This window comes from Pseudoalteromonas aurantia, assembly GCF_005886875.1.
Classification (GTDB): Bacteria; Pseudomonadota; Gammaproteobacteria; order Enterobacterales; family Alteromonadaceae; genus Pseudoalteromonas; species Pseudoalteromonas aurantia_A.
Genome location: NZ_PNBY01000062.1, coordinates 1 through 57,671, shown reverse-complemented (window position 1 = coordinate 57,671; position 57,671 = coordinate 1). Strand labels below are relative to the sequence as shown.

General features: G+C 41.9%; 49 protein-coding genes, 1 tRNA gene, 1 other RNA gene and 2 pseudogenes (1 of these 53 running past the window's edge). 15 read left to right on the top strand and 38 right to left on the bottom strand.

Annotated elements, in window-relative coordinates; genetic code table 11:
* Nucleotides 1–82, top strand: partial view of a hypothetical protein gene (locus CWC18_RS21760; RefSeq protein ID WP_283235298.1) — the 3' portion only. The gene continues 47 nt to the left of window position 1, outside the view; only the last 82 of its 129 coding nucleotides appear in the window; its start codon lies beyond the left edge, outside the window; it ends in the stop codon at nucleotides 80–82.
* 51 nt (nucleotides 83–133) lie between these two features.
* Here the strand turns inward: CWC18_RS21760 and CWC18_RS13230 are convergent.
* The 4 genes and pseudogenes from CWC18_RS13230 to CWC18_RS13215 all read right to left on the bottom strand — a co-directional run bounded on the left by CWC18_RS13230 (nucleotide 134) and on the right by CWC18_RS13215 (nucleotide 3,650).
* A pseudogene (locus tag CWC18_RS13230) lies at nucleotides 134–858 on the bottom strand (transposase).
* Between the two features lie 44 nt (nucleotides 859–902).
* Nucleotides 903–1,295 (bottom strand): hypothetical protein, encoded by a 393-nt coding sequence (locus CWC18_RS13225; RefSeq protein WP_138675423.1) that lies wholly within the window; start codon nucleotides 1,293–1,295, stop codon nucleotides 903–905.
* A gap of 33 nt (nucleotides 1,296–1,328) precedes the next feature.
* Nucleotides 1,329–1,853, bottom strand: coding sequence for a hypothetical protein (locus CWC18_RS13220; protein ID WP_138675422.1), 525 nt, complete (start codon nucleotides 1,851–1,853; stop codon nucleotides 1,329–1,331).
* 147 nt (nucleotides 1,854–2,000) lie between these two features.
* Complete coding sequence (locus CWC18_RS13215) at nucleotides 2,001–3,650, bottom strand: hypothetical protein (RefSeq protein ID WP_138675421.1); 1,650 nt, start codon at nucleotides 3,648–3,650, stop codon at nucleotides 2,001–2,003.
* A 517-nt stretch (nucleotides 3,651–4,167) separates the two neighbouring features.
* On the opposite strand from CWC18_RS13215, the pseudogene CWC18_RS13210 reads away from it, so the two are divergent.
* From CWC18_RS13210 to CWC18_RS21050, 3 genes and pseudogenes are all read left to right on the top strand, one after another.
* Nucleotides 4,168–4,911: pseudogene (locus CWC18_RS13210) on the top strand (IS4 family transposase); the annotation flags it as partial.
* Nucleotides 4,912–5,099: 188 nt separating this feature from the next.
* Nucleotides 5,100–7,943 carry a TonB-dependent receptor plug domain-containing protein gene (locus tag CWC18_RS13205; RefSeq protein WP_138675419.1) on the top strand — a complete coding sequence of 948 codons (2,844 nt, stop codon included), beginning with the start codon at nucleotides 5,100–5,102 and terminating at the stop codon, nucleotides 7,941–7,943.
* A gap of 493 nt (nucleotides 7,944–8,436) precedes the next feature.
* Entirely contained in the window at nucleotides 8,437–8,613 is a 177-nt protein-coding gene (locus CWC18_RS21050; protein ID WP_171041106.1) for a hypothetical protein, read from the top strand.
* Nucleotides 8,614–9,256: 643 nt separating this feature from the next.
* Here CWC18_RS21050 and gcvP read toward each other — a convergent pair.
* The 4 genes from gcvP to CWC18_RS13185 all read right to left on the bottom strand — a co-directional run bounded on the left by gcvP (nucleotide 9,257) and on the right by CWC18_RS13185 (nucleotide 14,561).
* On the bottom strand, nucleotides 9,257–12,148 hold the full coding sequence (gene gcvP / locus CWC18_RS13200; RefSeq protein ID WP_138675418.1) for an aminomethyl-transferring glycine dehydrogenase: 2,892 nt from the start codon (nucleotides 12,146–12,148) through the stop codon (nucleotides 9,257–9,259).
* Nucleotides 12,149–12,329: 181 nt separating this feature from the next.
* On the bottom strand, nucleotides 12,330–12,719 hold the full coding sequence (gene gcvH / locus CWC18_RS13195) for a glycine cleavage system protein GcvH (protein ID WP_010362541.1): 390 nt from the start codon (nucleotides 12,717–12,719) through the stop codon (nucleotides 12,330–12,332).
* Between the two features lie 52 nt (nucleotides 12,720–12,771).
* The gene (gene gcvT, locus CWC18_RS13190; RefSeq protein WP_138675417.1) at nucleotides 12,772–13,854 is read right to left on the bottom strand and encodes a glycine cleavage system aminomethyltransferase GcvT; all 1,083 of its coding nucleotides are present in this window, start codon (nucleotides 13,852–13,854) and stop codon (nucleotides 12,772–12,774) included.
* A 134-nt stretch (nucleotides 13,855–13,988) separates the two neighbouring features.
* Nucleotides 13,989–14,561, bottom strand: coding sequence for a hypothetical protein (locus CWC18_RS13185; RefSeq protein ID WP_138589833.1), 573 nt, complete (start codon nucleotides 14,559–14,561; stop codon nucleotides 13,989–13,991).
* A 130-nt stretch (nucleotides 14,562–14,691) separates the two neighbouring features.
* On the opposite strand from CWC18_RS13185, the gene CWC18_RS13180 reads away from it, so the two are divergent.
* The gene (locus CWC18_RS13180; protein WP_138675416.1) at nucleotides 14,692–15,543 is read left to right on the top strand and encodes a LysR family transcriptional regulator; all 852 of its coding nucleotides are present in this window, start codon (nucleotides 14,692–14,694) and stop codon (nucleotides 15,541–15,543) included.
* Nucleotides 15,544–15,965: 422 nt separating this feature from the next.
* Here the strand turns inward: CWC18_RS13180 and CWC18_RS13175 are convergent, their stop codons facing one another.
* From CWC18_RS13175 to CWC18_RS13160, 4 genes are read right to left on the bottom strand one after another with little or no spacing between them, the layout of a single operon-like run.
* Complete coding sequence (locus CWC18_RS13175; RefSeq protein WP_138675415.1) at nucleotides 15,966–17,129, bottom strand: FAD-dependent monooxygenase; 1,164 nt, start codon at nucleotides 17,127–17,129, stop codon at nucleotides 15,966–15,968.
* On the bottom strand, nucleotides 17,129–18,313 hold the full coding sequence (gene ubiH, locus CWC18_RS13170; protein ID WP_138675414.1) for a 2-octaprenyl-6-methoxyphenyl hydroxylase: 1,185 nt from the start codon (nucleotides 18,311–18,313) through the stop codon (nucleotides 17,129–17,131). Before ubiH ends, CWC18_RS13175 begins: the two co-directional genes overlap by 1 nt.
* 9 nt (nucleotides 18,314–18,322) lie before the next feature.
* Entirely contained in the window at nucleotides 18,323–19,633 is a 1,311-nt protein-coding gene (gene pepP / locus CWC18_RS13165) for a Xaa-Pro aminopeptidase (RefSeq protein ID WP_138675413.1), read from the bottom strand.
* Nucleotides 19,633–20,196 (bottom strand): UPF0149 family protein, encoded by a 564-nt coding sequence (locus CWC18_RS13160; RefSeq protein ID WP_138675412.1) that lies wholly within the window; start codon nucleotides 20,194–20,196, stop codon nucleotides 19,633–19,635. Before CWC18_RS13160 ends, pepP begins: the two co-directional genes overlap by 1 nt.
* Before the next feature lie 196 nt (nucleotides 20,197–20,392).
* Between CWC18_RS13160 and ssrS the strand changes: the two genes are divergently transcribed.
* Together ssrS and CWC18_RS13150 are read left to right on the top strand one after the other, a co-directional pair.
* A non-coding RNA gene (gene ssrS / locus CWC18_RS13155) (6S RNA) lies at nucleotides 20,393–20,575 on the top strand.
* 271 nt (nucleotides 20,576–20,846) lie between these two features.
* On the top strand, nucleotides 20,847–23,522 hold the full coding sequence (locus tag CWC18_RS13150) for an ATP-binding protein (protein ID WP_138675411.1): 2,676 nt from the start codon (nucleotides 20,847–20,849) through the stop codon (nucleotides 23,520–23,522).
* Between the two features lie 73 nt (nucleotides 23,523–23,595).
* Here CWC18_RS13150 and rimI read toward each other — a convergent pair whose 3' ends face one another.
* The 5 genes from rimI to guaB all read right to left on the bottom strand — a co-directional run bounded on the left by rimI (nucleotide 23,596) and on the right by guaB (nucleotide 27,821).
* The gene (rimI, locus tag CWC18_RS13145; RefSeq protein WP_432760764.1) at nucleotides 23,596–24,063 is read right to left on the bottom strand and encodes a ribosomal protein S18-alanine N-acetyltransferase; all 468 of its coding nucleotides are present in this window, start codon (nucleotides 24,061–24,063) and stop codon (nucleotides 23,596–23,598) included.
* Complete coding sequence (locus CWC18_RS13140) at nucleotides 24,053–24,322, bottom strand: hypothetical protein (RefSeq protein WP_138675410.1); 270 nt, start codon at nucleotides 24,320–24,322, stop codon at nucleotides 24,053–24,055. The genes rimI and CWC18_RS13140 overlap by 11 nt, the downstream gene beginning before the upstream one ends.
* Nucleotides 24,323–24,387: 65 nt before the next feature.
* A tRNA-Trp gene (locus tag CWC18_RS13135) sits at nucleotides 24,388–24,464 on the bottom strand.
* Between the two features lie 146 nt (nucleotides 24,465–24,610).
* Nucleotides 24,611–26,185: a glutamine-hydrolyzing GMP synthase gene (guaA, locus tag CWC18_RS13130; protein ID WP_138589841.1), complete on the bottom strand. Its 1,575-nt coding sequence runs from the start codon at nucleotides 26,183–26,185 to the stop codon at nucleotides 24,611–24,613.
* 166 nt (nucleotides 26,186–26,351) lie between these two features.
* Nucleotides 26,352–27,821, bottom strand: a complete 1,470-nt coding sequence (guaB, locus tag CWC18_RS13125; protein ID WP_138589842.1) for an IMP dehydrogenase — start codon at nucleotides 27,819–27,821, stop codon at nucleotides 26,352–26,354.
* Between the two features lie 113 nt (nucleotides 27,822–27,934).
* Here guaB and xseA point away from each other — a divergent pair, with 113 nt between their 5' ends.
* The gene (gene xseA / locus CWC18_RS13120; protein WP_138589843.1) at nucleotides 27,935–29,332 is read left to right on the top strand and encodes an exodeoxyribonuclease VII large subunit; all 1,398 of its coding nucleotides are present in this window, start codon (nucleotides 27,935–27,937) and stop codon (nucleotides 29,330–29,332) included.
* 89 nt (nucleotides 29,333–29,421) lie between these two features.
* On the opposite strand, the gene cysE is transcribed toward xseA, so the two are convergent.
* Nucleotides 29,422–30,243, bottom strand: coding sequence for a serine O-acetyltransferase (cysE, locus tag CWC18_RS13115; protein WP_138589844.1), 822 nt, complete (start codon nucleotides 30,241–30,243; stop codon nucleotides 29,422–29,424).
* 290 nt (nucleotides 30,244–30,533) lie between these two features.
* Nucleotides 30,534–33,404: a M16 family metallopeptidase gene (locus tag CWC18_RS13110; RefSeq protein ID WP_138675409.1), complete on the bottom strand. Its 2,871-nt coding sequence runs from the start codon at nucleotides 33,402–33,404 to the stop codon at nucleotides 30,534–30,536.
* 256 nt (nucleotides 33,405–33,660) lie between these two features.
* Here CWC18_RS13110 and CWC18_RS13105 point away from each other — a divergent pair, with 256 nt between their 5' ends.
* Nucleotides 33,661–34,617 carry a hypothetical protein gene (locus tag CWC18_RS13105; RefSeq protein WP_138589846.1) on the top strand — a complete coding sequence of 319 codons (957 nt, stop codon included), beginning with the start codon at nucleotides 33,661–33,663 and terminating at the stop codon, nucleotides 34,615–34,617.
* A 26-nt stretch (nucleotides 34,618–34,643) separates the two neighbouring features.
* Here the strand turns inward: CWC18_RS13105 and CWC18_RS21525 are convergent, their stop codons facing one another.
* The 9 genes from CWC18_RS21525 to proB all read right to left on the bottom strand — a co-directional run bounded on the left by CWC18_RS21525 (nucleotide 34,644) and on the right by proB (nucleotide 41,322).
* Nucleotides 34,644–34,853 carry a hypothetical protein gene (locus tag CWC18_RS21525; RefSeq protein ID WP_249348158.1) on the bottom strand — a complete coding sequence of 70 codons (210 nt, stop codon included), beginning with the start codon at nucleotides 34,851–34,853 and terminating at the stop codon, nucleotides 34,644–34,646.
* Nucleotides 34,853–35,161 carry a GGDEF domain-containing protein gene (locus tag CWC18_RS21520; RefSeq protein WP_249348160.1) on the bottom strand — a complete coding sequence of 103 codons (309 nt, stop codon included), beginning with the start codon at nucleotides 35,159–35,161 and terminating at the stop codon, nucleotides 34,853–34,855. The genes CWC18_RS21525 and CWC18_RS21520 overlap by 1 nt, the downstream gene beginning before the upstream one ends.
* Before the next feature lie 194 nt (nucleotides 35,162–35,355).
* Complete coding sequence (locus CWC18_RS21515) at nucleotides 35,356–35,586, bottom strand: hypothetical protein (protein ID WP_249348161.1); 231 nt, start codon at nucleotides 35,584–35,586, stop codon at nucleotides 35,356–35,358.
* A gap of 42 nt (nucleotides 35,587–35,628) precedes the next feature.
* A complete protein-coding gene (locus CWC18_RS13095) occupies nucleotides 35,629–36,867 on the bottom strand; it encodes a DEAD/DEAH box helicase (RefSeq protein ID WP_138675408.1) in 1,239 nt (412 codons plus the stop codon).
* A 101-nt stretch (nucleotides 36,868–36,968) separates the two neighbouring features.
* Complete coding sequence (locus tag CWC18_RS13090) at nucleotides 36,969–37,661, bottom strand: DUF3581 family protein (protein ID WP_138675407.1); 693 nt, start codon at nucleotides 37,659–37,661, stop codon at nucleotides 36,969–36,971.
* Between the two features lie 143 nt (nucleotides 37,662–37,804).
* Nucleotides 37,805–39,289: a glutamate--tRNA ligase gene (gene gltX, locus CWC18_RS13085; protein WP_138675406.1), complete on the bottom strand. Its 1,485-nt coding sequence runs from the start codon at nucleotides 39,287–39,289 to the stop codon at nucleotides 37,805–37,807.
* Between the two features lie 96 nt (nucleotides 39,290–39,385).
* Nucleotides 39,386–39,751, bottom strand: coding sequence for a glutaredoxin family protein (locus tag CWC18_RS13080; protein ID WP_138589850.1), 366 nt, complete (start codon nucleotides 39,749–39,751; stop codon nucleotides 39,386–39,388).
* Nucleotides 39,752–39,791: 40 nt separating this feature from the next.
* Complete coding sequence (locus CWC18_RS13075) at nucleotides 39,792–40,148, bottom strand: hypothetical protein (RefSeq protein ID WP_138589851.1); 357 nt, start codon at nucleotides 40,146–40,148, stop codon at nucleotides 39,792–39,794.
* Nucleotides 40,149–40,206: 58 nt separating this feature from the next.
* On the bottom strand, nucleotides 40,207–41,322 hold the full coding sequence (proB, locus tag CWC18_RS13070; protein WP_138589852.1) for a glutamate 5-kinase: 1,116 nt from the start codon (nucleotides 41,320–41,322) through the stop codon (nucleotides 40,207–40,209).
* Between the two features lie 333 nt (nucleotides 41,323–41,655).
* Between proB and CWC18_RS13065 the strand changes: the two genes are divergently transcribed.
* Nucleotides 41,656–41,868, top strand: a complete 213-nt coding sequence (locus CWC18_RS13065; RefSeq protein WP_138589853.1) for a hypothetical protein — start codon at nucleotides 41,656–41,658, stop codon at nucleotides 41,866–41,868.
* Between the two features lies 1 nt (nucleotide 41,869).
* Here the strand turns inward: CWC18_RS13065 and CWC18_RS13060 are convergent, their stop codons facing one another.
* Nucleotides 41,870–42,370 carry a DUF1543 domain-containing protein gene (locus CWC18_RS13060; RefSeq protein ID WP_138589854.1) on the bottom strand — a complete coding sequence of 167 codons (501 nt, stop codon included), beginning with the start codon at nucleotides 42,368–42,370 and terminating at the stop codon, nucleotides 41,870–41,872.
* Between the two features lie 197 nt (nucleotides 42,371–42,567).
* On the opposite strand from CWC18_RS13060, the gene CWC18_RS13055 reads away from it, so the two are divergent.
* Nucleotides 42,568–44,223 carry an amidohydrolase gene (locus tag CWC18_RS13055; protein WP_138675405.1) on the top strand — a complete coding sequence of 552 codons (1,656 nt, stop codon included), beginning with the start codon at nucleotides 42,568–42,570 and terminating at the stop codon, nucleotides 44,221–44,223.
* 25 nt (nucleotides 44,224–44,248) lie between these two features.
* On the opposite strand, the gene CWC18_RS13050 is transcribed toward CWC18_RS13055, so the two are convergent.
* Complete coding sequence (locus tag CWC18_RS13050) at nucleotides 44,249–44,461, bottom strand: YgjV family protein (protein ID WP_119861213.1); 213 nt, start codon at nucleotides 44,459–44,461, stop codon at nucleotides 44,249–44,251.
* 247 nt (nucleotides 44,462–44,708) lie between these two features.
* Here CWC18_RS13050 and CWC18_RS13045 point away from each other — a divergent pair, with 247 nt between their 5' ends.
* Nucleotides 44,709–45,365, top strand: a complete 657-nt coding sequence (locus tag CWC18_RS13045) for a Crp/Fnr family transcriptional regulator (protein WP_138589857.1) — start codon at nucleotides 44,709–44,711, stop codon at nucleotides 45,363–45,365.
* A gap of 53 nt (nucleotides 45,366–45,418) precedes the next feature.
* On the opposite strand, the gene CWC18_RS13040 is transcribed toward CWC18_RS13045, so the two are convergent.
* The 8 genes from CWC18_RS13040 to CWC18_RS13005 all read right to left on the bottom strand — a co-directional run bounded on the left by CWC18_RS13040 (nucleotide 45,419) and on the right by CWC18_RS13005 (nucleotide 54,379).
* Nucleotides 45,419–45,979 (bottom strand): phosphoribosyltransferase, encoded by a 561-nt coding sequence (locus tag CWC18_RS13040; RefSeq protein WP_138589858.1) that lies wholly within the window; start codon nucleotides 45,977–45,979, stop codon nucleotides 45,419–45,421.
* A gap of 642 nt (nucleotides 45,980–46,621) precedes the next feature.
* The gene (gene parC, locus CWC18_RS13035) at nucleotides 46,622–48,925 is read right to left on the bottom strand and encodes a DNA topoisomerase IV subunit A (protein ID WP_138675404.1); all 2,304 of its coding nucleotides are present in this window, start codon (nucleotides 48,923–48,925) and stop codon (nucleotides 46,622–46,624) included.
* Nucleotides 48,926–48,933: 8 nt separating this feature from the next.
* Nucleotides 48,934–50,043, bottom strand: coding sequence for a PQQ-dependent sugar dehydrogenase (locus CWC18_RS13030; RefSeq protein WP_138589860.1), 1,110 nt, complete (start codon nucleotides 50,041–50,043; stop codon nucleotides 48,934–48,936).
* A 9-nt stretch (nucleotides 50,044–50,052) separates the two neighbouring features.
* Nucleotides 50,053–51,948 carry a DNA topoisomerase IV subunit B gene (parE, locus tag CWC18_RS13025; RefSeq protein ID WP_138589861.1) on the bottom strand — a complete coding sequence of 632 codons (1,896 nt, stop codon included), beginning with the start codon at nucleotides 51,946–51,948 and terminating at the stop codon, nucleotides 50,053–50,055.
* 31 nt (nucleotides 51,949–51,979) lie between these two features.
* Nucleotides 51,980–52,546, bottom strand: a complete 567-nt coding sequence (locus CWC18_RS13020) for a YqiA/YcfP family alpha/beta fold hydrolase (RefSeq protein ID WP_138675403.1) — start codon at nucleotides 52,544–52,546, stop codon at nucleotides 51,980–51,982.
* Nucleotides 52,531–53,304, bottom strand: coding sequence for a metallophosphoesterase (locus tag CWC18_RS13015; protein WP_138675402.1), 774 nt, complete (start codon nucleotides 53,302–53,304; stop codon nucleotides 52,531–52,533). The genes CWC18_RS13020 and CWC18_RS13015 overlap by 16 nt, the downstream gene beginning before the upstream one ends.
* Nucleotides 53,291–53,746 (bottom strand): DUF1249 domain-containing protein, encoded by a 456-nt coding sequence (locus CWC18_RS13010; protein WP_138589864.1) that lies wholly within the window; start codon nucleotides 53,744–53,746, stop codon nucleotides 53,291–53,293. Before CWC18_RS13010 ends, CWC18_RS13015 begins: the two co-directional genes overlap by 14 nt.
* Nucleotides 53,747–53,755: 9 nt before the next feature.
* A complete protein-coding gene (locus CWC18_RS13005; RefSeq protein WP_138589865.1) occupies nucleotides 53,756–54,379 on the bottom strand; it encodes an NUDIX domain-containing protein in 624 nt (207 codons plus the stop codon).
* 210 nt (nucleotides 54,380–54,589) lie between these two features.
* Here CWC18_RS13005 and tolC point away from each other — a divergent pair, with 210 nt between their 5' ends.
* From tolC to CWC18_RS12990, 3 genes are all read left to right on the top strand, one after another.
* A complete protein-coding gene (gene tolC / locus CWC18_RS13000) occupies nucleotides 54,590–55,936 on the top strand; it encodes an outer membrane channel protein TolC (protein WP_138675401.1) in 1,347 nt (448 codons plus the stop codon).
* Between the two features lie 117 nt (nucleotides 55,937–56,053).
* Nucleotides 56,054–56,977 carry an LpxL/LpxP family Kdo(2)-lipid IV(A) lauroyl/palmitoleoyl acyltransferase gene (gene lpxL, locus CWC18_RS12995; protein WP_138589867.1) on the top strand — a complete coding sequence of 308 codons (924 nt, stop codon included), beginning with the start codon at nucleotides 56,054–56,056 and terminating at the stop codon, nucleotides 56,975–56,977.
* Nucleotides 56,978–56,996: 19 nt separating this feature from the next.
* Nucleotides 56,997–57,602: a TcpQ domain-containing protein gene (locus CWC18_RS12990; RefSeq protein ID WP_138675400.1), complete on the top strand. Its 606-nt coding sequence runs from the start codon at nucleotides 56,997–56,999 to the stop codon at nucleotides 57,600–57,602.
* Nucleotides 57,603–57,671 lie beyond the last annotated feature (69 nt).

The following is a 57,671-nucleotide window of genomic DNA, read 5'->3' as shown; positions in this document are numbered from 1 at the left end:
ACATTCGAGCTCGCCAGATCTCCCTATTCGTCAACAGGCATTACCATCTCCCCCTTTACCAATTTATAGTACCGGGGGTTAATCATATCAAAGCGCCTTTTTAGGCGCTTTTTGATATGAATATATTTATGTGTCAGAGTCGTTGATTTTTCTCTTTTGACTTTAAAAATGCCTCTGATTTTCTATCTCCTCCTTTGGGAAGAGGAGAGGCTCTTCTACCTGACACTTCCTCAACTTGTTGTTTGAATTTATCATTGCCAAGTACCCACATTTTATCAGTGGCTGTTTTATTTCCCCAAGCGCATATGGCGCAATGTGACTTTCAAATAATGATCGGTATTGTGCTTGCCTCTGCTCTGGTCTAGTACCTAACTGCGCATATAAGTCATGTTCAGTAATAAGCTCGATGACCTTCCCTACAGCATTATGCTGATAGCTAGACCAAGTATATTCAGCAGGGTGCTGAACCATGCCTGCTCTAACAGGGTTAAGCTCAATGTAACGGCTCACAATTAAAAAATAATTGTCACTATCAACTAATGTTGATTTAAATCGCCCTTCCCACAATGTGCCCGTGCGTTTATAAGTTTGGTTAAAATAGCGAACATAATAACGCCCTAAAGACTGTATAAGCTTGCTCACACCATTACTTGTGGTTGGTGTTGCCAGTAAATGAACATGATTAGTCATTAGTACATATGCATGAACTTTAACCTCATACTCTTTGACGTAGTTCTTCAGCTTCTCTAAATAAACAACATAGTCATCTGCTTCAACAAAAGTCACTTGCCGATTGTTACCGCGTTGAACAATATGCTGCGGGATATTGGGAAGATTTAATCGAGGAAGACGTGCCATAACTTAACTAGTCCATTAGTTTTTCGTTACATCAGTGTAGCCCATCAAACACAAGTGAAGCCTAAATCAACGACTCTGACCCCTTTGATCCTACCAAAGTTTTCAGCTAAGCCTGTTCGTGCTGATACAAGTGAACTGTAATCGTCAAATGCTCTATGACTTACGAAAGCATCATTATACCCAGCACCACTGATAGTCCAACCACCATCAGCATTCGCTAAAGTTAAGTCAACCGCACCACCTTTACTCTTAGCTGCTACAACCTCTTGCATGTATTGTTGTGCTACATCTGGGTCAATACTTTGACCTGTATTTTTCGCTTGTTCAATTTGTTGCTTAGTTTTCTGACTGACACCCTGTGTAGCCGAATCTGGAGATTTACTTAACCCTGATACAATCGAATTCCCCAACGCATTGCCAAAGGCATCGGCTAGCAAAAATAACTAGCCGTATTGTGTTAGGTGTTTACCTTAAGTTTTACCTTTCACTTTAAAGTCGACTAAACACACAGTCTTAGATTTATCTGTTTTGTGATAGGTGGAATATGAATGGTAATATCTCATCTTAATATCATAGCCTTCATAAGGCGTAATCAGTTCTATAAAATCACCTTTAAAGCACAGTGGCATGGTAGGGTCTTGTGATCTCAACCAACCTGCTTCATTATTAATATGAAATTCCCCTTTGCTGGTATTCAGTTTTAGGATTGTCCATAAGTCATCCTCACCTCTATTTGTCCTGTTACCCGGCCAAGTTTCTCTCAATATTTCGGTAGAAATAAGCTTCGCTTCAAATGTTTTGACCTTATGAAAGTTATTTATATGCTCATAATTTACATAATTGGCTTTTTTTACCTCATACTTATCACTGTAAGTCGTGGCTTGATACGTTATATAAGCAAAAATACAGCCAATGCATAAAACTGTGTGGTAAGCTTTAAGTTGGTTTTTATACTTTTTATGCTTATAAAAAATAAATACTAATGCAGCTATCAATACAGTACTGATAACACTTGTGTGCATTAATCCTAAATGGATATCTAGCGAACTCGTCATCGCTGGTGAATAAATTGTGGTATAACTTGTCATAGTTTTTGGTGGGCTAAAACACGCCCACCTTTTCCTTTTAATGTTATCGTTTGTTTACTTTGTTAACCATTTGTACTGGGTAAAATGCATGTTTTGGAAACCATATAATAGCTCGCCCATACTACCTAAATCCCACGATGAGTTTCGAGAAGACTGTTGCCTAACAATATGCCCCGAGACACCATAGTTTCTAATACCTGTGATAGGCTTCCTAGAAGAAGACATAAAGCTGGGCCAATCGAAACTTTTAGCCATTTGAACACCATATAAATCTAATTTCGCGGGGTTATTTTTACCAACCCCGTATTGGAGCGGATCTAGATCATAAGTCTTGCCCCTAAATACACCAACACTATTTGGTAGAAATGGAGATCGAGCAGCTGGTATCTCAACGTTCATTCCGCCTGCTAACACATAACCATTTAGAAAATCTTCCGCTCTCATCTGGTCTCCTGTTGCTAGAGACATATCAAATGAGAATGTGTTCTTACGGACAAAACTTTCGAATCCTATGTCATGTGCAAATGCAGTACCGCCAGTTCCATTTGGGTTAAAAGCGATTGTTGCCGCCCCCCCAGTTCCTAAACCTGAAGAGCTTGTGTAGTAGGCTCCAGCTTCAAGCTCTACAGCACCACCGTCTAAATATCCTAACTCTTGATAGATAGGTAATATAGTCGCTGACAAACCCACCTCAAGTAAGTCAATACCAACTTTGCCTAAATCAGCGCCCATACTACCTACACTTTTCATTAAGTCGAAAGTTAAGTCAGTGTAATTATCATGTCTTCTGTAGGCGCTAGACATATCAACTGCGGTATTCCAGATTGAAATACTGCTATTAACAACTGATTGGCCTAAATCCCACAAGTTGTCACCAAATCTAGACCAATTGGGGTTATCTTTTCTCCATTGTTGTGCACGAACAGCCTCAGATTCTCGCCATGCTAAGTAGCCCTCAACATCAACACCTTTGAGTAAATCAATTCCAATCTTCTCACGGTTTCTAACACCCGCAGCATACATCGCTTCACCACGCGCTACACCTTTCGCAAAAGCAGCATCTGCACTTGCTTGAATGCCTGCGATCTGATTTCGGTGCCTATTTTCTAATGCGCTTGCTTGTGACGACAATGAAGCACTTAACCCATTAGCCCTATCAACCACCCCTTGCTGTCTCGAAGCTCTTCTCGCCTCATCGGCCGCAAATTGCTCATTGGCATCAATTTGTTGATTATGATTAATCGCCCACAACATACGGTCAACTGAAGAATCAACACCCTGCATCGTAGTGTTAAGCGAATTGTTTAAGTCTGTTGCAAGTTGTCCGTCAATTTTACGCGCTGTATCCGCGGTGAGTTTTTGACCCATCGCTTCAATATAACGATTGCGGTTATTTTTCTCAGCTTCAGAGCGTTGGATTCCACCTACAATACTATTCCCCAACGCATTGCCAAATGCATCCGTTGCAACATGACCAAAGTTCCAGCTCGCTTGATTACCAAACAATTTATCCGCACCATATCGGATCCCTGATTGTACAATCCCTGTGAGTGGGTTGTCTATTCCCTTACCAATCTCACCCATATTTCCGGGTGCAATGGCAGAAGTCAACGCCGACGCAGCTACATTCCCCCAGCGGAAACTGGCTTGGTTACCCACCAATTTATTTGCTGCAACAGAGCTAATAGCTGATGTAGCCCCCATTACCGTCTTGCCAGCTGTTTTGAGCGTTTTTAATCAATGGGGTCAGAGTCGTTGATTTTAATCAATGGGGTCAGAGTCGTTGATTTTACTCTTTCGATTTTAACCATTCCCTGATTTCAATCTCATAACGAAATTTCGCAGCGCGAGGAAGTGAACGCATGGATGCCGACAGGCAGAAGCTTCATGGGTGAATTTTTGTACGTTACTAAATTGAAATACTTGCCGCCCCTTGGTTGCTGTCGCCAACGCGACAAAGAGTTCAATTGAAGACAGGTGGTGAACAAAACATAGATTCTGAAACAAGTTCAGAATGACGAAAATGTTCAAAAGTCGCGATATAAAATCGCTGCTACCTAGGTAGATAAAGCCAAAAATATTCAAACCCCACCCACATAAAAAACCGCCTTAATGGCTTAAGGCGGTTTTTAAAAATCTAAGTCGGGGATTAGCCCGACCTATACTCAATTACTCTGCATAAGTCTCGAACAATGGGGTCAGTGTCGTTGATTTTCTTAAAAAATTAGCACAAGTACTGCCGCGAGATTGTCAGCCTATTATTGTTACGGATGCCAGTTTTAAAACACCTTGGTTTCGCAGTGTATTAGCACAAGGTTGGGACTGTGTTGGTAGAACCCGTTTGCCAAATTTCTATTCTGTTGACGATGAAAACTGGCAATGTATTACACACGTTTACAGAAAAGCGACACTACATGCTCAAACATTTATTGGCTACATTACTCGTAGTAATCCCCTAAAGTACCAGCTTGTTGTCGACAAGCAAAAAGCGAAAGGTAGAAAAGCACTCAATCGTTCGGGAAAACCAAAACAATCAAAGCATGCAAAAGTGCATATTAAGTCTGCTAGGGATCCATGGCTTATCTCTAGCTCACTTCCTTATTCACGTAACTCTGCAATTAAGCAAGTCAATATTTACCAGTTACGAATGCAGATAGAAGAAGGGTTTAGAGATATGAAAAGTCGGCGTTTTGGTCAAGGGTTCACATACAATAAAACAACCGTTCAAAGCCGTTTATTCTTGCTTGTATTGCTCACCACCTTAGCACACTGGTTTCTTATGATTTTAGGCATGACGGCTAAACTTAAGAATAAGCATAGACAGTATCAAGCTAACTCTTTAAAAGCAGGCAACATACTGTCATTACAATTTATTGGTCAACGTGTCGAGGTAGATAGAGGCGAAAGGCTGTGTATGCGAAGCTGCTTAAATGCAATTATGCAGCTTCGAAAATGTGGCAGTTAAATATGATTATTAAAACGTATAATTATTTCGTGGGGATCGTACAGACTCTGCCCCGATTATTACAATTAGGAATATATAGTTCAAAAATAATATTTGACAACATGAATATTATTCATTTGTTAATAAAATTAACTTTAATTACATTTGTCCCCATAAATTCACAACAACAATTATAACAAAGGGTTCATATGCGTTTTAAATTATCACCTATCCAGAGTGCTTTATCCGCCTCATTATTTTTTATGCCACTTGCTAATACTTATGCAAATGATGACACTGATAAAAAAGATGTAAAAGAAGTCGAGCGAATAGCTGTCACCGGCTCTCGCTTAAGTAGGCCAGAACTTACATCCTCTTTACCTATTACCAGTGTTTCAAGTGAAGACATTGCCTTGAGTGGATTATCCTCTATTACAGATATTTTCACCCGATTACCAGCAATGAATGGGCATCAAGTCTCTATCGATGAAAACTTTGGGGCTGATGCAAGAAACAACGATGGCAGGCAAAAAGTTCAATTAAGGGGGTTAGGTTACGCACGGACGCTCAATCTGTTGGATGGGGTCAGAATGGCGGCAGACACAGATGGCTCTGTTGATGTCTCTGTTATCCCTACTACGATGCTGCAACGTGTTGACATAAAAAAAGGCTCAGCCTCAGCAATATATGGCTCAGATGCAATAGCAGGAGTTATTAACTATCAATTGTTAAAAGACTTTGACGGTATTAAAGTCAATGCCTCAACGGGAATAAGTGAATACAACGATGCGCCAACTCATACATTTAGTTTTGTTGGTGGTAAAAGCTTTAATAACAGTGGATTCACAATTGGTGCTGAAGCAAAAAAGATAGGTACATTTAATCGGGGGAATCGAAGCTTTTACGACCCGGATCGCCGCGATCAAAAAATGCGGGGGGGGTTTGAAGGAACAAATTGGAATAGTATCTATAGTCCTGATGGTAACTTCACCTATGCCGAATGTGATCAAGATACAGCTACCGCAACTTATCACATGTTACACAGAAATAACGGGACTCAAGGCAGTAGTCTATCTGATTTTTCACCCTTTTCTGCAACCTATACTGGCAAGGCTGGAGATAAATGCTGGCAATTAGAAGATCTCGCCCAAGCAGAAGCTGAGAAACAATATAAAGAGGCTCATGGTTATAACTTCCAAAGTGAAACACTCGATGCATCAAAAAGAACTGAGTTCAGTATTTTACTCAATTCTTATTATAACTTTTCTGATTCATTAGAGGGCACTTTTCAACTTCTTTATGCTAATAAAGAAAACTATGCGCAAGAAGCCGCCGCTGTTGTTTCAAATTTATTTGTAAGTGCAGACAATAAATATAATCCATTTGGCCGTGATGTCAGAATGAACCGTCGTCTTACTGACATAAACAAACGCAACACCACAACCAATATGACACCTCTTCATGTTCGCTTTGGATTAAATGGTGAGCTGTCAGAAAGCTGGACTTGGTCGACAGATCTTGTTCACAGTAGCTACAAAGCAAAAACCGATTACCCGACAGCACTTAACAGAACATTATTACAAAATAGCTTCGGCGGCCCTGAAGCATGCTTAGCAGCAGATAATTGTACTGAGCTAAATCCCTTTCTAGACATTGAAGATCTAAACAGTCAATTACCTGAAAATATTATGATTGATGGTATTTGGACTGAGCATGAAGCTATCACGAACACATTTAACTTAAGTGCTGTTGGAGAAGTGTATGAGTTACCTGCAGGTACAATCCAGGTAGCTATTGGGGCAGAATACAGAACCGAAGAAGCCAGCAATGAATTTGATAAGGTAAGAGGCCAATACAAATTGGTCGGAAACTTAGGTCAAGAAGACAGTAACCTGCCACCCAAACGTAAAATTAAAGAGGCATATTTTGAAGCCAGCTTTCCGATCTTAAACGATGCTTTTCTGGCTGAGTATCTCACTTTAGATGTGGCAATGCGTTATTCGAGCTACAGTGACTCTGGCTCATCAAGCACCCCTTCGTTTAATGTGTATTGGAAACCTGTTGAGGAACTTTTAGTAAGAGCAAACTATTCAGAGGGCTTTAGGGCACCGACTTTATTTGACTTATATCGTGGTCGAGAGGTATTTACTGACAGGTGGTATTCAAACTCCTCTGATCCTTGCAGTAAAAATGGGTGGGAAGATCTCCCCTTGTGTCAAAGCTTTGGTGGAAAAGTAGCCGAGGCAGCCCCATATGAATGGGGGTTTGAAATGGGTGGTAATGAAAACTTAAACCCCGAGACTTCTACATCTCGTAACTTGGGTTTTGTATGGACACCTGATTACATAGCCGGTCTGACCGCAACTTTAGATTTTTGGAAAGTGGATATTGAAAATGCACCAGAGCGTTTAACTCGAGTGATGCTACGCGAAAATGCACGCACAAATGGTGAGTTATTTGGCGATCTTATTCAACGTAATCCAGAAACACATGTACTTGAATATTATAAAAGTATAATTATTAACATTGGTAAAACTCGTACTCAAGGCTACGACTTAGATTTAGATTATGCGTTTCCTGAAACATCAATTGGTAAGTTTAGGGTCACCTATTCTTTGGCAGAAATAACACTAGGTGAAGATCAATATTTAGGTGATGAAGAATGGACACCCTCTATAGGCCGATATAACAACTTAGAAACCAAACAATCCTTTGGTATTCATTGGAAGAAAGACAAATGGACGTCTTCATTTACTGTCGCTTATGGCAGTGAGGCCTTCAACTCATATGATGATATTGAGCTAGATTTAACAGACGTACCAGAAAAAGATAAATATAGAGTTGAAAGGGAGTATGCACAGGACTGGTCACCCTCTTATGATTTAAAAACGTTCAATGTAGGATACGATCTAGATGAATACGGCCGTTTTAATTTAACAATTCAAAACCCTTTTGGTGAAACTCCCCCATTTTTAGATGTTGCAAGAGGATATGATCGCGGACCAAACCCCAGAGGCCGTTATTACACACTATCATGGTTTAAAGAGTTTTAATTTTTAACTAAATGGTATATGTGTCGGTAAGGCCATTTAAAGTTTAAATGGCCTTTATGTATGTACTTTAAGAAAAGGGGCCAGAGTCGTTGATATTCCAACTATAACAAACACATCTTAAAGACTCCTTCATCGCGTCTGAAAATAAGTAGTTGATGAGTAATACACTCGCATGACGGGATTTTTTGCCCGACAAACGCAAATACGCTTCAAGCTATGCTGATATATGGATGTGCCTTCATGGCGTTTACGTTCACATCAATTATTTATTTGAAGATCAGCATGATAATGGAGCGCTGGGTGCAGAGAGGGGCCAACAGCCGTCCCTCTTTGATTGCTGTCGCCAACGCGACAAAGTGTCAATTTAGAGGTAATAGTTGATGACCAAAAAGTACTGATACAAGTGGTTTATGGATCCTGACCTTCGTCAGGAAGACGATATTGATATAAATGCTGCTTTGAATGGATCCTGACCTGCGTCAGGAAGACGATATTGATACAAGCTCTGCTAAGAATGGGTCCTGACCTACGTCAGGAAGATGACATTGATACAAGTGCTGCTAAAACCTGCACCAGAAAGACGATATTGATACAAGCTCTGCTAAGAATGGAGCCTGCTCTGCGTCAGCAAGACGATATTGATTCAAGTGCTGCTAAGCATGGATCCTAACCTGCGTCAGGAAAACTAAATTAGTACAACTTGCTGTCGCCTATATTCTTACTAGAAACACCGCGCTTACAGATAACACCACTCCCCCTTCTATCACGCCTGAAAATAAATAATTGATGAGTAATACACTCGCATGGCGGGATTTTGTTCCCGACAAATCCCAAGTACCTAAATCCCTATAGGCAATGCGCTTCAAGCCATGCTGGCACATGGATGTGCTTTCATGGCGTTTACGTTCACATCAATTATTTATTTGAAGATCAGCGTGATGGTGGGGCGCTGGGTGAGTCCAGAGAGGGGCCAGCGGCCGCCCCTCTTTGGTTGCTGTCGCCAACGCGACAAAGGGTTAATTTAGAGGTAATAGTTGATGACCAAAAAATACTGTTACAAGTTGTTTATGGATCCTGACCTTCGTCAGGAAGACGACATTGATACAAGTACTGCTAAGAATGGATCCTGACCTTCGTCAGGAAGACGACCTTGATACACGTGCTGCTAAGAATGGATCCTGATCTGCATCAGGAAGACACAATTAAAATACCTACTTCTATTTAACAAGCCACAAAAAAGCCGCTTTGATCACTCAAAGCGGCTTTTAAATTTAAGTAGAGTTTTGGCGTAAAGCCCAACCTACCTCACTCAATTACTCTGCATACGTCTCTATCGGCAGACATGAGCAAATTAAGTTACGATCACCTAACACGTCATCAATACGTGTAACTGTTGGCCAGAACTTGTCTTTTGCTACACTTGGTACTGGGAATGCCGCGTAGAAACGGTCATACGCTCGGTTCCACTCATTGCCTAGTACGTCAGCTTGGGTGTGCGGTGCAAATACCAATGGGTTGTTTTCGATAGACCATTCACCAGAGATAATTCTGTCTACTTCGCCCTTGATAGAGATCATGGCTTCAATAAAGCGGTCGATCTCTACTTTAGATTCAGACTCTGTAGGCTCAATCATCAATGTGCCCGCTACTGGGAACGACATAGTGGGTGAGTGGAAACCATAATCTTGTAAACGCTTCGCGATATCCATTTCTGTGATACCTGACGTTTCTTTGATTGGACGTAAATCAACAATACATTCGTGTGCAACACGGTTGTTTTGACCACGGTACAAAATTGGGTAATGCTCACTTAGCTTGTCAGTTAAGTAGTTGGCATTCACAATCGCCATTTCAGTTGCTTGCTTTAAGCCTTCAGAGCCCATCATCGTGATGTATGCCCATGAAATAGGTAAAATGGCCGCTGAACCGTATGGTGCTGCCGATACTGCGCCATTGCCTTCAGTCGTACCAGGCACGTTAATTACGCTGTGGTTCGGCATAAACTCTGCTAGGTGTGATTTAACCCCTATTGGGCCAACACCTGGGCCACCGCCACCATGTGGAATACAGAATGTTTTGTGCAGGTTAAGGTGCGATACGTCAGATCCAATTGAACCTGGGCTAGTAATACCCACCTGTGCGTTCATGTTCGCGCCATCCATATATACTTGGCCGCCGTGCTCATGCACGATGTTACATACTTCTTTGATGCTTTGCTCGTAAACACCGTGTGTAGATGGGTAAGTAACCATGATACATGATAGGTTTTCAGCGACATCAGCGGCTTTCGCGCGTAGGTCATCCATATCAATGTTACCAAGCGAGTCACACGCAACAACCACTACTTTCATGCTGGCCATTTGTGCTGATGCTGGGTTTGTGCCATGAGCTGAACTAGGAATTAAGCAAATATTACGATGCCCTTCGCCACGTGACTCATGGTATTTACGAATCGCAATAAGACCCGCATATTCACCTTGTGCACCAGAGTTTGGCTGTAGTGATACTGCGTCGTATCCGGTGATGTTTACCAGCCACTCGTTAAGCTCGTTGATCATCACTTGATAACCTTGCGCTTGATCAAGCGGGCAGAATGGGTGCATTTCTGCAAATTCAGGCCATGTTACTGGGATCATCTCTGCTGTCGCATTGAGTTTCATAGTACATGAACCTAATGAGATCATAGAGTGGTTAAGCGCTAAATCTTTATTTTCAAGACGCTTAATATAACGCAGCATTTCAGTCTCGCTGTGGTACGAGTTAAAGTTAGGGTGCGTTAAAATTTCATCGTCGCGTACTAGGCTTGCAGGAATACCTGTGATGCCATCAGCAGCAACCTGAGAATCAAGTGCGTCTACATCAAGACCATGGCCTTCACCTAAAATAATATCAAACAACTGTGCTACGTCGGCACGAGTGGTTGTTTCGTTCACTGAGACTGAGTATTCACCGGCATAGTTAATTGCAAAGTTTACCTCTGCTGCAATTGCACGGGCGACTACCGCATCTTTATCTGCGCTTACCACTGTTAGCGTGTCAAACCATGTGTCATGCTTCAGTGCAACGCCTTTTGCTTTAAGGCCCGTTGCTAAAATGCTGGCAAAACGGTTAGTACGCTGCGCAATGGTTTTTAGCCCTTGTGGACCATGGTACACCGCATAAAATGCTGCCATGTTGGCAAGTAAAACCTGCGCTGTACAAATGTTTGAGTTGGCTTTTTCGCGGCGGATGTGCTGTTCACGTGTTTGCATTGCCATACGAAGTGCATCGTTACCTAAGCGGTCTTTTGATACACCAATAATACGCCCTGGTAGTGAACGCTTGTATTTGTCGCGTGTTGCGAAGAATGCAGCATGTGGACCACCGTACCCCATCGGTACACCAAAACGCTGTGCAGAGCCAAGCACCACGTCAGCACCTAGTTTACCTGGCGCTTTAAGTAGCATTAAGCTCATGATGTCTGCGGCCACACAAGCTATCGCTTTTTTGTCTTGTACTTGTGCGATCAGGTCTTTAATGTCAACCACTTCACCCGTTGTGCTTGGGTATTGGAATAGCGCCCCAAAAATCTCATGATTTACGGCGTCTGTTGCTGGGCCAACAATGATGTCAAAACCAAACTGTTGTGCACGCGTTGTTACTACGTCAATGGTTTGCGTGTGAACGTCTTCAGCAATAAAGAATGCATTGGCTTTTTTCGCTTTAGACACGCGTTTAGCCAGTGCCATCGCCTCTGCTGCTGCCGTAGATTCATCTAACAATGAGGCTGACGCCAAGTCTAAACCCGTAATATCAATGGTAAGAGTCTGGAAGTTAAGTAATGATTCTAAACGACCTTGCGCAATCTCTGGCTGATAAGGTGTATATGCCGTGTACCAACCTGGGTTTTCAAGTACGTTACGTAAAATCACGTTTGGTACATGTGTTGGGTGGTAACCCTGTCCAATGTACGACTTGAATACTTTGTTTTGGCTTGCAACCGACTTTAAGTAGCTCAGCGTTTCAACTTCAGTACGGCTATCACCGACTGTTAAACCTTGCTCTAAACGGATAGCTGCAGGGACGGTTTGACCGATCAGCTCTTCAACACTCGATACTTCAAGAGCAGCTAGCATATCGCTAACTTGCGCTGGGCTAGGCCCAATATGGCGGCGAATAAAATCTTGCTTTTGCTCTAACTGTTCAAGAGATTTGGCGTTTGACATGAGTCCAGATTCCTATGATCCAAAAATATAAATAATATTTACTGCAATAAACCAACGGGGTTTATATTGGTCTATGGTAATCAATTTTAAACAGCACACAGCAAGGATAATGGCTTGACTAAAGTGTGCGTTTGAAAACAATAAAAGCCCCGGTTGGGGCTTTTAAAAACTCACTCGGCGATTAATCTTCGTCGATTGAGTTTGCGTAACCTTCTGCATCTAACAGGTTACCTAGCTCAGCTTCATCAGATGCTTTAACACGGAATAACCAACCGTCGCCGAACGCGTCGTTGTTTACCGTTTCTGGTGAATCTTCAAGGTCTTCGTTAATAGCAACGATTTCACCAGTGATTGGTGCATAGATATCTGATGCCGCTTTTACCGACTCAGCTACAGCACAATCTTCACCTGCATCAACTTCATCGCCAACTTCTGGTAATTCTACGAATACCATGTCACCTAAAAGCTCTTGAGCGTGCTCAGTGATACCTACAGTATAAGTACCATCACCTTCGGCGCGAACCCACTCGTGTGAAGACGCGTACTTTAACTCGCTAGGAATATTGCTCATTTTTTGTTCCTTTGGTTCGGTTTTTTAGGCGGCGCACCGCCCTATTATAATATTAAATAATTGACTTGCCGTTACGTACGAAGCTTGGCTTCACTACTTTAACGTCAACTAGCTTTTTGCGCATTTCAACCTGTGCTGTTTCACCAGTAGAGCGAGGTACACGTGCTAAAGCAACACTAAAGCCAAGCGTCGGAGAGAATGTACCAGAAGTAATAACCCCTTCGCCACCTTCTACGATAACTTTAGAGCCTGCACGTAACACGCCTTTGCTCTCTAGCACTAAACCAACTAGCTTATCTGTGCTTTTGTCTGCACGTTGTTGCTCAACCACTTTACGGCCAATGAAGTCACGCTCAGCAGGTTCCCAAGCAATCGTCCACGCCATGTTTGCAGCCAATGGCGACACAGTGTCGTCCATGTCTAAGCCGTACAAGTTCATGCCCGCTTCTAAACGTAGCGTATCTCGTGCACCTAAGCCAGCAGGAGCAACACCTGCATCTAATAATTTTTGCCAAAGGTCCGCAGCACCGTCATTGTGTACCACAATTTCATATCCTGCTTCACCCGTGTAACCTGTGGTAGCGATGAATAAATCCCCCGCTTGCACACCAAAGAATGGTTTCATACCTTCAACAGCAGCATTTTGCTCCGCATCTAAAACCTCAGCCGTTTTTGCTTTGGCATTTGGGCCTTGTACTGCAATCATCGCATACTCTGGGCGTTCAGTTACTTCAACTGCATAACCTTCAGATACTGCTGCAATGTGTGCCAAATCTTTTTCACGCGTTGCTGAGTTTACAACTAGGCGGTAATCCGTTTCAGTGAAGAAATAAATGATAAGGTCGTCAATAACTCCCCCTTCTTCATTTAACATGCCAGTGTAAAGAGCCTTACCTGGAACAGTTAACTTCGCTACATCATTAGCAACCAGCTTACGTAAGAATGCTTTGGCATCGTCGCCTTTCACATCAACAATAGTCATATGAGATACGTCAAACATACCGGCATCGGTACGTACCGCGTTATGCTCTTCAATCTGTGAACCATAGTTAATTGGCATATCCCAACCGTGGAAATCCACCATTTTCGCGCCAGCTTCAATGTGCTTTGCATGTAGTACTGTTTTAGAAGTCATATCATTCCTTCACTGTCATATTTGAACTTATAGAGTATGCGCTATAAGTCTTGCCTCAAAGTGAGGTGGGGTTAATTCAATAGTAACAAGGGCCGCAAAATCGCCTTACTAGCCCCTATTCTTTAATCTGTTTGTTAGTTTAGGCTAAAGCCTTGTTGCTGCAATACGCCTTGCCACTTTTCAAGTGTTGGCTTTAGCGCAATAAGCTGATATTGCTGTTCACCGCTTTCCAATAATGAGGTAACAAACACCTCACCACTTTGTCGACCATAGCAGGCTTGCTCGTCAGATATACGAATGCCCGGCGTTAGCTCAAAGCTGCTCACTAAGGTGTCAAACGCTTGTTGACCACTGAGCGTGCTCACATTTAAGTCATCTCGCACCACCAGCTCAATATCATAGTCATGTTCATGCTGACCGATTAAAGCTTTAAATGATGTAACCGACTCCACATCAACAACAAAGCGATAGGCCGTTTCGCTAAAGTAATAAACGGCAAAATATTCACCACTTACTAATTGACCTTTGATGCCCAGTCCTGGGGCCATCAGTTTGTTTAAGTTAAGCCCTAGTACTTGATTTAAAAATGGCGTAGTTTCAAAACCACTAAAATCTAAAATAACTAGGTTATGTGTAGCAACCATGCTATTGGCTGCAGGCGCTGTGCCTTGGCGATGTTTAGCAAACATTGTAGGAGCAAAAGTCATTGCTACACCTTAAATAAAATTTCATTGACTGTGAGTATATGGGGGCTGATAAGCAACAACAAATTGTAATTATTTATCAATTGATAAATAATACTTATATAAATAGCTAGATTAAATTGTATTTATTAATATGAAGAACTTATCTATTGATGGACTGCGTACATTGGTCACCGTGGTTGAAGTGGGTGGCTTTGCAAAAGCGGGAGAACGACTGGGTTTATCGCAACCGGCAGTTTCTTTACAAATTAAGCGCCTTGAAGATATGCTCAATTGCAAGCTGTTTAAAAAACAAGGCCAACGCCAGGTTTTAAATCAATACGGTGAGTTATTACTGCCGCTTGCAAAACAAATGCTGCAGCATAATGACGCGATTTTACAGCAATTCACTTCAGAGAGTGTCACAGGTAAAGTCCGTTTAGGTATTCCCAGTGAATTCGCTGCCCGTATACTGCCTTCAATTATTGGCGACTTTGTTGCTTTATACCCTGATGTATCGCTTGAAGTTAAATCTCGCTTGAGTAAACATTTGCTTTCAGTATCTCGCCAAGATCAATTTGATCTCGTGTTAGCATTAAACGAGCAAACTGGATCAGAGCCATTCCCTGTGTTTATGCAAGATCAGTTAGTGTGGGTCGGCGACCTGTCTTTGATCAAAAATAGCGCGCAGGTCGTTACCTTAGTCACCGCGCCAGAAGGCTGTATTTATCGCCGCCGTGCTATTGAAGCACTGCAACAAGCGGGCATTAAACACCGTGTTATTTACAGTAATGCCGACTTAACAGGGCTGACCGCTGCATTAAAAGAAGGGCTAGGCGTGACTGTACTTGCAAAAAGCACAGTACCTAATGAACTTAACTATCAAACCAGCACTAAGCATTTACCAGAACTCGGCGACATTGGGATCTGCTTAGTCAAAAACTCTGCGGAGTCTGTTCATGCCGTCGATAAATTAGCAGAGTTTATTGCCCTGCGATTAAGTTAAATATGTAGAATATAGATCTAGCAGCTAGGGCCTAACCTAATAGACCCTGAATCAAGTTCAGGGAAACAAAATTAAGGGTCAAACTCAGGGAGACGTAGTTTAGGCGTCAACCCCCACCACCGCCGTCTTCCTGACGCAGGTCAGGATCCATATAAAACGTAAGCGCGGAGTTCAAACCAATAGACCCTGAATCAAGTTCAGGGAGACAAAATTTAAGAGTCAAGTTCAGGGAGATGGAGTTTAAGGGTCAAACTCAGCGAGACGCAGTTTAGACATCAACTCCCACCACCGCCTCTTCCTGACGCAGATCAGGATCCAATAAAACGTAAACGCGGAGTTCAAACCAATAGACCCTGAATCAAGTTCAGGGAGACGTAGTTTAAGAGTCAAGTTCAGGGGGGGCAAAGTTTAGGAACCATGCCCTACTTGCCTACCGCTTCTTTTGCAAATAGAGTCTTGATCGGGCCTAAGTTATCAACCAAGCTCAGCCCGACTCCACGGATCAGCTTTTTAACTGGATTTGAACCTTCAAATAACTCTTTCAAGCCTTGCATCATAGCAATGTGTTTTTGTGCATCCAGCTTACGGTTGCGCTCATATTCACGTAATGAGCGCGTCGTGGCAAACTCGCCTTCTTTGCTTAACTGTTCAATCAATACTTCAGCGTCTTTTAATCCAAGGTTCATGCCAAGGCCCGCTAATGGATGAATCGTGTGCGCCGCATCGCCCATCAGCACAATTTTCCCATTAAGCCATTGCTGAGCGTAACGCATTTTTAGGGGAAATACCGCTCTATCATCGGCTACTTCACACAAACCACATTGTCCATCAATAGCAACATTAAGCGCTTTGTTAAATTCAATTTCAGGTAACGCCATTAAGTGCTTTGCTTCTTCAGGTGAGGTAGACCAAACGATTGAATGATGGTGTTCATCTTTTAGAGGTAAAAATGCCAAAGGCCCAGTATCTAAAAATATCTGTCGAGCAGTCGCATCGTGTGGTAATTGAGTCTTGACCGTCGCGACAATAGCATGATGGTCATAATCCCAAAATGTCAGTGGCATTTTAAACTGAGTACGTATCGCTGAATTTGCTCCATCAGCGGCTACCAGTAATTTAGCCATCACAGGGATGCCGGACTCAAGCGTTATTAATACATCAGTCTCAGTCTGATGAATAGTTTGATAACGCGTGTCAAAACACAATGTCACATTATCGAGCTGCTGAAGCGCGGTAAATAAAACGTAACGGATCGCATCGTTTTCAACAATATGCCCCAACTCAGGTAAATCTAATTCCACATTATTAAATGCTATTTTACCAAAGCTATCCTGATCGCGCACATCCATATGGGTATAAGGGGTAGCACGCTGTGAAACAATATCTTGCCACACACCTAACCGCTCAAACTGACTTTGGCTGGCTAAGCTAATCGCACTTACTCTATTAGCAAATTGCGCTGCCAGCGGTTGAGGTGCCCCATTACTATCGATAACCAACACATTTATATCAGCCTTTGCAAGGCCAAGCGCCAGAGTCAACCCAACGGCACCCCCCCCCACAATACATACTTGCGCTTGTTGCATTACTTACTTCCTTTGTTCACATGACCCATCAATTGTTTTGCCAATGGACTTTTTAACCGCGTTGATAACGCCATTGCCAGCAAACCACAGCTGCGCCCCAAAGCAAACATACGCGAGCTATTTGAAAATAGCCGAACTAAGGTATCCGTTAATGTCATCACCTGCTTTATGTCTGCCTCTTGGGCTTTTGCATATGCTCGAGTAAAAGAGAAATCGCCCAATCTGTCGAGTGGTCCGCATGTCATTATTGACACCAGCTGCTGAATATCTCGTACACCTAAATTAAAGCCTTGGCCCGCAATAGGGTGAATGGCATGTGCTGCATTCCCAATAATAACGCAGCGATGATGTGCTAACTGCTCTACTTTGCCAAGTACCAATGGATACGATGTTCTGCTTCCTACTTGAGTAAATAATCCAGCTCGAAAGCCAAAGGCTGTTTGCAGTGCTTCAACAAACTGCTCACTTTTCATATTTTGATACTCGTGCAGCTGATTATTCTCCATACACCATACGAGTGAGTAGCGGTTTTGGCTCATCGGCAATAAAGCCATTGGTCCATGTTCGGTAAACCGTTCAAACGCTTGACCACTGTGACCCCCCGCTACTTCAATGTTTGCAATTAATGCACCTTGTTCATACTGCGTACTTTCAAAGCCCAATTTTAATAGCTCGCGAGTAGGGGATTTAGCCCCATCAGCCACAACCAATAACTTACCAACCAATACCTCATCAGTAGAGAGTGTCAGCGTGATCTGCTCCGATTGCTGTTCGAGTGCGCACACCGTCGTTGGGCAAAATAATGTAATATCCGACTTTTTCAGTTGTTGGTGTAGCTCGTGCCCATATTGATTAACCTCTACCACATAGCCTAACGCATCACAGTTATAATCCTGATGATCTATATCAGTTTTTCCAAAATGGCCTCTATCAGATACATGTACTTGGTGAATTGCCTGTGTAAAAGACCATTGAGGATTAAATAACCCGAGCTTCATCAAATATGACGCCGACTGTTGTGCGAGTGCAATGCTGCGATCATCAAAACTTGGATGAGCATGCTCATTTAAAGCAAACGCTTCAATCATAGCAATTTGGTAAGTGGGACACTGTTTTTTGATTGCCAAGGCAGCGGTGGCCCCCGCCATACCGCCACCGACAATTAATACATCAAACTGTTGCAACCGACTCTCCTACTGTTGCATGAGGGCTTCTATTTCAATAATTGATTTTGGGACATCGGCAGTTAAGTTTTCAAAGCCATCGCCAGTAACCAATAAGTCATCTTCAATACGAATGCCAATGCCTTTAAATTGCTCAGGAATTTCAGCATCTTCATCGAAATACAACCCTGGCTCAATAGTCAGAACCATACCTGGCTCAAAAGCTCGGTCTGCTTCATCCTGCTTATATTCACCCACATCATGTACATCAAGCCCCAACCAATGACCTAAGCCATGCATATAAAAAGCTTTGCATGCCTGCTTATCAACCAGTGTATCTAAATCACCCGCTAAAATTTCAAGGTCGATCAAACCTTGGGTCATTACTTTCATCGCTGCTAGGTTTGCTTTGACTAAAGTACCACCAGGTTTGACGTGTTTAAATGCCGCTTCTTGCGCCGCTAATACCAGTTCATACAGGACTTTTTGTGGTTCACTAAATCGACCAGACACAGGGAACGTTCTGGTAATATCAGCGGCATACCCTTCTAGCTCGCAACCTGAATCAATAAGCACTAGATCACCATTGTGCAAGTCATCGCTATTTTCTGTGTAATGTAAAATATTGGCGTTATTACCCGAACCAACAATGGTGCCATATGCAGGATGACGTGCGCCATTCATCGCATAATGATGATGGATTTCCGCCTCCAATTGATATTCAGTCGCCTCAGCTGATGCAAAACGCATCGCACGCTTATGCGCATCGCAACTAATTTGTGCCGCTTTACGCATCACGGCAATTTCAGCTTCCGATTTAAATAAGCGCATTTCATGCAATATCGGGCGGATATCTTTGATGATCTCAGGTGCTCGATAGCCTTTTTTAGGCGCGCCACGGAGTGTGTTCATCAAAGACCATATTTTATCGTCAAACGCCGCATAGGTACCTTGACCAAAATACAATACCCGATGACCATTTACTAAGTGGAGTAACTCTTCATCGAGCTCGCTTAATGGGTAAGTCTCATCAAGCAGCAAGTTTGTTTTTGCGCGCTCAAAGCCCATTCTTCGACCATGCCAAATTTCAGCAACTTTGTCTTTGTTTCGGCAAAATAAGCTACTTACCCCTTTGCCCTGTTTATCCTTACTTAACACCAATACGGCATCAGGCTCGTTGAAGCCCGTTAAGTAAAAAAAGTCGCTATCTTGTCGAAATGCGTATTCTGTATCTCGGCTTCGCGTTAATTCAACAGCGGCTGGAATAATCGCTACTGAGTCATTATCTAATTGTGCCAGTACTCGGGTACGGCGTTCTAAGAATTCTTGTATTGTGATCATTAGTGTAGTGTCTTTGGAGTTACGCTGGCGTCAGGTTCTTTTCCCATCTCTGCAAAACATAACAAAGCAGAGACCCGAATATACTCGACAATTTCATGTAAAGCTTGCTGATCTTCTTCACTGTCATCAAACTGCGTATCAAGCTTAGTGATCTCAGTGAAGTCACTGATCACTTCTTTTACGTCAGCCGACAACTTGCCATAATCTTTTTGCTTCAAGCCAAAACCAAGTAAAAAACCAGACACCCAAGCAACCAGTGCATTGGCTTGATCTAGCAATGACTCATCTTCACTAGGGAGAAAAAGGTCAAACTGAAATTCACTTTCATTAAAATGCTCAATGACATGTTTATACATATCGGCAAAGAACTGCTTTAACTCTTCACTAAAGTTTTGCCCTTCATTGAACACATCACTCAGTAAACCTAAGTATTCTTTTGCCTCTATCTTCAGTCCGCAAGCCAATAAACCACTGATGGCACCATGTACTTCAGCAGGGGCTACATATATGTCGTTTTTTTCTAGCACCAATTGGGCTTGGGTATAATCTTTTAATTCGCTCATCAGTATTTCTTACACTCACAATTTAGTGGGTTAATGCTACCACTCGAAGTATAGCAACTCCAAGCAATTGTATGTGCTAGCTTAAAAATCAAACGCACCGTTTACTAAACTAGCGACACAGCCTAAATTAACAGCAAACGAATAAGTATTTTATATTTATTGTTTCTACTATTGCAGATGTTTTATATACTGTTTAGGTTCCCTAGCGCGTTGGACAGCAGATTAAGTCCCTGAGCCGATAAACTTTATTTAGGGACGTAGTTTGCTTACTATTGTGCAAGCTCGGCATGTACCGAGAAGCCTACGGTAAGCTGTTGCGTTCCGCCTTGAACCTTAGGGTTCAAGGGCTGATATCAGCATCCGCGCCGCTGGGGCACATTCTTTTACTGTTTTAGTTCTTTTCCCCAACTCAAAGCGCTATCATCTCAATATGATATAACGGGCTTAAGTTATACCATAGCAAGCTATTAATTTAATACTCTTGATATACATACCACTGTTCTCATAGAAACGTCATAAAATAGACACCAATTTAACCTTACTCTAACGCGTTTTCTTGTGAAACATGCTGCATTGGCTTAGGATTAGAGTGTCGAAAACCAATCATGATCTCTGATACTGATCAATCATATGGATATCTATGTAACACCATGAAAACAAGTAAGTTGAGTATTAAGTTATTATGGTATATCACTCCCTTGGTGATATTGCCCTTGTTGTTTCTTGGTGGTTTTACCCTCACTAATGTAACGAGTTCAACTCAAAAGCAGGCCAAGCTCACCGTTAGCCGCTTTGTTGAACAACAACAGCAAAAAATGTTTAACTACATTGAAATATACCAGTCTACGACAAAGCTACTATCAAATTCCCCCGTATTAATGGACTTTCTGAATCACAATAGCTTTTATGAAGTATCAAGTACGTCCCGACTCAGTGCCCTTGTTGATGTATTTGCCAGTTACAGTGAGGCTTACCCTGACATTTTAAGTATTAACTTGGTTGACCCTGCAGGTAAAAGCCAGGCCTATCACGCCAATAATTTAAATAAAGCACCGCAGAATTACCCATTTTATAGTCAAATGATCAACAACAATTTAAGACAGCAACAGTTTATGGTTGCTACGGAAAAAGGCACAACGCACTTATATTTTGTGCAACGTATTTATGGGGTAAACCTACAACTTAGACAACCTAATCAACAAGGCTATATCATCGTTAAAGTTGACCCTTCTATTATTAACTCCAGCATTTTTGAAGCTGCCTACGATAATACCCTAAACTTATTAGTGACCGATGGTGGTGAGATTTTATTTAGCTCAGACAAGCAACTTTTTGGTAGCTACCTATCGCCAGATGAAATAGAGCAAATTCATGATGTAGCAGACAAAGGCACGCTGAACGCGATTAACCTCAATAGTATAGATAATATCGAGCGGATGCTCTACGCTGTCCAGCTCAGTGGCGGTTATTATTATTTATCAGCAATCCCTAAGTCTTTGTTATATCACTCAGGTAAAGCCATTAGCCTGATCACTGCGCTGATTGTGATTTTGTCAGTCATTATATTGCCCATTTTAATCTTTATCGTCGTGCGCAACTTACTATTAAACCCGATAGAGTTATTGGGTGAAGCGAGTCATAGAGTCGGTGATGGTGATTTATCCGTGTATCTCCCCACACAAGGTAATGATGAAGTAGGCACGTTATTTCATGACTTCAATCACATGGTTAAGCAAATAAGAGACTTTCAGGGGGAGTTAGAAGAGTATAAACATCACTTAGAAGAAAAGGTAGACAACCGAACCCGAGCTCTAGAAGAAATGAATAAGCAACTGGGTATCGCTATCACGCAAGCAAAGCAAGCCAATGAATTGAAAAGCCGCTTTTTGGCAAATATGAGCCATGAAATACGCACGCCACTTACAGCAATCATGGGTTTTACAGAGCAACTGTTGCACAACCCTGATGCACAAGGTACGCGCCACCACTTAGATACTGTGCTGCGCAATTCAAAGCACCTATTAGAACTCATCAACAACATTCTAGACCTATCAAAAATCGAAGCCGAAAAGCTGGCCGTCGAAAAAAATGAATTAAAACTACAGCCCCTGCTAGATGATATTAATTCAATCATAGCGCCTATGGCACAAGAAAAGCTCTTATCATTTGCTGTTGAATACCAGTTCCCGCTTCCACGGACCATGAATAGCGATATTACCCGTTTAAAGCAGATTTTATTAAACATCGCGACGAATGCAGTGAAGTTTACCGAGTTTGGTGGCATTAAGATCAAAGTCTCGTTCAATGAAACATTACAGCAATTTCAGTTTGTTGTAGAAGACACTGGCATTGGTATGTCTGACGCTGAAATAGACCGCGTATTTAAACCTTTTGAACAGGCAGATAGCACCACCACGCGCCGCTTTGGGGGGACAGGGCTTGGGTTATGTATTTCAAAAAACCTGGCACAACTGCTGGGCGGAGATGTTGAGGTAAATAGTGAGCAAGGTATTGGAAGCCGATTCACCATTAGCATCGCTGGTAACTATAAAAACAGCGAGTATAAACTCGCTTATGAGCTATCTACAGCACTACCTGAGACTAATGTTTCTGAAGAGTTAGCAAACACTCATCTAGATGCGCATATCTTGCTGGCAGAAGATAACACTGATAACCAAGTCTTGGTTACACTGCTATTACAAGCATGGGGGATCACGCCAGATATCGCGAACAATGGTGCTGAAGCTGTAGAAAAGGCACTCGTAAACGATTACCAACTGATATTAATGGATATGCAAATGCCAGTAATGGGCGGCTTAGAAGCCACCGAAATGCTCCGTCATGCGGCTTATGATGGACCTATTATAGCCCTTACAGCAAATGTTATGAAACAAGATGTTGATACCTATCTCGCAGTAGGGTGTGATGCAACCCTAGGTAAGCCTATTGATAAAACAGAGTTAGGATCGGTCTTACTGGAACATTTACAGATAGAAGGCGCCAGCCAGTCGCAATGGGATTCTTTACTTCAAAGTGAAAAGTTTATGCAGATCAGCCAAAACTATATCAAAAAGCTGCCTGACTATCTTATTCAGCTACAAACTTACTACGATAATCAGGAGTGGGAATCTCTCAGGGCGCTCGCTCATAGCTTAAAAGGCAGTGCTGGATGTTTTGGCTTTATGAACGTACATAGTGCGGCAGATGATTTAGAGCAGAGTCTACGAACCAATAATAAAGCCCAGTGGCAATATGCGTTATTAAACCTGACTGAAGCAATTAAATATACACTCACCAATCAACAGCCACTGAAAGTTGCGAACTAACTTCGCATCGAATGCCGAGTGGCTTTGAAGTATGAATTAGCAGCTGTAGGTATAACCCGTAGAACTCGCGTAATTAACTGCCGCCCATAAAGCACAGCGCCAATGCCATTAATATCGCGTCTTCTTTGCCGTCACTACTCGGGTAGTAGTTTTTACGAATACCAGACTCAATAAACCCAGCTTGCTCATACAAGCCGATAGCGGCTTTATTTGATGCTCTCACTTCTAAAAACAAGTTTTCAGCAGACATTGTCTCACTACGCGTCACAAAATCTTGTAACAAGGCTTTCGCTAACCCATTCCCTTGAAACTCAGGTGCAATACAAATATCCATTAAGGTGTTATCGGGTCCTGCTCGCTCACCCACATAAAAACCCGCAAGTTGCTCACCTACATACAATGCACCATTAAAGTATCGTCCAGCTAAACAGCCTTCCATCGTTTTTTGTGTCCAAGGAAAAGCATGGCATGCCGTTTCTATTGCCATAAGCTCACATACAGGTAGCTGAGCAAGTATGTCGTGCTTAATATTAGGATTCACTTAACAGTTTCCATAATTGGCGTTTCTGCTCTGAATTTAATTGTCCTGAAGGTAATATTAGCCCTTGGCCATTAATCGCCACATCATATCCTTGTTGCACAACATTTAAATCAAGCTGTGTATTAACCAATCCGATATCGATAACCATTTGCTGGCTTAGCTCAATGTATGCATTAGCCTGATCTGAGGTTGACGCAACATGAGTGTGTTTTAATACCAAAGGGGAGACATCTAAAATATCGGCATGCAATGGGTGCATAAAAACCTACGATTTTATAAAACTAATTATTGCACAGAATATAAAATATGAAGTAAAAAAGGAAGTGGCAGGGGCGGCAGGACTCGAACCCGCAACCATCGGTTTTGGAGACCGCTGTTCTACCAATTGGAACTACGCCCCTGCAATGACGACGAATTATAGAGATGTTTTATAAAAGGTAAAGCGTTATTTTATAAAACACCGTTCAACTGCCTTTTAAATAAACAAAAAGGCGAATATTTAACATATTCGCCTTTAATATTAGTAAACTAAGTCACTAATAGGTGGTTATTCCCACTCGATAGTTGCTGGTGGTTTACCTGAAATATCGTAAACAACACGCGAGATACCATCAATTTCATTGATGATCCGGTTAGATACTAACCCTAAGAAGTCGTAGGGTAAGTGTGACCAACGCGCAGTCATGAAATCAATGGTTTCTACACAGCGTAATGATACAACCCAATCATACTTACGTGCATCACCCATAACCCCTACTGATTTCACTGGTAGGAATACCGTAAACGCTTGAGACACTTTATGGTAAAGGTCGGCTTTATGCAGTTCTTCAATAAAGATAGCATCTGCACGACGTAGCAAGTCACAGTACTCTTTCTTGATTTCACCAAGTACACGTACACCTAGACCAGGCCCTGGGAATGGATGACGATAAAGCATGTCATAAGGTAAGCCAAGCTCTAAACCAATCTTACGTACTTCATCTTTAAACAATTCACGTAATGGCTCGACAAGCCCCATTTCCATATCATCTGGCAAGCCACCTACGTTATGATGTGACTTGATGACATGCGCTTTACCTGTTGCAGACGCTGCAGATTCAATCACGTCAGGGTAAATAGTGCCTTGCGCCAACCATTTAGCATTCACTAACTTCTTCGACTCTTCGTCAAAAATATCAATGAAAGTATGCCCAATTGCTTTACGTTTTTCTTCAGGATCTGATAACCCTTCAAGGTCTTTCAAAAACTGAGCTTCAGCATCTACTTTGATGATATTCAAACCAAACTTATCACCAAACATATTCATGACTTGTTGACCTTCGTTTAAACGAAGTAAACCGTTATCAACAAATACACAGGTAAGTTTATCGCCAATAGCACGGTTAATCAGCATCGCAACAACTGATGAATCAACACCGCCAGATAAACCAAGGATAACTTCGTCATCCCCTACTTTTTCTTTAATGCGCGCAATCGCATCATCAATAATTTGTGCTGGCGTCCATAGCTTCTCACAGCCACAAATGTCGATCGCAAAACGCTCTAATAAACGTAAGCCTTGCTGCGTGTGTGTCACTTCTGGGTGGAATTGCACACCATAGAAGCGTTTTTCTTCCCATGACATCGCCGCATGAGGGCACGTATCGGTGCGCGCTGTCGTCGTAAATGTATCAGGAATTGAAATCACTTTATCGCCGTGGCTCATCCACACATCTAAAAAGTCAGTGCCGTCTTCGATGTGATCTTGAATTTGATCAAATAACTTACAGTCACCCACTTTCTCAACACGGGCATAACCAAACTCTTTTTTGTCGGAGCTTTCAACTAAGCCACCAAGCTGCATCGCCATTGTTTGCATGCCGTAACATACGCCTAATACTGGCACGCCAGCGTTAAATACGTACTCAGGTGCTCTGGGACTATTATCTTCAGTTGTTGACTCTGGACCACCTGATAAAATAATACCTTGCGGATTAAATTCACGGATCTGCTCTTCGGTCACGTCCCAAGCCCATAGCTCACAATAAACACCGATTTCACGAATACGACGCGCAATGAGCTGCGTGTACTGTGAACCGAAGTCTAAAATCAAAATGCGGGAATCATGGATGTCTTTGCTCATTGATAATCTCGTAGTTAGGAAACGACTCACACCAACCGAAATAAACTACTCTGAGTTAACTTCGCTATATTGGTATCAATTTAGTAAAGCACAAAAACGAACTTTACTTAAAATTAAGAAGGGCTAGCATATGCTAGCCCATTTAAACACGCTGAATTTCAGTATGTTAGCCCATTCTATAGTTAGGCGCTTCTTTAGTGATCTGCACGTCATGAACGTGCGACTCACCCATACCAGCAGATGTAACACGCACAAACTGTGGTTTAGTATTTAATTCAAAAATATCAGCACAGCCTGTTAGGCCCATAGCACTGCGGATCCCACCAACTTGTTGGTGAATAATAGTCGCAATAGGTCCTTTGTAAGCAACACGACCTTCAATCCCTTCTGGCACTAACTTTTCAGCTTGCTTAGAGCTTTGGAAATAACGGTCTGACGACCCTTCTTTTTGGTTCATAGCACCTAATGACCCCATACCACGGTATGATTTGTAGTAACGGCCTTGATACAGTTCAACTTCACCTGGAGACTCTTCAGTACCCGCTAGCATTGACCCCACCATAACGCACGACGCACCTGCAACCAATGCTTTAACAACATCACCTGAGAAACGAATACCACCATCAGCAATAACTGGAATATCGCGACCTTTAAGACCTTCAACTGCATCAGAAATAGCAGTGATCTGTGGCACACCACAGCCAGTTACGATACGTGTTGTACAAATTGATCCTGGGCCAATACCCACTTTAACCGCGTCAACACCGGCATCAGCAAGGGCAATCGCACCTTCCGCTGTTGCAACATTGCCCGCTACGATTTGTAAATCAGGAAATGCAGTACGCGTTTCTTTAACTCGGTCAAGTACACCTTGTGAGTGACCATGAGAAGTATCAATAAGTAATACATCAACACCCGCGTCAACCAATGCAGCGATACGCTCATCAGTACCCGCACCAACACCTACAGCAGCACCAACACGAAGACGGCCACGCTCATCTTTACATGCATTGGGCTTTTCTTGGGCTTTTTGATAATCTTTAACCGTGATCATACCTTTAAGCTTAAATGCATCATCAACAACCAAAATCTTTTCGATTCGGTGCTCATGCATTAAGCCAAGGATCTCTTCACGACACGCGCCTTCTTTCACCGTCACTAACTTGTCTTTTTTTGTCATTACGGTTGAAACAGGCTGGTCTAGTTTTGTTTCGAAACGCATATCACGACTCGTCACAATTCCTTCAAGCTGATTATCGGCACCCGTAACAGGAAAACCTGAGAAGCCTTTTTCTTCAGCAAGTACCAGTGCATCTTCAATAGTTAAATTTGCAGTCACAGTAACAGGGAAAGAAACAATCCCCGCTTCATACGTTTTAACTTTACGTACATTGCGAGCTTGCTCTTCAATCGTCATATTCTTATGAATAAAACCAATCCCGCCTTCTTGCGCTAACGCAATCGCTAAACGCGCTTCAGTAACAGTATCCATAGAGGCTGATACAAGGGGTAAGTTCAATTCAATACCACGCGTTAAACGCGTCGATAGATTTGCAGTATGAGGTAAAACAGTGGAGTGTGCTGGAACTAATAGCACATCATCAAAGGTTAAGGCTTCTTTGGCAATTCTTAGCATGTTTGCGGTTTCTCTCACGTGGAACTGAGTATAAGGAATTGCGTGCAAATTTTATCAGCGTTCCCCATGCGAGTAAATAAATATTATCAAAAAATGTGATAAAGTACATCGCAATGGCACTTGGAGAGACTAAATTGAGCTATCAATCACGCAGTACTATACCCCAACATATTTATACAGTTTCTAGATTAAACAAAGAGATCCGAGCTATTTTAGAGCAAGGTTTCGCCCAAATTCAGTTAACTGGTGAAATTTCAAATTTTGTTGCGCCTGCGTCTGGTCATTGGTACTTTTCACTTAAAGATGAAAAAGCCCAAGTAAAAGCTGCAATGTGGCGGGGAAATAATCGCAATTGTAGCTACCGCCCGGTGAATGGCGCACAGGTCACACTGCGAGCTCGCATCTCTGTCTATGAACCAAGGGGTGATTATCAAGTCATCGTAGAACACATGGAAGCAGCGGGCGAAGGGTTACTTAAACAGCAATACGACGCACTCAAGCTAAAGCTCGCAGCCGAAGGGCTTTTTGGCAGTGCTCATAAGAAATCCTTGCCAGCACACATCAACAAAGTTGGGATCATTACCTCTGCGACGGGTGCCGCGGTAAAAGATATCTTATCCGTATTACAACGCCGTGCGCCTCAACTTGAAGTGATTATTTATCCAGCTCAAGTGCAAGGCAAAGACGCGCATTTCCAACTCATCGAAAAGTTACAGCTGGCTAACAAGCGTAACGAAGTAGATGTGTTAATTATTGGTCGAGGTGGAGGTTCACTTGAAGACCTATGGTGTTTCAATGAAGAATTACTCGCACGCGCTATTTTTGCCAGCAACTTACCTATAATTAGTGCAGTAGGCCATGAAATAGATACGACTATATCAGACTATACTGCCGACTTAAGAGCGGCAACACCATCTGCGGCGGCTGAACTCGTTAGTTCAGAACAAGATGTCTTAATTGACTTAATCGCTAATACTAAGCAACAACTTAAAAAAGCCACTAATAACCAGATTAATTACGCCAAGCAACGTACTCAAAACCTCACACAACGCTTGAGGCTACAACATCCTAAGAACCAACTAATGCAGCAATCACAGCGTATTGACGAACTGTCACTGCGTTTACAACGTGCTTTTGAGCAACGTCATCACCTTTTGCAAGGTCGTATGTCGTTATTAGAACAAAAGTTAAGCCACCAGCACCCTAATGGTCGTATTACACAGGCTAAGCAGGGCCTAAATCAATTAATGTTGCAATTAAGGCAGCTGCAAAAACAACACGCTGAAGCCCGTCAAAATAAATTAGCGTTCTTGGCTGCAACGTTAAATAGTGTGAGCCCATTGAGTGTATTAGCGCGTGGTTACAGCATCACAAAAACGAACAACAAAGTCATAAAATCGATTTCTCAATTACAAGAAGGGCAAGTAATTCAAACACAACTAAATGATGGAGAAATTTCATCGCAGATCACACAGCTCGTGTCTAAAACACAGTCCAAAGAGATAAATTGAGCCCATTGATTTATTTTTAAAGAAACGTTTGGTTGGGCAACCCTCATTATAAATGATGAACAGCCCAACAGAGCGAATTTTGGTGACAGCTAGAGCATTGCACTCGTGTGAGAATCATTCACCGAACTTGGTTCATCTTCTAAGAAGTTTTGATTCATGCTTTCAGCTGGATTAGGACAGCTTGGTTTACCCACGACTTTAGCTGGGATCCCAACAACCGTGGTATGCGGTGCTACAGGGTTCAATACGACAGAACCTGCGCCAATTCGCGCGCATTCTCCCACTTCAATGTTACCAAGTACTTTCGCCCCAGCGCCAATTAGCACACCGGCACGGATTTTAGGATGTCGATCACCTTGCTCATTTCCTGTTCCACCCAATGTGACCGATTGTAAAATAGACACATTATCTTCAATAACGGCGGTTTCACCAATCACTATACCAGTCGCATGATCAAGCATAATGCCATGACCGACTTTACAAGCAGGATGGATGTCAACACCAAATACTTCGGATGTACGGCTTTGAATAAACCGAGCCAATTCTTTTCTGTTTTGTCGCCATAAGCAGTAGGCAAGTCGATGTGCTTGTATCGCATGAAAACCTTTCAGATTCAAAATTACGGTTAAGTAACTATCGGCCGCTGGGTCGCGATCTTTAACCGCTTTTATATCATGGGCTACATGCGCGAGCATTTTATCGCAATCGACAAACGCTTGATCGAACAATTCTCTTATCGTAAACGCTGATACCACGGCATCAGCCAATTTGTTAGCAACGATGAAACTCAATGCTGCCCCCAAACACTCATGATTTAGCACACTTGAATAAACATGACTTGCGAGTAAAGGCTCGACGTTGACTAATTCTTTTGCTTCTTTTTGTAGCTGGTGCCAAATTTCATGACGCATAAGGAAAACCTAACTATTGATAATACTTGAAGATTTTAACGGCTTAACACAAGATATGTTACTGCTATTGCAAACCTTCTCGCTATTACTTATAACAAACCGCTCTGTATAGAGCAATATTATCATTTTTATGACTATGTGAACGCTATTTATCAAATTGACGTTCAACCTCCACATTTAGCTTACGACAACATCGTCCTGCTAAAAATAGTGACTATTCCCTTTACCATTAAGATATAAACATGGCCATAAATTGAGTATGGCCATGTTTCGTTAACATAGTTCGTTATTTATTCAAAAACAGTTTTTACATCTTCCACTGTTATATTGCCTGATGGAATTGCCAGCTTATACTTTTCAATCTGCTTGTCTTCATTAATCAGCGATGCTGGCTTATCCGTGTTGTATTTAAGCGACGATACTTGCTCCGACGCCAAACGTTGTGCCATATCTTTACCATCACCAGTGATGAAAACATAATGCATATTGTCAGTTTGTAGTGTGTCAGATATCACGCGATTGACATCTTCCACCGTCAAATTAGCAAGTTGTTTACGAACATATTCAACAAAGCTTTCCGTGTTGTAATACTCACTATCGAGTGCATATCCTAACTGGCGATCTTGACTTGCTACTAGCTGCGGAACGTAATTACTTAAGAAGTTTCGCGTCGCATTAAAGTCTTTTTCAGTCATACCTTGCTCAATTAACTTATCTAGCTCAAATTGTGCAACGCGTGTTGCAAAGTGAGCATCATTATTCGAACGAAGTGGACGTAACCAAATTTGGAAAATCTGCTCTGAACGGCCTAAGTTCGCATCAGGCTTTGTTTGGAACATACCGCGTGGGAAGTATTCAATATATGCATAATCACCATAATTCATACCACGAGTTTGACGAATACGCTTATACAAAAAGCTATTCGAACTGCGGTGCTCACCAAAATATGACCGTACTAGCCACAATGCTGTCCAATCTTTAGAACTGCGTATTGTGTCGATAGGAAAACCAAACGACACAGCGGTAGATTGGGCACTTTTCTCAATAATTGTTGCGTGACGACCTGTTAACACTGGCGCATCTGGTACCATCAAACGTGCTTCATCACCTTTGGGGAGCGTCGCTAAGTCATCTAATAGCTGTGTTTTTACTTTGTCAGAGAGCGCACCGGTGATCCCCACATTTAATTTAGCCTGAGTAAACTCAGCATGATAGAAAGCTTTCACATCGTCTAACGTTAAGGCCTCTAAATCAGACAAATCACCAAAGTTATAACTTTCATATGGGTGGCCTTGATAAAGTTTATGATAAAGCACCTCTTTACCTAGTTCTTCATCATTAGAAGACTTTAAGCCTGCTTTTATGCCGTCTATCAGCTCTTTCTTTAAACGTTTAAAATCATCTTCTCTAAAGCCTGGGTCAAGTAGTTGGCCACTGACTAGGTCATACCATTGCTGGGCATTATCTTTGTGAACACGCCCGCGCAATGAAATCATTTCTTTATCAATTTGGTAATTAAAACTGCCCGCAATTGGATAAAGCGCCGTTTGAATTTCTTTATACGTTTTCGTTTGTGAGCCGCCTTTTGCAAGCATAGCCGCAGTCAGAGCTGCCACCCCTTTTTTTCCAACAGGATCAGCTGCGGCACCTGTATAAAACAATAAGTTCACGTCAACAAGTGGAGAGGTATTGGTTTTATCAAGTAACTTAAAGTGACGTTCTACTGGCTGTTTTGAGTCTGCAACCAGCGTATTCAGAGAGACTTCACGCTCGAACCCTGATACCTTAGCAAGATCTGACATAGTGACTGTCGTACGCCCACTGTCGACAAAATATTTATTCGCGAGAGTGCGGATATCTTCTGGCGTCACTGAATCAGCCGATTGGTATAATTGATTAATCACTTCAGGATCACGCTCAAAATGCATATAACGTGCAAGCGTAGATGCTATGGCTTGTGATGAATCAAGGCCATTAATAAAGCTATATTTTCTATTTGATTTTAATGCTGCCAATTTATCAGCATCAACCAGCTCAGTACGCGCACTAGCATAAGTACGGTTAATTGCATCTCGAACAACCGTTAAATCTTGCTCTTTTTCAACTTTAACAAATACGTGTAATAGCCCTGGGTCTTTCGTTTCTGCATTGTACGGGAACATTTGACTGGCGATTTGTTTGTCGACAACAAGCTCTTGATACAACGCAGAGTTTTTACCAAAGTATAGCTCTGAGATCAGATCTAGCGCCGCTCGGTCTTTCTTCTCTGGCATCCATGAAGTGCCTTTATAAGAAACTAATAACCAATGACCAGGCATACCTTCAAATTGCTCATGGACATATTTTGCCTCAGTTTGTTTTGGCTCAACAGGCACCTCTGCTTTGAAGTCACCTTTTTTCCAATTTCCCCAATGCTGCTTGACTGCTTTCATGGTTTCTTGTGGGTCAACGTCACCAACAATCACCATTGATACATATTCTGGTTTATAAAAGCGCTCAAAGAAGGTTTGCCCATACACCATTTGATCTGGCATTGCTTCAATATCTTCGAAAAAGCCCATTGTCGTGTGCTTATAGGTATGCTTATCGAAAGCTTCGTTACGTACTGCCGATAATAACTTACGCACTGGGTTTGCATTGTTCTTTAAATACTCGCCTTTTACAGTCAGCGCTTCAGTACGAAACTGCTCCTCGGTGTATGATAAGTTTTGAAATATGTCAGCTTCGATTTCAAGGACTTTGTTTAAATGTTCTTTTGAAAAGCTCAAGTAATAATTAGTAAAATCATTGGTTGTATATGCACGATTATCAACCCCTGAGTTTTTCAATATATCTGTGTACACTTCTTGGGGGTACTTTTCAGATCCTTTAAACATCATATGTTCAAAGAAATGAGCAAAGCCGGTTTTACCTGCCTCTACTTCATCACGCGAGCCCACAGATACTGGGATCTGTAATGACACCACATCAGGGTAATCCGTTTTTACTACCATGACTCGTAAGCCATTCTCAAGCTCTTCAATTAGGTAATCTTGTGAAAACACTTTATCACTGGCATTTGCTTCGCTAGCCACAGGTGTGCTGTTGTTCGCACTGTTACTTACACAGCCAGTTAATGCGAGTGTTACCGCTAGGCTGGTTGCCAATAGTTTAAATTTCATATGTGTCCTTAAAAATTATTTTTTAACTAACGCGGTGGCTAGTTTAACCATGCAATTATGCCGTAAATTAACAAGGGTTATACCCAAAAAAGGCAGATTAATGTAAAAAAATATGTCGAGAAATTTCAGTAGACTAATTAAGAATGTGCGTCTAATTCAGGGTTGTTGAGTAAGTTTCAATAAAAAAATCTATCTAGACGTCTAAATGGCTGCTATATTATACCCATCAAAACGACTTTAGGCTGGAATGAGGATTATGGCTTTATCACTGCAAGACAAAATACAAGACCCAAATCAGGGCGTTTACTTGATTGGTACTACCCCACCAAAGCAAAGTACTGATAGAGCTCAATTAGAAATCATTGCCAATAAGCTGCTGGCTCGTTTACACGAAATAGAGTACGACGGTGTCGTTATCTACGATATTCAAGATGAAAGTAGTCGTACACAAGCTCCACGTCCTTTTCCGTTTAAACATACGGTTGACCCGTGTGAATATAGCCAGCTCATTAGGGAGTTATCTCAATTAGATGTGATCACCTACAAAAGCGTTGCACAGCGTGATGTGTCACAATTTAATGAGTGGCTAAGCGACACAAAAGACAAATTTGGATTAGATAACCTCGTCCTTGTTGGCAGCCCATCCTCTACTAGTGACATTCGATTAAGCTTACCCGATGCCTATAAAGCATTGGCTGTTCACCAAGAATCATTTTTTCTCGGGGGCGTCACGATTGCCGAGCGCCACGCGAGTAAAAAAAACGAACAGCAACGTTTAATCGAAAAAACAGCGCAAGGCTGCGAATTTTTTATATCTCAAGCAGTCTATAACCCCCAAGAAACTATCGACTTACTCACCAGCTACGCAAGAACTTGCAAGCAACAAGGCGATACACCTAAACGCATTATTTTAACGTTCACACCCTGTGGCGGACAAAAGACGCTAGAGTTTATGGAGTGGTTGGGCATCTCGGTGCCAGATGCAACCAAGTGGCGCATGCTGGACTCACAAAACCCGTTGAGTGAATCAATCCGTATTTGTCGTGAGAACTTAGACTTAATCTTACAAAGCTGCGCACGATTGAATGTCCCTTTAGGGTTGAACATTGAAAGCTTAACTAACCGTAAAGAAGAAATTGATGCATCAATAAACCTTTACCGCTTACTCAAGGCCACTATGGAATTGAACTTGGCTGAGAAGAAAATTGCATAATATGCAGAGTGCTTTTGTGTATTGAGTTAAGGCTTTTCAGTCTTAGCTTGATACATCGCTTTATTAGCTAGGCTAATTAATTGTTGTAAGTCAAAAAACGAATCGTCGGTCTGAGCATACTCATAGCTAAACACCACATTGGGTAGGCTTTGCTCTAACAGCAATTGCTCAAACTCAGTGGTTAAACGTTGCATAAAATCATTTACCCAGTCGCCAGATGGTTCTTGAACAAACATTAAAATTCATCTTCGCCCATACGCCCAACGAAATCATCATCACGACTTACCGCCTTTATAGCTGTAGCTAACCCATTTAATACTTTATCACCAACAGGGTGGCCATACTGATCATTTACAGCCTTGAACTCATTCAAATCAATAAAAATACCATAAAAGTACATATGCATTTTAGGAGCAATATCACGTTTATGTGCCGCGAATATCACAACTGCCCGTCGATTATAAATATTGGTCAACGGATCCAGCATGGCAATATGGCGCATTTGGCTAAAACGGTGAATTAAAATCAAATCATCTTCGAGCATATCTCATAGATGCTCTATTAATTCCTGTAAATGAATATCATCAGCGGGGATTTTAAAATCCATCACGCATAACGTGCCAAATGCGCTACCGTCAGGCCACCGAATAGGAACGATTCGACTTCACCTTCACTCACCTCTGGGTTTGTTTCCCACCGCTAATTCGTTCGCATAGCGTTCATATAACGGTGCGTTATCTAACACCACTTTTTTACAAAAAATATTGGTGTCGAGTGGAATAACACCACCGGCTGAATAAGGGTTCTTTTCATTACGATTGGCGACCAGTACAGCTCCCCATCTTGTTGAGCTTGTACTATAAACCTGGCGAGGGTGTTAAATACCCGCGCCATTAAATCAATGGTTTTTTGCCATTTCGCGAGCGTCTCTTGTGTGCCTATGTCCGTTGCCTCTTGCTTAATATGCATACCAACCAGACACCAAAACTGTCGCATTAATAGAGAGTTAACTCATTTATTTTTACGGCGTCGCTGATCTCGCTTACCTAAAATATGTTTTTTATCGCGTTGCTTACGTGCTTTCGCTGAGTTTTTGCGGTTATCTTTGGGCTCCTTCGTTAAGTCGGGTTCATAACCTTGTAACCATTGCGGTGTGAGGCGCTCATCAAGTAACACTTCAAGCTCGTCTAGTAACCACTGCTCATCTATGCTCACCAACGATAACGCCATCCCAGTTTTACCTGCGCGCCCAGTCCGCCCTATGCGATGGATATAATCTTCTGCAACGAAGGGGAGCTGTGCGTTTATCACATAATTTAAATCAACAATATCTATGCCACGCGCAGCAACATCAGTCGCAACCAGCACTCTCGTTTTACCTGATTTAAATTGTGCCAACGCTTTATCCCGGGCACCTTGCGATTTATCACCATGAATAGCTAAAGTTGGCAAGCCGTCTTTATTCAGTTCTTTGGCATATTCATCGGCCATATTTTTCGTTCGAGTAAAAATAAGCACCTGCTGCCAATTATTCTTCCCGATAAGATGTGACATCAGCTCACGCTTTCTATCATCATCGACCGCATAAAATAGCTGTTCTACTTTTTCGGCTGCGCTATTCTCTGGATCTACACCCACTCGCTGCGGCTTGGTAAGCCATTGTGCGGCCAACTTTTGTACTTGTTCATCGAGGGTGGCTGAAAATAGTAGCGTTTGTCTTTGTTCTGGTAAATGGCGCATAATGCGCTTAATTTCACCGATAAACCCCATATCAAGCATACGGTCGGCTTCATCAAAGACCAAGTGAGATATCTTGTCTAACTTTAAAGTGCCCTTTAGTAAGTGATCAAGTAACCGACCTGGGGTTGCAACAACAACATCAACACCCGCTTTGAGTGCCTTCTCTTGTGGACTAATATTCGCCCCGCCGTAAATACACGCGACTTTTAAACCTGTGTACTGAGCGTACGCTTCACTATTAGCTGCAACTTGTTGAGCAAGCTCTCTGGTTGGTGCCAACACTAAAGCCCTTACCTTACCATTGTGTTCCGGTTCTTTTAAAAGACGATGTAAGATTGGCAACATGAAAGCCGCAGTTTTGCCCGTACCGGTTTGTGCTGTGGCTAATAAATCATGCCCTTCAAGCACCAGAGGAATGCTTTGCTGTTGTATTGGAGTGGGAACAGAAAACTGCAGTGTCGCTAAGGCCTGATCAAGCTCAGGCGCTAACTGCAAAGATTGGAATGACATAGTGACGACTCACAGACAAATAAGTTGGCTGCAGTATAACAAATGCGTGCAACAGATGCCCGCATCAGACGTTCCTATCAGGTATGCACGGTAACATGCGTTTATAGAGTGGCTTTTCTGTTGTTGTAATATGTAATTAAATCATCAACCATATCTTGGCAGTATTCACGAATACCTGACACCAACATATGCTTTTCACCCCGACCAACTTGCTGACCGTTACTTAATAACTTAAAGCGTAAAACAATTTTACCGCGTTTACCTTCGTAGCTAAATTCCGGCGTATCAGCAGCTAGCTCCACCTGAGAAATAGATTTATCATCTAAATGAATCGCCATTGATTCATAAATTACCATAGGACGTGCAGGGTTTATCATAACCCCCTGCTCTGCCATTAAAGGAATAATAACATGCGGAAATGCAGTGCCAGAAAACTCAACATAGCTCTTGGTCAAACTGTCAATTAACGTTGGGCATAAGTTCGCTTCGCCCTCTCGTTTTACCGACATCATCACTTTATCATTTGCGGTAATATCGAATTCACTTCCCCCTGTTGGAAAGCTCAATAATGACTTCTCATCAACCATACCGACAAATGAAAACTGCATATTATCACTGACCCCATAGCGGGCTAAAACCAAAGAAAAAAGTAAGTCGCCAGGAACACAAAACTTTTTAGCATCAACGTCATGCAATGGATTAAAATCATCTGCAACTTGCTTTGCAAATAAACTACCTTGTTCACGGGTGATCACCACGTGCTCGCCTTGCTCTTGGTAAAAACGACTTAACATATACTCTTTCTTTGATCAGTTATAAAACCGCGCCATGTTATCAGAATATTTACAATAAGAGGTCGAATCTGTTTAAATTTAAGCATAAAAAAAACCACCTAGATTTAAGGTGGCTTTTTAATTATAAAATTCAAACAGTTGAATTATGAAGTAGGGTAATCTCTATAGGCTTTTTCAAGCTTTTTAGCTTGTTTCTTCGATACGCCAATATGTGCTAACGCAACACGTAAACGTGCTCTTGACAGATCTGAGCCTAAGATTTCCATTGCATCCAATACAGAAGTTGAAGATTCTTTACCTGTAATAGCTACAAAGATTGGCTCTAAGAAGTCTTTAATTTTTAACTCATGGAACATAGACACTGATTTTGCAATCGCAAAAATTTCGCTTTTTTCCCAGCTACGTAAGCTTTCAAGTTCCCAAATAAAGAACTGTAATGCCTGACGAACAACCTCTTCATCCGCTTTACCTGCCGTTAGCAACGCAGGCTCATACTCAGGGATCCCCCCCACAAAGTGACCAGCCAATTCAACCAAGTCAGACAAGGTATTAATCCGCGCTTTCGCTTCAGGTAAAATTCGTGCTAGCGTTTCACCGTTAAACTTCCAATCCACAAAACGCTGAATAAGCTGTTCGTCAGTGAGGTTTTCACGGATCCAAAGGCCGTTTAACCAGCTTAACTTATCAACATCAAATACCGGTCCACCCAGTGAAACTCTTTTCATATCAAAGTGTTCAATCATTTCTGCTAACGTGAATTTTTCACGTTCATCAGGCATAGACCACCCCATACGACCAAGATAATTAAGTACAGCCTCAGGTAAAAAGCCCATCTCTTTATAATAATTAATTGAAGTGGGGTTCTTACGCTTCGACAATTTAGACTTATCAGGGTTGCGTAACAATGGAAGGTGGCCTAGCACAGGCGCTTCCCAACCAAAGTCTTCATATAATTTCAGCAACTTAGGAGCTGAGTTGATCCACTCTTCCCCACGAAAAATATGACTGATCTGCATATGGTGGTCGTCAACGACATTCGCTAAGAAATACGTCGGGAACCCATCAGCTTTAAGTAACACCTGCATGTCGACATTTTCCCACGGGATCTCTATTTCATCTCGCAGATAGTCATTGAACTTAAACGTACCTTCGGCTGGGATCTTCATACGGATCACATAAGGCTTACCTGCGTCTAAGTTCGCTTTAATTTGCTCTTCCGTTAGCAGTAAACCACGTCCATCATATTTTGGACGCAATCCTTCAGCCATTTGCTCTTCACGCATTTGGTCTAACTCTTCAGAGGTCGCAAAACAGTAAAAAGCTTTACCTTGTTCAACCAGCTGGTGTGCATATTTTTTGTATATCTCACTGCGCTCTGATTGGCGATATGGGCCAAACTCGCCACCAATATCAGGGCCATGATCCCACTCTAAGCCTAACCAACGTAGGCTATCCATAATCGCTTGTTCTGATTCTGGGGTGCTGCGCACTTGGTCCGTATCTTCAATACGTAATACAAACTCACCACCTTGCTGTTTAGCAAAACAGTAATTAAAAAGCGCAATATAAGCGGTGCCTAAATGCGGATCACCCGTCGGCGACGGGGCTACACGAGTACGGATAGTCATGTGGATTCTCTTAAATATCAGACAATAAAATATGGGTTGGTATGCTAGCATACCAACCCATATTCTCAAATTTTCTCATTGCTCAGTGAGCAGTCTTTATGCGGCGTTATCAAGTTTTTGCAGATAACTGACAATATCGCTCGATTCATACAACCAAGTAACTTTGTTGTCTTGCTCGATACGTAAACAAGGTACTTTAACTTTACCTCCTTGCTCCGCTAACTCTTGGCGATATGTCTCATTTGCTTTTGCATCACGCGTTTCAATGTTTAACCCTTCACGCTTAATGGCGCGACGCACCTTTACGCAAAAAGGGCAGGCTTTAAATTGATACAATTTAAACTGCGCAGTTTGCACATCAAGCATGTTTTGTTGCTCTGGTGAGCGTTTTTTACTGCTCGGTGTGAAGATAAAATCAAGTAATAAGATGATGCGTCCAAGTAACCAACGTACAAATTTCATATTTTTCCCCATATCTATAATAGGTATATCATATCACAAGCTAAAACAATTCAATATCGCTCTGATTGAGCTCTAATGGCTTAATGTCTAAGTCATTAAAATATTTAACTTTATTACGTCTATACTGCTTGGCGCACTTCAATACTGGGTTTGAGTTTTTTAACTTAGCAAGATACAGGTCGATAGCGTCGTCGCAGAGGGGCTCATCCAATGAATTGAAAACGACCACAGGTGTATGTATCTGCGAAAAGTGCTTACTAAAAAAAAGCGCACACGCCTGAATCTCTTGAGTTAGAGTACTCAGCATTCGATTAAAGCAGCTATCTAGTGCACACTCGCTTTTTTGATCAAGCAAGCGTGTTGTTAATTCATGACCACACGATGAGACAGTCTTCATCTCAAGTCTCAAAACACTCTTGAGCTTGTAGCTTAGACCACACTAAGTAAATTGCGCACTACAATACATATTCTAATAAAACCATATCATCTCTATGAAGTACCTCATGAGATGACTTACACCCTAACTCTGCTTCAATTTGAGAACTATGACACCCTTTAATCACGCTTAATTCACTATCAGAAAAGCCACATAAACCTTTGGCGATGATACGACCGTTTTGATCCTTTACTGTCACTAGATCTCCCCTTTTAAATTGCCCTTGACTCGATGTAACCCCTTTGGCTAACAAACTTGCGCCATGATTAATAAGCGCTTCGCAGGCGCCTTTATCAATGATTAAGGTACCGGTTGATTTTGGCCCAGAGAGTAACCATTTTTTGCGCCCTTCTAAAGGTGCACTAAAACGCAAAAAAGTGGTATTCGGTGCGTCATTATTTATCACTTGAGTAATAACATCAGATTCACTGCCTTTCGCGATAATCGTTTCGATCCCCGCTCTTTGAGCAATATCTGCGGCTTGTAGCTTCGTTGCCATCCCCCCCGTACCTAGACTACTTCCACTGCCACCAGCCAAAGCGCGTAATTCATCGTCTACTTTATATACCTCAGAAATCAATTCAGCATCAGGGGAATTTCGCGGGTCAGCTGTAAAAAGTCCTGATTGATCAGTTAACAAGATCAACTTATTCGCATTAGCCAGTATTGCCACCATCGCAGACAAGTTATCGTTATCGCCCACTGTGATTTCAGCGCTCGACACGGCATCATTTTCATTAATAATAGGCACCACATCATGATATAATAATTCCGTTAGTGTATCTCTGGCCGTTAAATATCGATCTCGATGTTCAACATCTGCACGTGTAAGCAGCATTTGCGCTACAGAAATATCATATAAAGAAAATAACGTTTGCCACATATGAATAAGCTGCCCTTGTCCAATTGCGGCAAGCATCTGCTTTTCTTTTAATGATGAACCACATTGCTTGGCTAGTTGCGAGCGACCTGCGGCAACAGCCCCACTTGAAACTAACACGAGTTGATACCCTGCATTTTTTAGCTGCACGCACTGACGCACCAATTCAACCATACGAGGTTTGTTTAATGTTTTCTTTCCAGCGGTTAATACACTGGTACCAAATTTAATTACAACTATGTTTTTATTCATCATGCCTCCGCCCATCCTGCATCATCATTTATAACAAAGCTGACATTTCGTACAAGTAAATTTTTTTTAAGTGCTCTAAAAACCAATAAGCACTTAAATTAAAACAAGCGTTTATAGAGGGTTCTTCGAGTTGTCAGGGCTGCAAGGTTATCTTTAGACTGGACCGACGCCTTTCGGCGTAAGAGATCGGGGCTTCTATGCACAGTATAGTTTTGTTATAACTCTCACCTAAACATTATATGCCAAATCTTACGTTTAAATGGTTGATCAAATGATCCGTATCAAGCGTGAACATGATAATATGCACCATAGTGCAAACCAAACAGGAGATTGGCTATGAAAACACACTCAAAACGCAAAGAATTAATCATGTTGCCATTACTACTAGTGGCGATTTTACTCTGTATAGGTGGGCACTTTATTCTTCAACCGAGCTTTCAGGAAAGTAACATTGCTGAATACAGTTTAGCTGCGCTGCCTTTTTTATTGTTCGCCATTGTCATTATTGCGATTAGAATGGCAATAAAAGCTGAGCAACAGGAAGAGTAATTTATAAAATATGGTAACCATACCAATCTGGTATTAGGGGCTTATGTAACCCACTCGGCGTCAGTTTTATAAAGTATTGCTCATCTAATAAGTCTATTGCAAAACAATCATCTACGTCATGTAAATTATCTTTATGTCGGTGGCTCATTCCTCTTAACAGCTGAGCTTTGGCTTGACTCTTCGCTTCATCAGCACTTTTAGCAACAAATAATGCAAACTCATGTTGCTCCGCAAGATGGGTTGACTGATACCCTCCCATGTTCACAAAATACAGCTTATTTTCTTGTTCAATAGGCTCTGCCACTAAACTTACTTCATAGCCATGAATATGTGTTATTGCAGTATAGCTGTCCATGTGAACAGCATTTCTCTCTCCAACCCACTGAGCTTTAAGTTTTGGGTAGCACTGTTCAATGCTTTCACCAATCACAAACCGTACATCATGCATTTCAATATGACACCCAGCAACTCGACCACCAAGATAGACCATAAATAATTGCATACCCCCTCCTTTCTCAATAAAGCAGAACAATATCATAGTTATGTGGTTAAAGTAGCCCCTTATTAACCCACAGATAAAACATTAAAACAGACCTCCTACTAATTACTAAAGGAGTAAAAGGCACTATTTGAGTGAAGAGAAAAACTAAGATAAGGTGCTAACAGCATAACTAAACATAATGACAACAAGGCAGGGAAATGAAGACAAAACACCTCGTAAGCTTTGTGATATTTACACTAATGTCTGTCGTGCAAGTGCAAGCAAAAACGACGCTCATTCATAATATCAAAGGGTACACACCGACCAATAACCAAGGTTTAAAAACATTCCGCGTTTTGGCTTTTCGTGAAGGCAAAGTCGTTAAAATAGGTAACGATGAGACGCTCAAGCAATTTCCTGAGGCAATACGTATAGATGGAAAAGGCAAAACCCTGCTACCGGGGTTAATTGATGCACATGGTCACGTTATCGGGCTTGGTAACAATTTGCTGCGCCTTGATCTTCGAGGAAGCCGCTCAATTGAAGAGGTGGGCAATAAACTCAAAGCTTATGCACAAAAAAACCCAGTAGGATGGCTTGTAGGTCGCGGTTGGGACCAAACACTGTGGCCTGATAGTAAATTCCCAAATGCTAAACACTTAGATAAATTCATATCAGACAGGCCTGTTGTGCTCACCCGCGTGGATGGCCACGCAATTTGGGTAAACACAAAAGCGATGCAACTGGCTAAAATAAATACACAAACAACCTCTCCCAGTGGGGGGGAAATACTACGTTTATACAACGGGGTACCAACAGGCGTGTTTATTGATAAAGCGGAATCTCTCATCAATAAGCACATTCCTGCGACTAACCGTGCACAAAAAGAACGCGCGCTCAAACGTGCCGGTGAACACTTACTTAGCCTTGGGATCACTTCAACACATGATGCGGGAATAGATCACGACACATGGCAGCTATATCAAAAGTATGCTGAGCGCCAAATATTACCACTGCGTATTTACGCTATGCTCGGAGCCGATGACGACAAACTAACAACAATGCTTGAGCATGGCATAATAAAAGACACTCAGGACTTTTTATCGATTCGCAGCGTTAAAATATATGCAGATGGTGCCCTAGGGAGCCGTGGTGCAGCACTACTAGAAGACTATCACGATAGAAAAGGACACCAAGGGTTAATGCTCGAAACACAACCGCACCTTGAATCCTTACTCGTCCTGAGTTTTAAACATGGGTTCAGTGCCCATACCCATGCAATCGGAGATAAGGCCAATCGCATTGTGCTTGATGCATACGAAAATATCTTTAAAACTGTCGGTGGTAAATTATTAAGAAATCGTATTGAACATGCGCAGATCATTCACCCAGAGGATATCCCTCGTTTTAAGTCTCTGGCAATAATCCCATCAATGCAACCCGTTCATGCAACATCTGATATGACAATGGCCCAACAACGGCTAAACGATACGCAACTGCAAGGCGCTTACGCTTGGCAGGCATTTTTAAAACAAGGCAGTAAACTCGCATTTGGCTCCGATTACCCTGTTGAGTTGGCAAATCCATTTCATGGCTTGTACGCGGCAACCACGCGAATGTCGCGAGACGAAAAACCCGAAGGTGGTTGGCGCTCTGTTGAAAAGCTCGACCGTACACAAGCATTACGTGCCTTTACACTCGATGCGGCATACAGTGAATTTAGAGAGCACAAAACAGGAAGTTTAGAGCAAGGAAAATGGGCAGACTTTATCTTAATCGATAGAGATTATTTTACGGTGCCCCATACTGAACTAGACGATATTAAAGTTGAGCAGACTTGGATAGCGGGTGATCTTAAGTACCAAAAGCCCTAATTTAATTAAAGCTGTACCGATGTCGCTATGCGCGGTGCAGCTTCACTAAATGGTAACTGTTAACCAAAGCCAGTAAACCGTTGGTCAGTGCCACTGGCCAAGCTTCGATCATCACGCCATATACAGCAAAACATATACATCCGGTTAAATTAAACCAGCGTAATTTAACGACATTGCTCATCATTAGTGAAATAACTAAAAAAACTGAGGCAATGTAGCCTAAATATTCCCAAGTCATTTGTTCTCTCCCGGTAGTTGAGTTAGCATAGTCAGCTGTAAAAAATTATTGTCGGTGTGAATAAGCCTAGAATAAAAAAACTAACTCACAAACCCCTTATATAATTAGGACTAAGTAAGCTCTAACACGGGAACGGGGGCGTTTGCACTTTAGCAAACCGCAGGTGTGAGTTAGCGAGAAATCAAGGACTTCATGCTATCGTTATTTATCATTAATAAATAGGACAATTGTCCGAAGAGCCATCTAGATGTTTCAATATCACTTTTCAACCGATCTTGTAGAACAATTGCTAAAGTTCGCAGGCAATGGATTTGTACACCGCAAAAAAGATGTCTTAATCCATCAAGATGAGCCTTTAACTAAGCTGATTTTAGTACGCAGTGGCACGGTATCATTTAGCTATGATGTGGGGAATGGTCGCCGTTTGCTACTCGGACAACTTGATTGCAATAATACCCTAATAGGTGAAATAGAAGCCCTAAACCAACACCCATGCATTTACACGGTTACTTGTCTCAGTGACGTTAAATATAACTTGATTGAGCTTAAACACTGGCGTCAATTACTGTTAGATCAACCGCAGCTAAGCTTGTATACCGCACAATCTATTGCGGCTAAGTTTACCGAAAATCAAAAAATAAACTTAAATAAGCTGCTTTTACCACTGAGTTACAACATTGCAAATGACTGCTTATTGCGTGCTGAAAATAACCACCCGACTATGCTCAGAGCATACCCCACAGTCAACGCAGAAGCAGAGCGCTTTGCTACAACTGAGCGCGCTTACCGCCGCGTAGTCTCTGAGTTAGTAGAAAAAGGCTTAATAGTTAGAAGTAGTGATGGCTTAAAGCCGGTGGATATGGACTTACTCGAAGAGTTTGTAGAAAGCTTTTCGCAAATTTAGTCTTTGTCATAGGATGCACAGAAGTTCACTACTGTGCATCCTATAATAGACCTCTACTTAAATAAGTCCTGTATCTTTGTTAAGTCAGACTTACCTGCAATAATTTCATCTGGCGTTAACCCTGATAGCTCATGTGGGAATACAAGCCACTCATCAGATTCATGAATGTAATAATCAGGCTTCATCGGTACTTTTGTATTTTTTGGCTTGTAGTATGGGCACGCAACTCGAATATCTCGAGGTAAGTTCAAACGCATCAATTCGCTTAGCTTTTCTTTTAACGCAAAAATACTGCGACCAGAATCAAAAACATCATCAACAATTAACAATGAGTCATCCGCATCGGCATTTTCAATAATGTAATGTAGCCCATGGACTTTAATTTCTTTTGACTGCTTACCAATACCATAATAAGACGATGTACGCACCGCTATATGATCCGTCTCAATTCCTTTATAATCATAGTATTCTTGCACAGCGATACCAATTGGAGCCCCCCCTCGCCAAATACCGATGATAAAGTCTGGACGGAACCCATCTTCATACACTTTTGCTGCAACACGAAATGAATCCTCTAATAATTGTTGTGCGGTGATATAGCACTTATCTGACATACAAAACCCCGTGGAACTATGCGAAAAAATCGCCAATTAAGATAAGCTAGTTGTGTAATGACGTCGCGATTGTATCGCGTCACAGTCGAACTGGCATAAGTTATAACCAGTAATTTTAGCGCAGATAAATAAAAAATGCTTTAGCTTCTTATAATCAGCTGAAGTAGCTCAATAAATAGAGTTAAAATAATGCAATTTATAGTTGAAGTTTTATCTATACATTACGTTTCATTACTTAGATCGATACGTTCACTAGGAGGGTGGCGGGCGTACGGTTTTCACCAACCGAGCAATGACAGTCTAAGGGCTAACAACCAGAAGGTTAACTTTTAGATCAGCAATGTAGCAGCTAAGAAAACTAATTATTGGCTTGTGTTTAGCGTGTTACTCAAGCCAACTTAGTCACTGTGACGAGTCAATAAAGACATAACAGTCGCTTACCAATATAAGTGACATATCACTTACTCTCTAATATTGTCAGACTAATATTTGGGCAATAGAACTCTATCCCTGACCATAAAAGTTTGCTGATTGCAATAAACACCTGAATATGGCCGAATGACTCACAATAGTAAAAGCCTTATTACGCAATAAAAAAGCTCACAGAGGTGAGCCTTTTAAAATATATGTATTCAGTGCTATTTACTCAGATGTAAGCTCTACTCCATCATCACTGTTGTCGGTATTGGCTGAGCTGACTTCGATTTCAAATTCGTCAACGCGCTGTAAACCTCTAGGTAACTTATTACCACGTCGACCTCGTTCGCCATAATAATGCTCTAAGTCACTGGGTTTTAATGTTAATTTTCGTTTACCTGCATGTAGTGTGACCGCTGATCCCGCCGGGACACATGCCAACACTTTCACAAACTCTTCTCGAGCTTGTACCTTTGCACTTGGGATAGAAATGATTTTATTCCCTTTTCCCTTGGCAAGCTTAGGTAAATCACGCAAAGGAAACAACAACATACGCCCTTCATTTGAAATCGCCATACACATGTCGGTCGCGACATCATGTACTTCTATTGGGGCAATAAGCTCAGCCCCTTTAGGGACACTCACCAAAGCTTTACCATTTTTATTTTTGCTGATCAGATCAGTAAACTCTGTAATAAAGCCATACCCGCCATCGGTGGCCATCAGCAACAATGTATTGTCTTCCCCCATGAGAACATGATCAAAATTACACCCTGGAGCCAGATTAAAGCGCCCCGTCATCGGCTCACCTTGGCTACGCGCAGAAGGTAAACTATGGGCATCGGTCGCAAAAGCGCGTCCGGATGTATCGAGGAAAACCGCAGGCTGATTGCTTTTTCCTTTTGCCGCGCCTTTATAACTATCTCCAGAACGATAATTCAGACCTTGTGCGTCAATATCATGCCCTTTAGCAACGCGTGCCCAGCCTTTTTCTGACAGCACAACCGTTACCGCCTCTGATGGGATCAAATCTTTTTCACTTAAGGCTTTTGATTCACCTCGCTCAACCACAGGTGAACGGCGATCATCGCCATATAATTCAGCCGCTTCTTGGATTTCTTTTTTCATCAACGTCGACATACGGCGCTCAGAGCCCAGCGTTAATTCTAACTTATCGCGCTCTAAGCTAAGTTCATCTTGCTCACCCCGAATTTTCACTTCTTCTAGCTTTGCTAAGTGACGTAACTTTAGATCTAAAATCGCTTCAGCTTGACGATCTGATAACGCAAAGCGCGACATCAACTCAGTCTTCGGCTTTTCTTCCGTACGTATTATCTCGATTACTTCGTCAATATTTAAAAAGGCGGTCATCAAACCTTCTAAAATATGCAAACGCGCTAATACTTTATCAAGCCTGTGCTGCAAGCGCCGTCGCACCGTATCACGACGGAAAACCAACCATTCTGATAAAATTTGTAAAATGTCTTTTACTTGCGGACGACCATCGAGTCCAATCATGTTTAAATTAACACGATAGCTTTTTTCTAAGTCGGTGGTCGCAAATAAGTGCGCCATTAAAGGCTCAAATTTAATGCGGTTTGAACGTGGCACAATCACAATACGGGTTGGATTTTCATGATCAGACTCATCACGTAAGTCGGCAACCATAGGAAGTTTTTTCGCAGTCATTTGAGCGGCGATCTGCTCTAAAACTTTACCGCCTGAACACTGATGAGGTAATGCAGTGATAACGATTTCACCTTGCTCTTCAGTATATACAGCACGCATTTTAATCGAGCCACGGCCCGTAGTATAAATCTTTTTAATGTCGGCTTTTGGAGTAATAATTTCAGCATCGGTTGGGTAATCGGGTGCTTTAACAATATCCAGTAGTTCATCTAATGAGGTTTTTGGTTTATCTAGCAACAAACAGCTTGCGGCAGCCAATTCCCTCACATTATGTGGTGGAATATCAGTGGCCATACCAACAGCAATACCTGTTACGCCATTTAATAAAATATGCGGTAAACGTGCTGGTAATACCTTGGGTTCATCCATCGTACCATCGAAGTTAGGTGTCCAATCAACAGTACCTTGCCCGAGCTCTTTTAATAATACTTCTGCAAATTTAGATAGCTTTGCTTCGGTGTAACGCATTGCAGCAAACGATTTAGGATCATCCGCGGCCCCCCAATTACCTTGCCCATCCACCAGCGGATAGCGATATGAAAATGGCTGCGCCATTAATACCATGGCTTCATAACATGCACTGTCACCATGTGGGTGGTATTTACCTAATACATCACCTACGGTACGCGCAGACTTTTTATACTTTGCTGATGCAGAAAGCCCCAGCTCGCTCATCGCATAAATAATACGCCTTTGAACTGGCTTTAAGCCATCTCCTATGTGCGGTAAAGCTCGGTCCATGATCACATACATGGAGTAATTAAGGTAAGCGTCTTCTGTAAAACGCCCCATAGTCTGTTGTTCAATGCCTTGCAATGACAAAGCTTGAGGATCAGTCATGTAACACCCTATTTATTGTTATAGCGAATACGATAAACCGCGTTCGCATAGTCATCCGAAACTAACAAAGAACCATCCGCCAATTCAGCGAACGCAACCGGACGACCTAAGGTTTGCTCTTTAGATAAAAAACCACTCACAAATGGTTCATAGGCGGTGACTTCACCCCCTTTAATTGTTGCCATCATTACGCGATAACCTACTTTCTTACTGCGATTCCACGAACCATGCTCAGCAACAAACAATTTATTATGCATCACTTTTGGAAAGTGAGTGCCCCGATAAAAATGTAAACCCAGAGGGGCAACATGGGCTTGAAGCGCAAGCTTTGGCGCACTAAAGTGCTGAAAATCGACCAGGGTTTTATTTTTTGCAAATTCAGGATCAAGCACACTACCACCATGAACAAATGGAAAGCCAAAATGTTGTTGTGGTGTATCCACTCGATTTAACTCATCTGGCGGAATGTCGTCCCCCATCATGTCACGACCATTATCGCTAAACCACAGCTTACCGGTTTTCGGGTTGGTATCAAATCCTACAGAGTTTCTCACGCCTTGTGCAATGGTTGTCAGCTTCTGGGTTTCCAGATCCAATGAGAATATGCGGCCAAATTTTGGGTCTTCTGTACACACATTACATGCCACGCCAACCGGAATAAGCAATTCTCCATTATCTGCAAAGCGAATAAACTTCCAACCATGATGACGTTTACTCGGTAGTTCATCAAAAACCACCTCATAATTAAACTGCTTTGCTGTGGCATTTAATTGCTTGTCTATATTCGCAAAGCGGATCACCCGATTAACTTCAGCAACAAATAAATCATTACCTTTCATGGCTAAGCCCGAAGGCATGTTGAGCCCCTGAGCCAACACTATTTTTCGATCAGCTTTACCATCTTTATCGCTATCAATTAAAGCATGCACCTTACCTGCTTTACGCGATCCCACGTAGACTACGCCAGTAGGTGATACAGCCATTTGCCTGGCATTATCCACATATTTTGCGAAGTAGCTAATTTCGTATCCTTCAGGCAACGACAACTGTTGCAATAACGATTGTGCATAAGTAACTGGGACTAATAAGCATGCTAACAGCATCACTAAATATTTCATCGCCACATCCTAAACACCAAATTCAGCTTTATCACCATGGTTTTCCAACCAAACCTTGCGATCCCCCGAGCGTTTTTTCGCAAGCAACATATCCATCATTTCCATGGTTTGTTCTTGCTCATCAAGCGTTAGCTGAACCAATCGACGCGTGTTCGGATCCATGGTGGTTTCTCGAAGCTGAAGCGGGTTCATCTCCCCTAGCCCTTTGAATCGTTGCACGTTAACTTTTCCGCGCTTCTTCTCGGCTTCTATCCGTGCCAACACCCCTTTTTTCTCATCTTCATCTAGGGCGTAATAGACATCTTTACCAACATCAATCCTAAATAATGGTGGCATGGCCACATAAACATGCCCTTTATTCACAAGCGTTGGGAAATGGCGAACAAACAAAGCACATAACAATGTCGCAATATGTAATCCATCCGAGTCAGCATCTGCCAAAATACAGATTTTGCCATACCTTAAACCCGATAAATCGTCTGAATCCGGGTCGATACCTAACGCAACTGATATATCATGCACTTCTTGCGATGCTAATATTTGCCCCGACTCAACTTCCCACGTATTTAATATTTTTCCACGCAGTGGCATTATGGCTTGAAACTCTCGGTCTCGGGCTTGTTTTGCAGATCCGCCCGCAGAATCACCTTCCACTAAAAACAGTTCTGAACGCTCGGTTTCTGTACCTGAACAATCAGTTAACTTACCCGGTAATGCAGGACCCGAGGTGACTTTTTTACGCACAACTTTTTTAGCTGCCCGCATACGCTTTTGCGCATTACTAATGCATAGCTCAGCTAACAGTTCAGCTGTATCTGTATGTACATTGAGCCATAGACTGAATGCATCTTTTACAATACCAGAAACGAACGTGGCGCAGGAACGTGAGGACAGCTTTTCTTTCGTTTGCCCGGCAAACTGCGGGTCTTGCATTTTGGCTGACAACACATAGCTACACTTATCCCAAATATCATCAGGGGTTAATTTAACGCCCCTTGGTAACAAGTTACGAAACTCACAAAATTCGCGCATAGCTTCTAGCAAACCTTGACGTAACCCATTTACATGGGTGCCGCCTTGTGCGGTCGGGATCAAGTTAACATAGCTTTCTGTTATAGATTCCCCCCCTTCAGGTAACCAATGAAGTGCCCATTCAACCCCTTCTGTCGAACCACTAAAACTACCTGTAAATGGGCTTTTTGGTAGTACCTCAAACCCGCTTGCACTGTCTTTTAGATAATCTTCAAGGCCTGCTTCATAATGCCATTCCTGCGTTTCTTTACTTTGTTTATTAATGAGGCGAATTTTTAAACCTGGACATAAAACAGCTTTGGCTTTAAGAATGTGACACAGCTTGGATAAGGAAAAATTAGCAGAGTCGAAGTAACTCGCATCAGGCCAAAAGTGCACAGATGTGCCGGTATTTCTTTTACCCACGGTGCCGGTGACTTCAAGATCTTGAACTTTATCACCACTTTCAAATGCCATTTCATGCACTTGACCATCTCGTTTAACACTGATTTCAACACGCGTTGATAAAGCATTTACTACCGAGATACCAACGCCATGTAAACCACCAGAAAATTGATAGTTTTTGTTAGAAAATTTACCACCTGCATGCAGTTTCGTGAGGATCAGTTCAACACCAGGGAGGCCTTCTTCAGGGTGAATATCAACAGGCATTCCTCGGCCATCATCACATACTTCCAAAGAATTATCTTCATGCAAGATAACGTCAATCTTAGTAGCATGACCGGCTAATGCTTCATCTACACTATTGTCTATAACCTCTTGCCCCAAATGGTTAGGACGCGTGGTATCGGTATACATGCCCGGTCGACGCTTAACAGGCTCTAAACCATTTAAAACCTCAATCGCTTCTGCGTTATAGTTTTGTTCGCTCATAAATGGATTCTTTTATTAAATTCGTTCAGTTTTACGTGATATCTAAAAAGTTGACTATGGTGTCAAAATAGCGCTGAAAAGCCACAAAACTGTGTTCTCCAGCAAACTCAATACGCTGCTCACACGCGATAAAATAGTGCACAGCTTGTTGATAGGGTAACACTTCATCTCCCATTTGCTGTAATAACATTATTAAACGGGGTTGAACTAACCTTGGATAATACAATTGCTCTAGCGCATCTACATGCGCTAACGTTAACTCATAATGTATCTTTTGATAGGGATTATACTGTGCTCCTAAATAATCCGCTAATAAATCAAATGGTTTCACAGCAGGATTAATGACGACAGCTTTTAAACCGTACAATTGAGATAGATAAGTAGCGTAATAGCCACCTAATGAGCTACCTAACAGTACGGTATCCTCTTCAATCAACGTAACTAACTGTGTTATGGCAATACGCGGGTCAAAGCTCAATCTCGGGGTTAGATATTCACAGTCGACTGGCTGCCTTGCTAGCCACTTTCCAAATTGCTGCGCTTTAAATGACGCCTCTGAGCTATTGAAGCCATGAATATAAATTACCCGTCGAGCCATATTACCTCTGAATCGTACACCTGTGCACCTAGGTTGATTATACGCACTGCAGGGCCCAAATTCTGTTGCTGCCACTGTTCGGTACATTTGCTAAATTGTATTGAGGTTGCAGGCGTGGCCACAATACTTATGCCGCGGTAGCCATAATGGTACTCATTGTGCACATGACCATGTATCAAACCCGCAACTTTCTCGCTATTTACCAAACAATTGAGTAACTCAGGGCCATTTTCTAATATGTGCTTATCTAAATAACCATTAATGGGTAACGGATGATGGTGACAAAAAACCAACACCTGATCGGAACTCTGTAACAATACTTGCTGTAATTCAGACAAGTGCTCTTTCTCACACCACCCAGCAGGGGTATGACCTTTCGAGTTAAGTAGTAACACGTCGGCCCCTTCAAGCTGTATATGCTTAGCTCCAAGGATTTGACCTTCGGTGATTTCCTCAAGCGTTTGCAATTCATCATGGTTTCCTGGCAACCAAAAAACAGGGGCTTTTAATGCCGACGCTGTAATGAGTTTAGCAAATAATTGATATGAAGCCGTCGTGTGATCTTGCGTTAAATCACCGCCAAAAATAATTGCATCAAGTTCAAGGGTCGCTAAGTAATTCAGTGTGCGTTGAAAGTTTTCCGCAGTATTCACTGAGAAGTACTTGCCGGTATCATCTTCGAACAAATGACAATCTGTGATATGGGCAATTTTTATTGCTGATTTATCGAATCGGTATTTATTTTCAAACCATACCATTGTTAACATCCCAGTTTAATGGCACTCGACCACTTTCAAGGCAGGCCATGAGCCAATCACCCAGAAACGCATTTAGCTGATACTTTTCATCTTTTTGATGCATATGGGGATTTGGGTAGCCATAAGATGGCTTGATACGCTGATGAAAATCATGATGGACGACTTCGGCGACTTTGGCATCATGATACAAACGAACAGATAAATGTACTTGCGGTAAAAACACACTGATACTGGATATTTGTTTAATCGAAATATCTGTGGTGTATTTCGCACAGCTGTCTATTTCAATGACATACTGTGCGTCAGCCAATGTTACCCTGCGCAGCTGCCCGACTTCCTCCAAAGGAAGCATCTTTAAAACCCGCAAGTAATTGCGCTCGCATAGCGTAATATATTTGGGTAAGGATTGAATGTACCCGTGCTGTGTTACTACTTCACTCAAAGTTAAACCTCAACTTTTACCACATGGAGCTAAGACCTTGGCCTTATTTATTGCTAACCATTGTAGACTAATCACTGTTGCAGCGTTATCAATTTCACCACTATTTAGCCTCGTGATGGCCTCATCATAGGTAAGTACATGTGTTTTAATATCTTCCCCCTCACTTTCTAATCCGTAAACGCCACCCACCTGAGATAAATCAGTTTCAGCCAAATATAAATACAGTCGCTCTGTTGTGCCACCAGGGCTAGATAAATAAGACATCATAAAGTGTAATTTATCTAAATGAAGCCCCGCTTCTTCGTGAGCTTCTTTACGTACAACATGCTCATAATCAGTAGACCCTTCCGCCATACCTGCAATGCACTCAAGAAGCCATGGTGATGACTTAGTTACCATCGCGCCAATACGGATTTGCTCAATCAACAACACTGAATCAGTGTTTGGATCATAAGGAAGTACAGCCACTGCATGACCTCGCTCTAATATTTCGCGCCGTATCGTTTGTGACATTCCTCCTGCAAACAACGCATGCTTAAAGTGATATGTCTGAATTTTGAAAAAGCCTTGGTAAACATTTTCGACTGATTCAATCTCCACATCATGATTACTAAACTCATTTAATGAAGCCATTTATTTTCCTATTTAATTTAAACTTAGGGTTTAAAAAGTATTCATTAGACCCAATATTAGAAGCTATCAAGTGAGACTTGGGAAACCCATGTAAGTCTTATATATTCTGTTACACTTGTTAGCTTTGATTTACGTATATATTTTGTCGTTTATAAGAAAAACAGGGTAACATGCATTAAGCATAAAAATTGTCTAAGGACTGAACGAAAAATGAAAAAAAGCTTATTATCACTTTTTGTTGGTTTATCTTGCACATTAACCAGCAACCTAACTTACGCAGAAGATCTTCTTCAAGTTTACGATATTGCCACAGCCAATGATCCTGTTGTACTCAAAGCAAAAGCACAAGCTGATGCGCAAAAATTTGCTCAAGATAGCGCGCTTGGTGAATTATTACCACAACTTGGCTTTACTGCTGGATACACTCAAGTTGACTCTGATGGTTTTTCACCGCTTCAAGACGATGCCAGTGGCTATTCAATCAGTAGTAGCTTCCAAGATACATTTAGCCGAAGCCTTTCGCTCAGTCAGACTATTTTCGACATGTCAGTTTGGGAATCTCTAAGCATCGCAGAAAAACGTGCTATCCAAGCAAGTACACAATATGAGCTAGCCCAACAAGAACTCGTCGTACGTATTGCACAAGGTTATTTTGACGTACTGAGTGCACTTGATAACTTGGAGTTTGTACAAGCTGAGAAACGTGCTATCGAGCGCCAACTAGAACAAACTAAACAGCGTTATGAAGTGGGTCTAACCGCCATTACCGATGTACATGAAGCGCAGGCTCAGTTTGACCGAGCTGTTGCTAATGAGATTGTGGCAACCAATGATGTTGAAACAGCACGCGAAGCGCTGCGTACAATTACAGGTAAATACCACAATAAACTTGATTCACTGAATACTGAAACGTTCTCAACAGTATCTCCTAGTCGACAAGCAACTGATTTTGTAGAAATCGCAAAAGAAAAGAATTTATCGCTCGCGATTTCAAAAGCCAATTTAGATATTGCAGACGATCAAATTAAACAAGCACAAGCAGGTCACTACCCCACTTTGAGTTTAAATGCCAGTTACGGAGATTCACTAACTGACTCTAACGGAAAACTTCACAAACCTCGTGAAGATCAAACATCTGTTGGCATAACGTTTAAAGTGCCTATTTATTCAGGTGGCCGCACCTTAGCTGCGACGGAGCAAGCCCGTGCTTTGTATGTTGGTGCAAGTGAAGATCTAGAAGCGAGTATGCGTGAAGTAACTCGTTCAGTGATCACCTCATACAATCAAGTAATGTCAAACGTTGCAACTTATAGAGCATTAGAGCAAGCTGTTATTTCAGCTGAAAGTGCTTTACAAGCAACCGAAGCTGGCTTTGAAGTGGGTACTCGTACCATTGTTGACGTATTAATTAGTACACAGAACCTCTATGATGCAAAACGTAATGTTGCGAATTTGCGTTACCAATATGTGATTTCCTCACTTAGACTGAAGCAAGCTGCTGGTACGCTGTCGCGTAATGACTTAGAAGCCATTAATAACGGGCTTACTCAAGGCTGATTTATTACAATTATTAATCCATAAGTAGTATATTTATAGAGCCGGCTTAGCCGGCTTTTGTATTTTTTGGCACATATAGATAAACTACTACCATATTAGCAGCGAGAGAAAAGTTTAGTGGTCAAAAACCCCCCTTTCAAATCCGTATTTTTAGCACCTAAGTATTGGTTAACTTGGCTAGGTGTACTGTGCCTGTATATAATTTCTTGGTTACCTCAAAAGGTACAATTTATACTCGGCAAGGGATTAGGGAGACTAGTACATCGCTTTCTAAAAAAGCGCCGTCATATTGCAGAAGTAAATGTTAAGTTGTGCTTCCCACACCTTAGCGACGAAGAGCGTGCAAAGATGGTACTTAACAATATGGAAAATACCGGCCTTGCCACGTTGGAAACCGGTATGGCTTGGTGGTGGCCCCAATGGCGTATAAACCGTGTGATTGGTTCGATTGCAGGTATTGAACATATTTTATCAGTGCAACATAGCGGCAAAGGTGTGCTGCTACTCGTGCCACATATGCTTCACCTCGAAATGCTTGGCCGTATTTTAGGCGTAGAGCAAAAAGGCATTGGTTTTTATCGACCACACAATAATGCGTTAATGGAGTATTTCATGACCAAAGGCCGACTCAGATCCAATGAGTTTCTGATCGGCAAACGTGATGTGAAAGGTTTATTACAGGCACTCAAGAATAAAAAATTATGCTACTACTTACCGGATCAAGATTATGGGAGAAATCGCTGCGAGTTTGCGCCTTTCTTCCAAGTCCCAGATGCTGCAAATACCACTGGCACATTACTTTTTGCAAACAGCAAAAATTGTGAAACATTGAGCTTAAGTGGTGTCAGAGATAATAAGGGGCAGTATCATTTGACGATATATCCCGCATTGGAGAATTTTCCAAGTGACGCACCAAATGGTGATGTTCGACGCGTTAACACCAGAATGGAACACGCTATCATGCAAGCACCAGAGCAGTACATGTGGTTGCACCGTCGCTTTAAAACCCGTGCTGACGAAAACGCACCATCCTATTATTAATTATTGAGCATGTGAGACTATGGCCAAAAAAAATAAAACGCTTTCATCTGTGTTCTTTTGGATAAAGCACCTTTCACTCGGCATTGTCCTTGTATGGGCTGCCTATTACTTTTTATATGGTACTTTATCTAAAATAGATATGAAGCAATCTACTAATGCTGCCGCACAAGGCTTATCACAGTTTTATGAGAGCTTTAGAAATAGAGTTAATAATAGAGACACAGAACGAAAACAATTTGTCATCGATATTGGCAAACCCACTTTCCCATTGGACGATGCGCTTGCCCAACGAGGCTTAGTTGTTAAACCTTCGAGTCAAAACTGGACTGGAGAAGTTGCTCCTCGACGTTTTAAAATGGGAAACACCCTCAAAAGTGCTTTATCATCCTACGCAAAGAAAGAAAATATAGAGCTATTTTGGTACCTTGAACGTGACTATGTTGTAAAACATAACTTTCGTGTTGATACCGACTTTGTATCTACTTTATATCAAGTCGGTAGAGCCATTAATAATGATTTTGAATATGAGGTCTATACGTTCTTTTGTCATCGCCAACGCGCGGCAATAATCACTGAAAAGCCTTCACAATTTGTGCGTGAGAATTGCCGTAGACTCGCTAATTAATATGTGAAAACGCCGACTTTATACTTTAAAGTCAGCGTGTACTTGTTAGCTAAGTAACCTGAGCTGCGC

What these genes read in the sequence shown, in the direction of transcription:
- CWC18_RS13215 (WP_138675421.1), bottom strand. Translation starts at nt 3,650, where the DNA reads ATGGGGGCTACATCAGCTATTAGCTCTGTTGCAGCAAATAAATTGGTG.
- CWC18_RS13205 (WP_138675419.1), top strand. Translation starts at nt 5,100, where the DNA reads ATGCGTTTTAAATTATCACCTATCCAGAGTGCTTTATCCGCCTCATTA.
- gcvP (WP_138675418.1), bottom strand. Translation starts at nt 12,148, where the DNA reads ATGTCAAACGCCAAATCTCTTGAACAGTTAGAGCAAAAGCAAGATTTT.
- gcvH (WP_010362541.1), bottom strand. Translation starts at nt 12,719, where the DNA reads ATGAGCAATATTCCTAGCGAGTTAAAGTACGCGTCTTCACACGAGTGG.
- gcvT (WP_138675417.1), bottom strand. Translation starts at nt 13,854, where the DNA reads ATGACTTCTAAAACAGTACTACATGCAAAGCACATTGAAGCTGGCGCG.
- CWC18_RS13185 (WP_138589833.1), bottom strand. Translation starts at nt 14,561, where the DNA reads ATGACTTTTGCTCCTACAATGTTTGCTAAACATCGCCAAGGCACAGCG.
- CWC18_RS13180 (WP_138675416.1), top strand. Translation starts at nt 14,692, where the DNA reads ATGAAGAACTTATCTATTGATGGACTGCGTACATTGGTCACCGTGGTT.
- CWC18_RS13175 (WP_138675415.1), bottom strand. Translation starts at nt 17,129, where the DNA reads ATGCAACAAGCGCAAGTATGTATTGTGGGGGGGGGTGCCGTTGGGTTG.
- pepP (WP_138675413.1), bottom strand. Translation starts at nt 19,633, where the DNA reads ATGATCACAATACAAGAATTCTTAGAACGCCGTACCCGAGTACTGGCA.
- CWC18_RS13160 (WP_138675412.1), bottom strand. Translation starts at nt 20,196, where the DNA reads ATGAGCGAATTAAAAGATTATACCCAAGCCCAATTGGTGCTAGAAAAA.
- CWC18_RS13150 (WP_138675411.1), top strand. Translation starts at nt 20,847, where the DNA reads ATGAAAACAAGTAAGTTGAGTATTAAGTTATTATGGTATATCACTCCC.
- CWC18_RS13140 (WP_138675410.1), bottom strand. Translation starts at nt 24,322, where the DNA reads ATGCACCCATTGCATGCCGATATTTTAGATGTCTCCCCTTTGGTATTA.
- guaA (WP_138589841.1), bottom strand. Translation starts at nt 26,185, where the DNA reads ATGAGCAAAGACATCCATGATTCCCGCATTTTGATTTTAGACTTCGGT.
- guaB (WP_138589842.1), bottom strand. Translation starts at nt 27,821, where the DNA reads ATGCTAAGAATTGCCAAAGAAGCCTTAACCTTTGATGATGTGCTATTA.
- xseA (WP_138589843.1), top strand. Translation starts at nt 27,935, where the DNA reads ATGGCACTTGGAGAGACTAAATTGAGCTATCAATCACGCAGTACTATA.
- cysE (WP_138589844.1), bottom strand. Translation starts at nt 30,243, where the DNA reads ATGCGTCATGAAATTTGGCACCAGCTACAAAAAGAAGCAAAAGAATTA.
- CWC18_RS13110 (WP_138675409.1), bottom strand. Translation starts at nt 33,404, where the DNA reads ATGAAATTTAAACTATTGGCAACCAGCCTAGCGGTAACACTCGCATTA.
- CWC18_RS13105 (WP_138589846.1), top strand. Translation starts at nt 33,661, where the DNA reads ATGGCTTTATCACTGCAAGACAAAATACAAGACCCAAATCAGGGCGTT.
- CWC18_RS21525 (WP_249348158.1), bottom strand. Translation starts at nt 34,853, where the DNA reads ATGTTTGTTCAAGAACCATCTGGCGACTGGGTAAATGATTTTATGCAA.
- CWC18_RS21520 (WP_249348160.1), bottom strand. Translation starts at nt 35,161, where the DNA reads ATGCTCGAAGATGATTTGATTTTAATTCACCGTTTTAGCCAAATGCGC.
- CWC18_RS21515 (WP_249348161.1), bottom strand. Translation starts at nt 35,586, where the DNA reads ATGCATATTAAGCAAGAGGCAACGGACATAGGCACACAAGAGACGCTC.
- CWC18_RS13095 (WP_138675408.1), bottom strand. Translation starts at nt 36,867, where the DNA reads ATGTCATTCCAATCTTTGCAGTTAGCGCCTGAGCTTGATCAGGCCTTA.
- CWC18_RS13090 (WP_138675407.1), bottom strand. Translation starts at nt 37,661, where the DNA reads ATGTTAAGTCGTTTTTACCAAGAGCAAGGCGAGCACGTGGTGATCACC.
- gltX (WP_138675406.1), bottom strand. Translation starts at nt 39,289, where the DNA reads ATGACTATCCGTACTCGTGTAGCCCCGTCGCCGACGGGTGATCCGCAT.
- CWC18_RS13080 (WP_138589850.1), bottom strand. Translation starts at nt 39,751, where the DNA reads ATGAAATTTGTACGTTGGTTACTTGGACGCATCATCTTATTACTTGAT.
- CWC18_RS13075 (WP_138589851.1), bottom strand. Translation starts at nt 40,148, where the DNA reads ATGAAGACTGTCTCATCGTGTGGTCATGAATTAACAACACGCTTGCTT.
- proB (WP_138589852.1), bottom strand. Translation starts at nt 41,322, where the DNA reads ATGATGAATAAAAACATAGTTGTAATTAAATTTGGTACCAGTGTATTA.
- CWC18_RS13065 (WP_138589853.1), top strand. Translation starts at nt 41,656, where the DNA reads ATGAAAACACACTCAAAACGCAAAGAATTAATCATGTTGCCATTACTA.
- CWC18_RS13060 (WP_138589854.1), bottom strand. Translation starts at nt 42,370, where the DNA reads ATGCAATTATTTATGGTCTATCTTGGTGGTCGAGTTGCTGGGTGTCAT.
- CWC18_RS13055 (WP_138675405.1), top strand. Translation starts at nt 42,568, where the DNA reads ATGAAGACAAAACACCTCGTAAGCTTTGTGATATTTACACTAATGTCT.
- CWC18_RS13050 (WP_119861213.1), bottom strand. Translation starts at nt 44,461, where the DNA reads ATGACTTGGGAATATTTAGGCTACATTGCCTCAGTTTTTTTAGTTATT.
- CWC18_RS13045 (WP_138589857.1), top strand. Translation starts at nt 44,709, where the DNA reads ATGTTTCAATATCACTTTTCAACCGATCTTGTAGAACAATTGCTAAAG.
- CWC18_RS13040 (WP_138589858.1), bottom strand. Translation starts at nt 45,979, where the DNA reads ATGTCAGATAAGTGCTATATCACCGCACAACAATTATTAGAGGATTCA.
- parC (WP_138675404.1), bottom strand. Translation starts at nt 48,925, where the DNA reads ATGACTGATCCTCAAGCTTTGTCATTGCAAGGCATTGAACAACAGACT.
- CWC18_RS13030 (WP_138589860.1), bottom strand. Translation starts at nt 50,043, where the DNA reads ATGAAATATTTAGTGATGCTGTTAGCATGCTTATTAGTCCCAGTTACT.
- parE (WP_138589861.1), bottom strand. Translation starts at nt 51,948, where the DNA reads ATGAGCGAACAAAACTATAACGCAGAAGCGATTGAGGTTTTAAATGGT.
- CWC18_RS13020 (WP_138675403.1), bottom strand. Translation starts at nt 52,546, where the DNA reads ATGGCTCGACGGGTAATTTATATTCATGGCTTCAATAGCTCAGAGGCG.
- CWC18_RS13015 (WP_138675402.1), bottom strand. Translation starts at nt 53,304, where the DNA reads ATGGTATGGTTTGAAAATAAATACCGATTCGATAAATCAGCAATAAAA.
- CWC18_RS13005 (WP_138589865.1), bottom strand. Translation starts at nt 54,379, where the DNA reads ATGGCTTCATTAAATGAGTTTAGTAATCATGATGTGGAGATTGAATCA.
- tolC (WP_138675401.1), top strand. Translation starts at nt 54,590, where the DNA reads ATGAAAAAAAGCTTATTATCACTTTTTGTTGGTTTATCTTGCACATTA.
- CWC18_RS12990 (WP_138675400.1), top strand. Translation starts at nt 56,997, where the DNA reads ATGGCCAAAAAAAATAAAACGCTTTCATCTGTGTTCTTTTGGATAAAG.